Source organism: Ferrimonas pelagia, assembly GCF_039543565.1.
In the GTDB taxonomy this organism is placed as follows: domain Bacteria; phylum Pseudomonadota; class Gammaproteobacteria; order Enterobacterales; family Shewanellaceae; genus Ferrimonas; species Ferrimonas pelagia.
The window spans coordinates 1-57,671 of the sequence record NZ_BAABJZ010000008.1 but is presented as its reverse complement, the minus strand read 5'-3'; the positions used below and the strand labels follow the sequence as shown (position 1 = coordinate 57,671).

45 protein-coding genes and 1 riboswitch (1 of these 46 running past the window's edge) are annotated in these 57,671 nt (G+C 57.5%); of the genes, 28 read left to right on the top strand and 17 right to left on the bottom strand.

The window, feature by feature from the left end:
• The 4 genes in view from ABEA08_RS03930 to ABEA08_RS03915 are tightly spaced (at most 56 nt apart) and all read left to right on the top strand, a layout consistent with a single transcriptional unit that may run on beyond the window.
• Window positions 1-136, top strand: the final stretch of a protein-coding gene (locus ABEA08_RS03930; protein WP_345333526.1) for a 3-hydroxyacyl-CoA dehydrogenase NAD-binding domain-containing protein. Its footprint begins 2,030 nt before the window's first position; 136 of the gene's 2,166 nt are visible here — the last part of the coding sequence; the start codon falls outside the window, past its left edge; the stop codon is at window positions 134-136.
• A gap of 42 nt (window positions 137-178) precedes the next feature.
• Window positions 179-1,291 (top strand): acyl-CoA dehydrogenase family protein, encoded by a 1,113-nt coding sequence (locus ABEA08_RS03925; protein WP_345333525.1) that lies wholly within the window; start codon window positions 179-181, stop codon window positions 1,289-1,291.
• A 12-nt stretch (window positions 1,292-1,303) separates the two neighbouring features.
• Complete coding sequence (locus tag ABEA08_RS03920; protein ID WP_345333523.1) at window positions 1,304-2,530, top strand: acyl-CoA dehydrogenase family protein; 1,227 nt, start codon at window positions 1,304-1,306, stop codon at window positions 2,528-2,530.
• Between the two features lie 56 nt (window positions 2,531-2,586).
• Window positions 2,587-4,119 (top strand): acyl-CoA synthetase, encoded by a 1,533-nt coding sequence (locus tag ABEA08_RS03915; protein ID WP_345333521.1) that lies wholly within the window; start codon window positions 2,587-2,589, stop codon window positions 4,117-4,119.
• A gap of 63 nt (window positions 4,120-4,182) precedes the next feature.
• On the opposite strand, the gene ABEA08_RS03910 is transcribed toward ABEA08_RS03915, so the two are convergent.
• The 3 genes from ABEA08_RS03910 to ABEA08_RS03900 all read right to left on the bottom strand — a co-directional run bounded on the left by ABEA08_RS03910 (window position 4,183) and on the right by ABEA08_RS03900 (window position 10,028).
• The gene (locus tag ABEA08_RS03910; RefSeq protein WP_345333519.1) at window positions 4,183-5,409 is read right to left on the bottom strand and encodes an alkaline phosphatase family protein; all 1,227 of its coding nucleotides are present in this window, start codon (window positions 5,407-5,409) and stop codon (window positions 4,183-4,185) included.
• Between the two features lie 61 nt (window positions 5,410-5,470).
• Window positions 5,471-6,715, bottom strand: a complete 1,245-nt coding sequence (locus ABEA08_RS03905; protein WP_345333517.1) for an alkaline phosphatase family protein — start codon at window positions 6,713-6,715, stop codon at window positions 5,471-5,473.
• An 88-nt stretch (window positions 6,716-6,803) separates the two neighbouring features.
• Window positions 6,804-10,028 (bottom strand): TonB-dependent receptor, encoded by a 3,225-nt coding sequence (locus tag ABEA08_RS03900; protein ID WP_345333515.1) that lies wholly within the window; start codon window positions 10,026-10,028, stop codon window positions 6,804-6,806.
• 789 nt (window positions 10,029-10,817) lie between these two features.
• Between ABEA08_RS03900 and ABEA08_RS03895 the strand changes: the two genes are divergently transcribed.
• The 9 genes from ABEA08_RS03895 to ABEA08_RS03855 all read left to right on the top strand — a co-directional run bounded on the left by ABEA08_RS03895 (window position 10,818) and on the right by ABEA08_RS03855 (window position 19,176).
• Window positions 10,818-11,579, top strand: coding sequence for a DUF3450 domain-containing protein (locus tag ABEA08_RS03895; protein WP_345333513.1), 762 nt, complete (start codon window positions 10,818-10,820; stop codon window positions 11,577-11,579).
• A gap of 8 nt (window positions 11,580-11,587) precedes the next feature.
• Window positions 11,588-12,943 carry a MotA/TolQ/ExbB proton channel family protein gene (locus ABEA08_RS03890; RefSeq protein WP_345333511.1) on the top strand — a complete coding sequence of 452 codons (1,356 nt, stop codon included), beginning with the start codon at window positions 11,588-11,590 and terminating at the stop codon, window positions 12,941-12,943.
• 2 nt (window positions 12,944-12,945) lie between these two features.
• Complete coding sequence (locus ABEA08_RS03885; protein WP_345333594.1) at window positions 12,946-13,470, top strand: MotA/TolQ/ExbB proton channel family protein; 525 nt, start codon at window positions 12,946-12,948, stop codon at window positions 13,468-13,470.
• Window positions 13,471-13,482: 12 nt separating this feature from the next.
• Window positions 13,483-13,887 carry an ExbD/TolR family protein gene (locus ABEA08_RS03880; RefSeq protein WP_345333509.1) on the top strand — a complete coding sequence of 135 codons (405 nt, stop codon included), beginning with the start codon at window positions 13,483-13,485 and terminating at the stop codon, window positions 13,885-13,887.
• A complete protein-coding gene (locus ABEA08_RS03875) occupies window positions 13,887-14,501 on the top strand; it encodes an energy transducer TonB (protein WP_345333507.1) in 615 nt (204 codons plus the stop codon). The genes ABEA08_RS03880 and ABEA08_RS03875 overlap by 1 nt, the downstream gene beginning before the upstream one ends.
• Window positions 14,502-14,515: 14 nt before the next feature.
• Complete coding sequence (locus ABEA08_RS03870) at window positions 14,516-15,778, top strand: tetratricopeptide repeat protein (RefSeq protein ID WP_345333505.1); 1,263 nt, start codon at window positions 14,516-14,518, stop codon at window positions 15,776-15,778.
• A gap of 207 nt (window positions 15,779-15,985) precedes the next feature.
• Entirely contained in the window at window positions 15,986-17,962 is a 1,977-nt protein-coding gene (locus ABEA08_RS03865) for a bifunctional metallophosphatase/5'-nucleotidase (RefSeq protein WP_345333503.1), read from the top strand.
• 275 nt (window positions 17,963-18,237) lie between these two features.
• On the top strand, window positions 18,238-18,432 hold the full coding sequence (locus ABEA08_RS03860; RefSeq protein WP_345333501.1) for a PAS domain-containing protein: 195 nt from the start codon (window positions 18,238-18,240) through the stop codon (window positions 18,430-18,432).
• Window positions 18,433-18,549: 117 nt separating this feature from the next.
• Window positions 18,550-19,176, top strand: coding sequence for a GGDEF domain-containing protein (locus ABEA08_RS03855; RefSeq protein ID WP_345333500.1), 627 nt, complete (start codon window positions 18,550-18,552; stop codon window positions 19,174-19,176).
• 300 nt (window positions 19,177-19,476) lie between these two features.
• Here ABEA08_RS03855 and ABEA08_RS03850 read toward each other — a convergent pair whose 3' ends face one another.
• Genes ABEA08_RS03850 through ABEA08_RS03825 form a run of 6 tightly spaced genes read right to left on the bottom strand, consistent with a single transcriptional unit; the run spans window position 19,477 to window position 25,388 of the window.
• Window positions 19,477-20,694: a hypothetical protein gene (locus tag ABEA08_RS03850; protein ID WP_345333498.1), complete on the bottom strand. Its 1,218-nt coding sequence runs from the start codon at window positions 20,692-20,694 to the stop codon at window positions 19,477-19,479.
• Window positions 20,691-21,392 (bottom strand): ABC transporter ATP-binding protein, encoded by a 702-nt coding sequence (locus tag ABEA08_RS03845; protein WP_345333496.1) that lies wholly within the window; start codon window positions 21,390-21,392, stop codon window positions 20,691-20,693. Before ABEA08_RS03845 ends, ABEA08_RS03850 begins: the two co-directional genes overlap by 4 nt.
• 13 nt (window positions 21,393-21,405) lie before the next feature.
• Complete coding sequence (locus ABEA08_RS03840; RefSeq protein WP_345333494.1) at window positions 21,406-22,638, bottom strand: ABC transporter permease; 1,233 nt, start codon at window positions 22,636-22,638, stop codon at window positions 21,406-21,408.
• 50 nt (window positions 22,639-22,688) lie between these two features.
• Window positions 22,689-23,915 carry an ABC transporter permease gene (locus ABEA08_RS03835; RefSeq protein ID WP_345333492.1) on the bottom strand — a complete coding sequence of 409 codons (1,227 nt, stop codon included), beginning with the start codon at window positions 23,913-23,915 and terminating at the stop codon, window positions 22,689-22,691.
• 15 nt (window positions 23,916-23,930) lie between these two features.
• The gene (locus tag ABEA08_RS03830; RefSeq protein WP_345333490.1) at window positions 23,931-24,686 is read right to left on the bottom strand and encodes an outer membrane lipoprotein-sorting protein; all 756 of its coding nucleotides are present in this window, start codon (window positions 24,684-24,686) and stop codon (window positions 23,931-23,933) included.
• A gap of 12 nt (window positions 24,687-24,698) precedes the next feature.
• Window positions 24,699-25,388, bottom strand: a complete 690-nt coding sequence (locus ABEA08_RS03825) for a TetR/AcrR family transcriptional regulator (protein WP_345333488.1) — start codon at window positions 25,386-25,388, stop codon at window positions 24,699-24,701.
• Between the two features lie 369 nt (window positions 25,389-25,757).
• Here ABEA08_RS03825 and ABEA08_RS03820 point away from each other — a divergent pair, with 369 nt between their 5' ends.
• The 3 genes from ABEA08_RS03820 (at window position 25,758) to ABEA08_RS03810 (ending at window position 28,039) form a co-directional block, all read left to right on the top strand.
• Window positions 25,758-27,020 carry an anaerobic sulfatase maturase gene (locus ABEA08_RS03820; RefSeq protein ID WP_345333486.1) on the top strand — a complete coding sequence of 421 codons (1,263 nt, stop codon included), beginning with the start codon at window positions 25,758-25,760 and terminating at the stop codon, window positions 27,018-27,020.
• 114 nt (window positions 27,021-27,134) lie between these two features.
• Entirely contained in the window at window positions 27,135-27,557 is a 423-nt protein-coding gene (locus tag ABEA08_RS03815) for an RDD family protein (protein WP_345333484.1), read from the top strand.
• A 59-nt stretch (window positions 27,558-27,616) separates the two neighbouring features.
• Window positions 27,617-28,039, top strand: a complete 423-nt coding sequence (locus ABEA08_RS03810) for an RDD family protein (protein ID WP_345333482.1) — start codon at window positions 27,617-27,619, stop codon at window positions 28,037-28,039.
• 71 nt (window positions 28,040-28,110) lie between these two features.
• On the opposite strand, the gene ABEA08_RS03805 is transcribed toward ABEA08_RS03810, so the two are convergent.
• Complete coding sequence (locus ABEA08_RS03805; protein ID WP_345333480.1) at window positions 28,111-30,381, bottom strand: aminotransferase class V-fold PLP-dependent enzyme; 2,271 nt, start codon at window positions 30,379-30,381, stop codon at window positions 28,111-28,113.
• 311 nt (window positions 30,382-30,692) lie between these two features.
• On the opposite strand from ABEA08_RS03805, the gene ABEA08_RS03800 reads away from it, so the two are divergent.
• From ABEA08_RS03800 to ABEA08_RS03790, 3 genes are read left to right on the top strand one after another with little or no spacing between them, the layout of a single operon-like run.
• A complete protein-coding gene (locus tag ABEA08_RS03800) occupies window positions 30,693-32,414 on the top strand; it encodes a type I secretion system permease/ATPase (protein ID WP_345333478.1) in 1,722 nt (573 codons plus the stop codon).
• Window positions 32,411-33,694, top strand: a complete 1,284-nt coding sequence (locus ABEA08_RS03795; RefSeq protein WP_345333476.1) for an HlyD family type I secretion periplasmic adaptor subunit — start codon at window positions 32,411-32,413, stop codon at window positions 33,692-33,694. Before ABEA08_RS03800 ends, ABEA08_RS03795 begins: the two co-directional genes overlap by 4 nt.
• Before the next feature lie 24 nt (window positions 33,695-33,718).
• Window positions 33,719-39,214, top strand: coding sequence for a beta strand repeat-containing protein (locus ABEA08_RS03790; RefSeq protein WP_345333474.1), 5,496 nt, complete (start codon window positions 33,719-33,721; stop codon window positions 39,212-39,214).
• Window positions 39,215-39,516: 302 nt separating this feature from the next.
• On the opposite strand, the gene ABEA08_RS03785 is transcribed toward ABEA08_RS03790, so the two are convergent.
• Window positions 39,517-40,632 (bottom strand): AMP-binding protein, encoded by a 1,116-nt coding sequence (locus ABEA08_RS03785; RefSeq protein WP_345333592.1) that lies wholly within the window; start codon window positions 40,630-40,632, stop codon window positions 39,517-39,519.
• A gap of 361 nt (window positions 40,633-40,993) precedes the next feature.
• Here ABEA08_RS03785 and ABEA08_RS03780 point away from each other — a divergent pair, with 361 nt between their 5' ends.
• The 8 genes from ABEA08_RS03780 to ABEA08_RS03745 all read left to right on the top strand — a co-directional run bounded on the left by ABEA08_RS03780 (window position 40,994) and on the right by ABEA08_RS03745 (window position 49,513).
• Window positions 40,994-42,736 carry a formate--tetrahydrofolate ligase gene (locus ABEA08_RS03780; RefSeq protein WP_345333472.1) on the top strand — a complete coding sequence of 581 codons (1,743 nt, stop codon included), beginning with the start codon at window positions 40,994-40,996 and terminating at the stop codon, window positions 42,734-42,736.
• A 593-nt stretch (window positions 42,737-43,329) separates the two neighbouring features.
• Complete coding sequence (locus tag ABEA08_RS03775; protein WP_345333470.1) at window positions 43,330-44,679, top strand: Na(+)-translocating NADH-quinone reductase subunit A; 1,350 nt, start codon at window positions 43,330-43,332, stop codon at window positions 44,677-44,679.
• The gene (locus tag ABEA08_RS03770; RefSeq protein WP_425557323.1) at window positions 44,622-45,851 is read left to right on the top strand and encodes an NADH:ubiquinone reductase (Na(+)-transporting) subunit B; all 1,230 of its coding nucleotides are present in this window, start codon (window positions 44,622-44,624) and stop codon (window positions 45,849-45,851) included. The genes ABEA08_RS03775 and ABEA08_RS03770 overlap by 58 nt, the downstream gene beginning before the upstream one ends.
• Complete coding sequence (locus tag ABEA08_RS03765; RefSeq protein ID WP_345333466.1) at window positions 45,841-46,611, top strand: Na(+)-translocating NADH-quinone reductase subunit C; 771 nt, start codon at window positions 45,841-45,843, stop codon at window positions 46,609-46,611. Before ABEA08_RS03770 ends, ABEA08_RS03765 begins: the two co-directional genes overlap by 11 nt.
• 1 nt (window position 46,612) lies before the next feature.
• Entirely contained in the window at window positions 46,613-47,236 is a 624-nt protein-coding gene (locus ABEA08_RS03760) for an NADH:ubiquinone reductase (Na(+)-transporting) subunit D (protein ID WP_345333464.1), read from the top strand.
• A gap of 9 nt (window positions 47,237-47,245) precedes the next feature.
• Window positions 47,246-47,854: an NADH:ubiquinone reductase (Na(+)-transporting) subunit E gene (gene nqrE, locus ABEA08_RS03755; RefSeq protein ID WP_345333462.1), complete on the top strand. Its 609-nt coding sequence runs from the start codon at window positions 47,246-47,248 to the stop codon at window positions 47,852-47,854.
• A 33-nt stretch (window positions 47,855-47,887) separates the two neighbouring features.
• Entirely contained in the window at window positions 47,888-49,108 is a 1,221-nt protein-coding gene (gene nqrF, locus ABEA08_RS03750; RefSeq protein ID WP_345333460.1) for an NADH:ubiquinone reductase (Na(+)-transporting) subunit F, read from the top strand.
• A gap of 159 nt (window positions 49,109-49,267) precedes the next feature.
• Window positions 49,268-49,513: a DUF6429 family protein gene (locus tag ABEA08_RS03745; RefSeq protein WP_345333458.1), complete on the top strand. Its 246-nt coding sequence runs from the start codon at window positions 49,268-49,270 to the stop codon at window positions 49,511-49,513.
• 86 nt (window positions 49,514-49,599) lie between these two features.
• On the opposite strand, the gene ABEA08_RS03740 is transcribed toward ABEA08_RS03745, so the two are convergent.
• The 5 genes from ABEA08_RS03740 to ABEA08_RS03720 all read right to left on the bottom strand — a co-directional run bounded on the left by ABEA08_RS03740 (window position 49,600) and on the right by ABEA08_RS03720 (window position 55,130).
• Entirely contained in the window at window positions 49,600-50,094 is a 495-nt protein-coding gene (locus ABEA08_RS03740; RefSeq protein WP_345333456.1) for a peptidylprolyl isomerase, read from the bottom strand.
• A gap of 212 nt (window positions 50,095-50,306) precedes the next feature.
• Window positions 50,307-52,277: a BCCT family transporter gene (locus tag ABEA08_RS03735; RefSeq protein ID WP_345333454.1), complete on the bottom strand. Its 1,971-nt coding sequence runs from the start codon at window positions 52,275-52,277 to the stop codon at window positions 50,307-50,309.
• Between the two features lie 414 nt (window positions 52,278-52,691).
• Window positions 52,692-54,062, bottom strand: coding sequence for an NCS2 family permease (locus tag ABEA08_RS03730; protein WP_345333452.1), 1,371 nt, complete (start codon window positions 54,060-54,062; stop codon window positions 52,692-52,694).
• Window positions 54,063-54,147: 85 nt separating this feature from the next.
• Window positions 54,148-54,247, bottom strand: a riboswitch (purine riboswitch).
• 65 nt (window positions 54,248-54,312) lie between these two features.
• Window positions 54,313-54,525: an alpha/beta fold hydrolase gene (locus tag ABEA08_RS03725; protein ID WP_345333450.1), complete on the bottom strand. Its 213-nt coding sequence runs from the start codon at window positions 54,523-54,525 to the stop codon at window positions 54,313-54,315.
• A 23-nt stretch (window positions 54,526-54,548) separates the two neighbouring features.
• The gene (locus tag ABEA08_RS03720; protein WP_345333448.1) at window positions 54,549-55,130 is read right to left on the bottom strand and encodes an alpha/beta fold hydrolase; all 582 of its coding nucleotides are present in this window, start codon (window positions 55,128-55,130) and stop codon (window positions 54,549-54,551) included.
• Window positions 55,131-55,461: 331 nt separating this feature from the next.
• On the opposite strand from ABEA08_RS03720, the gene ABEA08_RS03715 reads away from it, so the two are divergent.
• Window positions 55,462-55,989, top strand: a complete 528-nt coding sequence (locus tag ABEA08_RS03715; RefSeq protein ID WP_345333446.1) for a GNAT family N-acetyltransferase — start codon at window positions 55,462-55,464, stop codon at window positions 55,987-55,989.
• 265 nt (window positions 55,990-56,254) lie between these two features.
• Here the strand turns inward: ABEA08_RS03715 and ABEA08_RS03710 are convergent, their stop codons facing one another.
• Window positions 56,255-56,665, bottom strand: a complete 411-nt coding sequence (locus ABEA08_RS03710) for a DUF2057 family protein (protein WP_345333444.1) — start codon at window positions 56,663-56,665, stop codon at window positions 56,255-56,257.
• Window positions 56,666-57,671: the final 1,006 nt, after the last annotated feature.

Here is a 57,671-nt window from a genome sequence, read left to right as displayed (position 1 = left end):
CTTCCAGTTTATTAATGCCTATGGCGTTCGCGCTTTTGCTCAGCGCGCCCAGCAACTGGCCGAACGCTATGGCGCACAATTCACGCCGCCCCAACTGTTGTGGGATATGGCCGAACGCGATGCGCAGTTTGTTTAAGCCCACTGCAACGCAAAGGACAGTAGAGAAAAGGACCGAAGCATGAATTTCGATTTTTCCGACGAACATAAGATGATCCGCAAGCAGGCCAAAGTGATGTTGCGTGAACACGCGAGCATCGAACGGGTGCGTGGCGTGCTCGATAGCGAGGCGCAGTACGATACCCAGTTGTGGCAACAGATGGTGGAGTTGGGTTGGCCCGCGGTGGCCATCCCTGAGCAGTATGGCGGTCTTGGCATGGGCCAGTTGGCCCAGTGCGTGATCGCAGAACAGTTGGGGGCGAGCCTGGCACCGACGCCGTTTGCCAGCTCCAGTTATCTGGCGACAGAGCTCCTGCTGCTGGCAGGCAGCGACACTCAGAAACAACACTGGTTGCCGCAGCTTGCCGAAGGCGCGGTCATTGGTACGGTCGCGATCAGTGATGGCGACACGCCTTGCGTGTATCAGGATGGGGCGATCTCCGGCATTAAGCTGCCCGTCGCCGATGGCATGGCAGCGGACTTTGCTCTGGTACGAGCGCAAGAGGTGCAGGCTGAGGAGGCCGAAAACGATGAGCTTGTTGATTCTTGGTTTGTGGTTGCGCTGGCGCCAACGCTGCGTAAAACCGTCGATACCCTGGATCCCACCCGCAGCGCCGCACTGATCCAGTTTGAGTCGACCCCGGCGGAGCGCCTCGGTGCTTCAGGTCAGGCGCCAGGATTGCAGAGTCAGTTGTTTGATCGGGCGGCGGTGTTGCTGGCGTTTGAGCAGCTTGGTGGTGCCGGTGCCTGTCTTCAGGCCAGTGTGGCTTACAGCATGGGGCGTTACGCCTTCTCTAAACCCATCGCGAGTTTTCAGGCGATCAAGCACAAGCTGGCGGATGTCTTTACCGCGATTGAGCTGCTGCGCGCCAACGCCATGTACGGCGCTTGGGCGCTGGCGGAGGACGCGCCAGATCTGCCCTTGGCGGCGGCTACTGCTCGAGTTGCCGGTTGTCAGGCCTACACGTTGGCGGCGGCGGAGAACATTCAGGTTCACGGCGGCAATGGCTTTACCTGGGAATTCGATTGTCACCTGCACTATCGCCGCGCGGCCTGGCTTGATGGGCTGATCGGCGGTGAAGATGTGTGGAAGCACAAGTTGGTGGATGCGCTGAAAACCACCGAGCAGGTTTAAGGGAGAAAGATCATGGATTTTAACGATACGGCGGTACAAGCCGAGTTCCGCGCTGAAGTACAAGAGTGGTTGGCGGCCAATGCCCAGCGAAAGCAAGCGGGAGAGCCGGGCAAGATGGCCCTGAGTGACGAGGCTAAACTGGCGGACGCTAAGCAGTGGCAGGGCAAAAAAGCCGCGGCTGGTTGGGGCGCCATCGCCTGGCCGAAAGTCCTGGGCGGTCGCGGTGGTACGCCGATGGAGCAGGTGATCTGGCGCCAGGAAGTGGCCCAGTACGATGAGCTGGATGACTTCTTCACCATTGGTTTGGGCATGTGCGCGCCAGCGCTGATGGCGTTTGCCAGTAATGAACAGAAGGCGCAATACCTGCCGCGTTTGGCCAGTGGTCAAGACGTCTGGTGCCAGTTGTTCTCCGAACCCTCGGCGGGATCGGACATTGCGGCGCTGCGTACCACCGCCAAGCGGGACGGGGATAAATGGCGGATCAACGGCCAGAAGGTTTGGACCTCCGGGGCGCACTTTGCCGATTACGGTATCGTGCTGTGCCGTACCGATCCCACCGTGCCGAAACATAAGGGTTTGACCCTGTTCTTTATCGATATGAAGCAGCCAGGCGTAGACGCCCGTCCCATTAAGCAGGCGGATGGTGGCGGCCACTTCTCCGAGGTGTTCTTTAACGACGCGGTGGTGTCGGACGATCAGGTGCTCGGCGAGATCGGTGGCGGCTGGAAGGGCTGTTTGACGGTGTTGATGAATGAGCGTCTGGCGGTGGGAAATGCGCAGCCGACCGGCTTTGCCCGCTTCCATGAACTGAGCAAGAGCCTGCAGATCAATGGCAAACCTGCCATTGACGATGGCATGGTGCGCAGCCATATGGCGGACTGGTATGTCCGTTATGCGGGCCTGAAGCACACCAATAACCGCATTTTGACCGCGCTGTCCAAAGGGGCGATGCCAGGACCTGAGGGCTCCATCGCCAAGTTGGTGGCGGCGCCGATGAATCAGGCGATCAACCGCTATGCGGTGCAACTGCTGGGGCAGGCCGGGGTGATCACCGATCCCACGTTGGCCCGTATGCAGGCGCATTATCAGAAAGAGTTTTTGTTCTCCCCTGGGGTGCGACTGGCCGGCGGTACCGACGAAGTGCTGCGCAATATCATCGCCGAGCAGGTGCTGCAGATGCCGCAAGAGAGTCGTGAGGACAAAACCGTGCCTTTTAATGAACTGCCCACCGGACTGTAAGTGGTGGCTCACTTTCGACACGACCCAGAGTCCATATTTCGACAAGGATGAATACGATGAGCTTACACCCCTGTACCTATGCGAGCAGCACGCCGGACAAGCCCGCCATTATTATGGCCGGCAGCGGCGAGCAGTTGACCTTTGCTCAGCTGGAAGACGTCAGTAACCGGGGGGCACAGCTGCTGCGCTCCCTGGGGCTGGAGAACGGCGATCACATCGCGGTGATGGCGGAAAACAGCTTGGAATATCTGGCGGTCAGTTGGGCGGCGTTGCGCTCCGGCTTGTACTTTACGCCGGTACCGATCGGGCTCACTGCCGAGGAAGCGGCGTATATGATCGACGATTGCGACGCCAAGGCGTTTGTGGTGTCGGCCAAGGTGGCCGCCAAGCTGTCCATCGACGGATTAAAGCTGAGCTGTCCTGGCTTCTCGGTGGGCGGCGATGTGGCGGGATTGCGCCGGTTTGAAACCGAGCGCGATGCCATGCCAGCACAGCGCATCGACGATGAGTGCGAAGGGCTGAACATGATGTACTCCTCGGGGACGACGGGCAAACCTAAGGGGATCAGCCGTCCGTTTATGCCCGGTCCGTTGGGCGAGGGCAACAGCGCGGCGGGCTTCCCCGGTATGCAGCAGCAGATGTTCCGCGCCAGCAGTGCGGCCACCTATTTGGCGCCAGCTCCGCTGTACCATGCCGCGCCGCTATATTGGTTGCAGGCGTATACCCGACTGGGGGCCACTGTGGTGGTGATGGAAAGCTTTGAGGCGGAAGCGGCGTTGGCGGCCATCGACCAATATCAGATCACCCACAGCCAGTGGGTGCCCACCATGTTCATCAAGATGCTCAAACTGGATGACACGGTGCGGTCCAAGTACCGCTTGGACAGCTTGCAGGTGGCGGTGCACGCCGCGGCTCCCTGTCCCATTCCGGTTAAACAGCAGATGATCGATTGGTGGGGTCCGAAGATCTTCGAGTACTACACTGGCTCGGAAGGCAACGGCATGACCTTTATTACCCCGCAGGAGTGGTTGGCCAATCCCGGTTCCGTGGGGCGGCCGATTGTGGGTGAGCTGCACATTGTTGACGACGAAAGCGGGCAAGAATTGCCAGCGGATCAGGCCGGCACCATCTACTTTGCCAGTCCCTATCCGTTTGCCTATCACAAGGCGCCCGAAAAGACCGCGTCGGTGACTTTGAAAAACGGCTGGTCGACCCTGGGGGATGTGGGCTATGTAAACGAGCAAGGCTATCTGTTTTTGACCGATCGCAAGAGCAATATGATCATCTCCGGAGGGGTGAACATCTACCCGCAGGAGACCGAGAATGCTTTGATCATGCACCCGGCGGTGGCCGATGTTGCCGTGATCGGTGTGCCGGATGAGGAGTTTGGTGAGAGCGTTAAAGCCGTGGTGCAGCTGCAGCCGGACTGGGAAGGGGATGCGGATCTGGCAGTGGAGCTGATTGCGTTTTGTAAAGATCAGATCGCCAAGCTTAAGTGCCCTAAGAGCGTCGACTTTGTCGCCGAATTGCCTCGCAGCGATACCGGCAAGCTGATCAAGCGCAAGCTTAAAGCACGCTATTGGTCTTGAAGTCGATTGAGTGCCATAAAAAACGGAGCCATAGGGCTCCGTTTTTCTATCTGTTGCGTGTCGTTACTCGGCCAGCAGCGGTGCAAGCACCTCAAACTCGCCATCGATCTCATGTTCAATGGTCAGCCCCAGGATCTCGGCCATCAGTGGATACAGATGGATGTTGTCCGCAGCTTCGATGCGGGCACCGGTTTCGAAGGCCGGACCTTTGGCCATCAGCAGGGTGTTCATCTCTGGCACGGCGGCGGTTTCGTAACCGTGCATGCCGATAGGGCCCGGGCGGGCACCATCATACGTCAGGTAATGATCGTTGGTGACAATGATGGCGTCGCCAACGGCGTTATGGCCTTTAAATCGCAGGCGCAGTGGTACGTCGGCACGCTTGTAGGCTTCAACCCCTTCGGTGGCGTTAAATAGCGCAACGATCTGATCCAGATCCGCTTCGGTGGCACCATCCATTTTGTGGATGTGATTGACTGCGGCGGTACCGCGCATCATGAACTTTTCTTTCAGCTCGGGATGATCGCGCAGCACATCGTCGGTGTTGTAGCGGGGATCTTGCTCGACGTTGGCCATGCCGTGATCGGAGGTGATGATCACATTGATGTCGTGGGGCAGCGCATCAAGGCGTGCCATCAATTGACCCAGTGCCGCGTCCACCTTGTGCAGTGCATCGCGGGTCTCTGGTGCATCCGGGCCAAAGCGGTGACCTGCGCTGTCCACTTCGTGGAAGTAGAGATTCACCACCTGTGGACGTTCATCCTCAGGCATGGAAAACCACTCGACGACCTGATCGACCCGAAGCTGGAAGTCTTCGATGTACTCGAACGGTTTCCAGTAGCTGGGCCGGTAACCGGCGATCTCCGCCTCAGAGCCCACCCAGAAGTAGGTTGCTGCGGTCATCCCCTGGCTCTCAGCCAGAGACCACAGTGGCACGCCACCGTAGTAACGGCCGTCCATATCGGTTTTACCCGCTCGGTAGACATCTTGCATGTCTGGGCTGTAGAAACTGTTGCCGACAATGCCATGATTTTCCGGCAAGAGACCGGTGACCAGCGTCACGTGGTTAGGGAAGGTTAGGGTCGGAAAAGCCGGAGCCAACTTTTCCACCATGGCGCCTTGTTCGGCGAAGGCGGACAGTGCCGGTGGCTGGTGCAGTTCGTTGTAGTCGTAGCGGTAGCCATCGATGGATATCAGCAGCAGGTGGGCTTTCTCTTCGGGTTGACTAGGCGGTTGCGTACCACAGGCGCTGAGCGCCATGGCCGCAAACAAAGCAAATATAGGTCGCATGGTTTCTCTTCCAGTAAAAAAACGGCTGGAGCGCAGCCGTTACTTAAAAGGTTGCTCTTTGTTATTGGGCCAGCAGTGGCGCTAGCGGGGCCAGCTCGCCATCGATTTTATGGTCAATGCTCAGGCCGAGGATCTCTGCCATCAGCGAGTAGACATGGATGTTGTCGGCCGACTCGATGCGTGCGCCAGATTCAAAGGCCGGACCGACGCCCATCAGCAAGGTGTTCATTTCCGGTACGGCGGCGGTTTCAAAGCCATGATTGCCCATCAAGGTGGTGGGGCGTTCGGCGTTATCCAAGTAGCTTTCGTTGGTCAGGATAATGGCGTCACCGATGGCGACATGGCCTTTGAAGAGCAGACGCATCGGAATGTCTTCGCGCTTATAGATCTCAATGTTCGGTATGTCCTGGAACAGTTCGATCATCCGCGCCAGATCGGCAGCCTTGTCCTCGCCCTGAGCGTAGATCTGAGTGACAGGGCCGGTGCCGATCAGGCGCAGGCGTTCACTCAAACCGGGCTCCTGAGCCATCACCTCATCCATAAAGACCCGATCCAGCTTGGCCAGATCTTTCATGCCGTGATCTGAGGTGATGATGATGTTTAGATCCATGTTCTGCGTATCGGCCAGCGCATTGAGGCGTTCAACCAATTGTGCCACGGCGGCATCCACTTTATGCAGCGCATCACGGGCCTGCTCAGAGGTCGCGCCATGGTAGTGACCCATGCTGTCCACTTCGTGGAAATAGAGGGTGGCAAACTGAGGGCGCTCGCCTTGTGGCAGTTCGAACCACTCGACGATCTGATCGATGCGGATCTGGAAATCTTCGACATGGTTATAGGCGGTGTAATAGGTCGGACGATGACCGGCGATCTTGGCCTCACTGCCGGGCCAGAAGTAGGTGCCGGACTTCATGCCTTGCTCGGCGGCCAAAGACCACAACGGAATGCCGCTGTAGAAGTCGCCATTGGTGACGGCTTCGGCACGGGACAGGAAGTAGTCCTCACCCAGCGCCGGGTTATGGAAGCCGTTGGAGACGATGCCGTGGTTTTCCGGCAGCAGGCCGGTGACCAGGGTCAGATGGTTGGGGAAGGTTTTGGTCGGGAAGCTGGGGGCCATTTTCTCGATCACCGCTGCTTGTTGCTCAAACTGGCTGAGGAAGGGCGGTTGGTGGATGGCGTTATAGTCGTAGCGGTAGCCATCGACGGAGATCAACAGCAGGTGCGGCTCACGTTGTTCAGCGTTGGGCGAGGTATTGCTGCAGCCCGCTATGAGAACGGTAAAGAGAAGGCCCAAAAACAGTCGCATTGCGTTTAATTCCTTGTGCAACTTAGTGCGTATCTGATGTAAAAAAACCGGCCGCAAAGCGGCCGGTTGGCAGTGTATCGACTATGGCTTAGAAGCGGTAGCGAACACCCAGTTTCATTTCCCAAGCGGAAGCGCGTTGGGAGACGGTACCCGCATCGCCGGTGTTCAGGCTGCTGTAGGTGTAGGTGTCGTTGACCGCATCGTAGCTGTAGTCCATCAGACGCTTGGAGCCGTACTGGCTGTACTGCTGCTGGCCCCAATCGGAGTTCAGCAGGTTCAGCACGTTGCTGATATCGAAGTACATCTCAGCGCGGTGATTGGCAGTGAAGCCCGGCAGCTGCTGCAGGAATCGGAAGTCCAGACGGTGGTTCCAATCTAGGTTGCCAGCACCTTTCGGAGCGTAGGCACCGTGGGTCAGGCCCGCGCCATTAACGGCAGCGAAGTATTGGTCTTGGGTCATGCCATCCAGGATCACGCGGCCTGCATCGATATCGGCTTGAGAGGCGATGTACGCAAGTACGTTACCGTCGTTCCAAGCCGCATCGGCGTTCAAGCTGCCGCAGTCCATGCCACAGCCACGCATGGTGTAGCTGTAGTTATCGCCAGAGGTTGCTTCGTAGAAGAAGTTGAAGCTGGAGTTGTAGCCAGCTAACAGCTCTGCGTCGTAACCTAGGGTCATGGTGACACGGTGCTTCTGCTCGTACGGGCTGGTGCCCAGAGCGGTGCTGTGACGGTCGTAGTCGCTCCAGGCAAACTCGTAGTTGGAGTTGGCAGTGGAGGAGCTACCTTGGTTACCTTCTTTAACGTTCTGGTGAGCGTAAGCGGCAGAGAAGCGCAGGCCGTTGTCAAACTGCTTGCTCAAGGCCAGAGACAGTACCTCAGAGTAGCCATCTTCGTCTGCGTTGGTCAGCATCAGATCGTAACGACAGCCATAGCTTGCACTACAAACTTCTTCGGTCAGGTAGTCGTAGTTCTGGTACAGCTTGCGACCGGTAAAGTCGGCGGCGTGTTCGCCATCGCGCTCTACGGCCTTACGCGCCAGATCAACATACTTGATGTCATTTTCACGTTTGATGTACAGGTATTCACCACCGAAGTACCAGTTGTCACCTAGCAGGCCGAGATCCAGATTGGCATCGAAGCCCAGGTTAAAGCGCCAATCGGATGCCAGCTTGAAGTTTTCGTCGATGGCGTTGACGAAGCCCTCAGAGCCCTCTGGTAGTTCACCCCAGTGTTCGTCTGGTAGGGTGAATTGACCGTCCCAGTCGCCCCAAGCATCGCTGCGCCAGCCAGAGCCAGTCAGTAGTGTGTGACCATCATTGGAGAAGCTGTTAGACATCCATACGTTCGGGTAACCACCGGCAAAGCGGCCAACACCACCGCGCAGGGCGATGTCGTCGGTCAGCTGGTACTTGGCACCGAAGCGTGGCAGCCAGATATCTTGGCCGTCAAAGGTGGTGGTGTTACCGATGTTTTCGGATACATACACACCATGGTGAGTTTCACCAGCGTAACGCTTCACGAAGTTCTCGTTCAGCTCAGGGGTGTCGGACATGCCGATACGCTCGTAACGAAGACCGAAGGTCAACTCCAGATCGTAGGTCACGTCCCAGGTGTTCTCGACAAACAGCGCGGTAGTGTTCATATCGAAGGACGCACCGGCGTCATCGATGTCGCCAGAGCGGGTGCCTTTCCAGTCAAAGCGATCCAGCTGACCGTTTTCGAAGTTTTCAATGCTGTCGAAACGGAAGCGGCCTAGAGCATCCTGAGCAAACTGGTTGAAGATATCCAGACGGTTGTGCTGAACACCAAATGCTAGAGCATGATCACCCAATTGGTAGTCGGCAACGAATCGGATCTCTAAGTTCTGGTTGTCCAGTTCATTGGCGTGGCGGCTGCGCTCTGTACCGAAAATGATGGACTTGTTTTGGCCGTCGTCACCTACAGTCGTGATCTCAACAGAGCCAATACCTAGGTCATGTACCGGGTTGTGCTCGTTACGTTGATCTTTGTAGGCCACTTTCAGGTCGGTAGACAGGTTGTGGGTCCAGTCGGAGTACAGGTTAAAAGCGTGAGTTTCCAGCTTCTGGCGAGTTTCAAACCAGTGAGAAGCGAAGCGGAAAGAGCTGGAGGTGGAGGTTCCGCTGGTGGACTGCCCGTCGGTCCGCTGGTAAGTATAGGACGCACGGTGATCGTCGTTGATGTTCCAATCCAGCTTGGCCAGGATCTTCTCGTCCTTGGAGTTTTGCTGGCGGGCGTAGTCGCCCAAATCGTTCAGACCGTAGCCGGCGGCTGCAGCAATAACGCGCTCCAGTTGCTCGGAGTTAACACCACTGTCACGATCAAAATTTGGATCGTCTGAAGCGCCGTAGTAGTTATCGCGAGGGGAATCAAAGCGCTCGTAGGAACCAAAAAAGAACAGACGATCTTTGATCAGTGGCAAGCCAATGGTGCCACCAAAAGTGCTCTCTTCGAAATCTTGAGCGGAGCGATTGCCATTGGTCTGTTCTGGCTTGCCTGCCAAATTGTCGCCCGCGTACTCGTAGAACATGGTACCGGACAGTTCGTTTGTGCCGGATTTGGTTACCGCGTTTACCTGAGCACCAGAAAAGCCGCCGTAGCGGGCTGACATTGGCGAAGTATTCAGAGCTACGGACTCTACCGCGTCGATGGAGATCGGGGAGCGTTGAGTTGGGTACCCGTTGCTAGCTAGGCCGAAGTCGTCGTTCTGACCTACACCATCAACAACAAAGGAGTTGAATTTCGGGTTGATACCCGCAACAGACATGCGAGAGCCGTCGGAGGATACGTTGGCCATAGGGTTTTGGCGCAATACGTCTTTTAGGTCGCGGTTCGTACCGGGTGCGCTGGCGATGTCGTCTTCGCCGAACTCGGAGTTGGACCCTGCAGTGCGGAACGGCAGGGAGGAGCCGGACACTACGATGCGCTCGACGCCATCGTTAGTTTTCAATTGGGTGTTTAAGCGCAAGGCTTCACCGACGCCGATGTACAGGCCTTCTTGATACTCATCTTGGAAGGTATCTGAGGAGATAACGACAGCGTACGGACCACCAACGCGCAGACCACGGGCGTTAAAAATCCCGTTATCGTTGGCATCCAGCTCGGTCACGGTACCGGTTGGTTGGTGGATAATGGTGATGGTGGCGTCGGACACGGCTTGGCCGTTTGGACCAACGATGGCACCACGCATGGAAGAAGCGGTTTCACTGGCGGCGGCTTGACCAGCCAGACCTAAGGCAAAGGCAGTTGCCAGAGCCAATTGGCTCGGCTTAAACATCTTTTTAGAGTTCATATTTCTCAAACTTCATCCGATAGGGATTTGAAAGTATTGGTGGGTCGTACGCTTATCTGTGCGCCCTTTAATTTTGCGGCGGCATTATTTCATAAATATTTCTTTTGGCCAGTTGCGCTTATTTCGCGTTTTTTTAGAGGTCCGATTTTTAACGCATTTATGTAAAGAGTTGGTTGATTGTGTTTTGGTTTGGTAAGTGCCGTAAGGGGGAGTTGTGCGCTAGTGATGCGAACTTGTGTGTAGGCAATTGGGGGATATGGGGGCGATCCAGCCTTTATAGGAGTCATCGTGGTCTAATCAAGAAGACCATACTCCGCCCGAGAGCCCATTGGCTGGGCACCTTTATCCATTCTGGCGGTAAAAACGGGAAAGCTAACGAGGGCAGGCGATTGGAACGAATAGGCGAGACTTATTTAACGCAAAAAGCAGACTGAGTGTTCGCAAATTAGAACAATGCGGATGCGCCTTGGAATTGCGAATGGTGATGCAGATCGGGTGCACAGCGATGACCGTTTGAATGTAATCAAAAAACACCTGAAAGAAAGCAACGGATCGTTTCTGTTGGATCGGGAGTGTGATGTCGATCTCAGGTTTTACTGGTTTTGCTGGCTTGGGTTGCTTATTTGGCAAATAACCTTGATTGCGGTGAGATCTATAGTGATATGGGCTCGACATTTGTAAACATCTGTCAGAGAATTCCAATCGACTTACTGAATTTTTTCGCGAGTTTTCAAGAAGGGGATTGACCCCTCTTTTTTGTTTTTCATTCAATTGGGTTGTTTTAATACCATGAAAGCAAAACCGTTCTCTGCCCTAGCCTTGGGCGTAGCGCTGTCCTTTGGCGGCACCGCGATGGCGTCAAACGCCATTGGCGAGCTGCAGAATGCTGACAAGCAGATCCACGATGCTGCAGCTACCTCTCAGGCAAAAATCGACAAGCTGGACGATCAGAGCCAAGACCTGCTGAGCGATTACCGTCGCAAGGTCGATGAGACTGAAACTCTAAAAGCTTATAACGACCACGTTGCTCGCTTGGTTGAAGATCAAAAACGTGCTCAAGCCTCGCTGGAAGAGCAGATCGCTGGGATCACCGCGACCGCTCAGGGCGTTGTGCCGCTGATGTACCGCATGATCGACACCATCGATCAGTTCGTTCAGATCGACGTGCCTTTCCTGGCCCAAGAGCGTGCCGACCGCGTCAAGCGTCTGCATGAAGTGATGGACGAAGCCAACACCTCTACCGCGGAGAAATACCGTTTGGTGATGGAGGCTTACCAGATCGAGAACGAGTACGGTTCCCGTATCGGTTCTTACGTGGGTAACTTGAACATCGATGGCAATGAGCTGGTGGTGGATTACTTCTACGCCGGTCGCGTTTCCTTCATGGCGCAGTCGCTGGATAAGACCCGCGGTTGGGTTTGGGACAATGATGCCCGCAGCTGGAAAGATCTGGAAAGTGGCCAAATGCGCGCTCTGTCCGATGCCATCTCCATGGCTAACAACCAAGCGGCGCCGGATCTGATCAAACTGCCGATCAAAGTTGCTAAGTGAGAAAAATGATGAAAAAGCTTATCACTGCTGCAGTTATGGCGGCGTCCTTTGCACTGCCAGTACAGGCTGAAACTGCTGCTAGCGGTCTGACTCTGGACCAGCTGCTGAACAACGTTAAGACCTCCCGCGCTGCGGAAGCCAAGATCAACGCTGAGCGCGAAGCCGCTTTCACTGCGATCAACGCTGACCGTAAAGCGATGATGAATCAAGCTGAGCGTGACCACAACGAAGAAACCGCCCGTGGCGAGCGTTTGGCCCAGGAGTTTTTGGATGGTGAGCGTCTGCTCAACCAGCTGGAAAACGACCTGTCTAACGCCGTAGGTAACCTGGGTGAGATGTTCGGTGTGGTACGTCAGATCTCTGGCGATCTGGCCGGTGGCCTGAACATGTCCCTGATCTCCGCTGAGTTCGCTGGCCGTGATCTGGAAATGGCGGGCATTGCGCAAGCGCAAGAGCTGCCGACCATCACTGAGCTGGAAGAGCTGTGGATCGGTCTGCAGACCGAGATGACTCAGTCTGCCAAGATCTCCCAGTTCGAAGCGGATGTGACCAACACCGAAGGTGAGACCAACGTTCAGACCGTAACCCGTGTTGGTGCGTTCAACCTGATGTCTGACGGTCAGTTCCTGACCTACAACTCAGAAACTGGCAAGATCGTTGCCCTGCCTCGTCAGCCAGAAGGCTACAAGGTAAGCACCATTGGCAACTTCGACAGTGCCAATGCGGGCGATCTGGTTGATCTGTACGTTGACCCTTCTCGTGGTCCTCTGCTGGCGGTCTACACCCAGAAAGCCAACATGAAAGAGCACTTCGAGAACGGTGGCACCGTCGGTAAGATCATCGCCGGTCTGCTGATCTTCGGCTTCATCCTGGCCATCTGGCGTATCATTGTGCTGACCATCGAGTCCGCCAAGATCAAGAAGCAGATGCAAGATCTGAGCAACCCTGGCGACAACGCCCTGGGCCGCATCCTCAAGGCGTACCACAGCAACCGCAACGTGGACACCGAGACGCTGGAGCTGAAGGTCGACGAAGCGATCCTGAAGGAAACGCCACGCATCGAAATGGGCATCAGCCTGATCAAAGTACTGGCCGCTATCGCGCCAATGCTGGGTCTGCTGGGTACCGTAACCGGTATGATCGCCACCTTCCAGAACATCACCCTGTTCGGTACCGGTGACCCGAAGATCATGGCTGGCGGTATCTCCATGGCGCTGGTAACCACCGTTATGGGTCTGATCGCGGCACTGCCTCTGTTGCTGATGCACGCTCTGGTTTCTGGCCGTGCTAAAGCGGTACAAGAAGTCATTGACGCCCAATCTACTGGTTTGATCGCCGCTCACGCGGAGCAGGGGAACAAGTAATGATGGATTTCCTGATGGAACTCTTCGAGTCGGTCAGGGATTTCATGGCCACCGGGGGCGATGTCCTCTGGTTGGTCGCCGCGGCGCTGTCCGTGACTTGGATCCTGATGTTGGAACGCTTCATCTTTTTGAGAACTGCGTATCCAAAGATCGAGGCCGAGCTCATCGCACAGTGGCAGGCGCGTCCAGAACGTAAGTCCTGGACCGCCCACCGCGTTCGCGAAACCCTGCTGTCTCAGGCTCGGGTCCAGCTGAGTGCCCGCATGTTGATCATCGCTGCTTTGGTAGCTATGTGTCCCATGCTGGGTCTGTTGGGTACCGTAACCGGTATGATCAACGTGTTTGAGGTGATGGCGGTGCATGGCACCGGTAACGCCCGCATGATGGCATCCGGGATCTCCATGGCCACCATTCCGACCATGTCGGGCATGGTAGCGGCCCTGTCCGGCGTGTTCTTCAGCGCTCGACTGAACGCGGAGATCAAAATGGCCAATGAGAAACTGAACGATCACTTGCCTTTCGACTAAAGAGTTAAACAAATGGCACGTAGAAAGACTGCAACAGTATCTGATGAAGCTCAGGTAGATATGACTCCGATGCTCGACATCGTATTCATCCTGCTGATCTTCTTTATCGTGACCACCTCTTTTGTCAAAGAGGCCGGTATCGATGTAAACCGCCCAGAGGCGACCCAATCCAGCGCTAAGCCTTCTGCGAACATCTTTATCGCAGTAACGGAAAATGGCCTGATCTACATGGAAAACCGTGAGGTTGATGTACAGCGCGTACGTGCAAACGTCGAGCGTATGTTGGCTGAAGCGCCAGAAGCTCAAGTGATGATCCAAGCGGATCAGCAGGCGCGCCACGGTATCGTGGTGAAGGTGATGGATCAGGTTAAAGCCGCTGGCATTGACCGTATCTCGGTATCCGCGGAGCAGAAGTAATGTTAAGAACACTGATCGCAACCGTGCTAGGTCTGACGGTCACGCTGTTCCTCTTCGGCTTTATGGCGTATCTCATCAGTGGAGGTCCTCAGCGTGGTATGGAAAACGCTGAGATCCCACCGATTGAGATCACCATGGATCGTCAGGACTCAAATGCGCAGCAGCGCCAGCGAGTCCTGCCGACCCCGCCGGAAGAGCCTGAACAGCCGCCGGAGATCCCGCAGATGGATATGGATGTGGATACCAGCGCCGCTGATTCCTTCTCCCTGAACTTGCCAGGTGCCAACGTAGCCGGTGGTGTATCCGCCGACTTGGGTGGTCCGGGCGCGTTTGGCGGCAGTGGTGAAGCGATGCCGATCGTTCGTATCGAACCACGCTATCCGCAGGAAGCTGCCCGTCGCCGCGTAGAAGGTTACGTCGTGATGAGCTTTACCATCGATGAGGTGGGGGGTGTAACCGACATTAAGGTGATTGAAGCGGAGCCGCGTCGTATGTTCGACCGTGAAGCCATCAACGCCCTGAGCCGTTGGAAGTACCGTCCAAAGACCGACGATGGTCGCCCGATGCGTCAAGAAGGCCAACAGGTTCGTCTTGACTTCGAACTGACCAACTAACGGGGAGACTGAGCATGAAAATGAAAAAGACCCTGTTAAGCATTGCGGCTTCGGCCGCGCTGCTGGGCAGCGCTATGCCAGCGTTGGCGGTTGGACCGGCCGGTGGTGCCCAATGTGTGGTGGAAGAGCGCGAAGGTCGCGCCGCTTCTGAGCGTGTTGGTCGCAGCATTCAGCGGGCTTTTGACCTGTTCGATGAAGAGAAGATCGACGAAGCGATCGCGATCCTGGTGGACATGTCGCCACGCAGTGATTACGACAAAGCGTACGTCAACCGCTTCATCGCCAACCTGGCTGCTGGCCAGGAAGGTCGTCAAGAGCTGGCGATGGAGCGCATTGCGCTGGCGCTGGACGCCAATATCCTGAGCAATCAGGATCACGGTCAGCTGCTGCGTTTGCAGGGCGACTTGGCGGTTCAGAACGAACAGTACCCAGAGGCGATGGCCGCGTTCCAGAACTGGATGGACTTCACCTGTGATGAAAATGACATGGTGTACCTGCGCATGGCCGTGGCCAGCTCAGAGCTCAAACAGTTCGACGACGTGATCGCTTACGCTGATGCCGCGATGCGGGTCAAGGGCGAGCCGGATCGCAACATCTACCTGCTCAAGATGGGCGCCTATTACGAGCAGAAAAAGTTCGAATTGGCGGCTGGCGAGCTGGAAGCCTTGTTGACCCACTTCCCGGACAATCCGAAGTTGTGGGTTCAGCTGGGGCAGTTGTACCTGCTGGCAGAGAACAACGAGAAAGCCTTGTACACCATGGACATCGCTTTCCGAAATGATCTGCTGGATACCGGTGCAGAGCTGCGTCTGTTGGGCCAGTTGTTGCTGCAACGCGAGTTGCCGTATGCTTCTGCCATCATTCAGGAGTTTGCTCTGGAGCGTGAGCTGATCGACCGCGAAGCCAATGTGCTGTCTGCGATCGGTTCCTCCTTCTACCAGGCGCGGGAAACCGACAAGGCGATTGAATACTTTGGTCAGGCTGCAGAGATCTCCAACCTGAGTAAAGATCACCGCCGCAAAGCCAACCTGCTGGTTCAGCAGGAGCGCTATGGCGAGGCCAAGGTCGCATTGAACAAAGCCTTGAAGGGCGATGAACTTGAGAACGAAGGGCAGATCTTTCTGCAATTGGCTCAGGCGCACTTCTACCTGGATGAGTTCAAAGAGGCCAAAGCCGCTGCCGAAAAGGCGATGCGTGAAGAGCGTTTGAAGCGCAGCGTCGAAGGTTGGTTGGCTTACATCGAAGACGTGGCCAAGCGCCGCGGCATCGAGATGTAATACGGCTCTGACCGAACAAAAACGGCTCCCATTCTGGGGGCCGTTTTTTTTTGCGTTTGAGTAAGCGATGCGCGCTCTCGTGGCCATGCCGTCGCGTTTTCCGCCGTTACGACGTTTTCCGTTTCGAGACATAAAAGTCGGGATTGTCTGTGGTATTCTTGCGCGGAAAAATCCCTATACAAAGAATCATTCAGAAGTATGAATCCAATGCGTCCTTTACTCTCCCTCTGTCTTGTTGCGGCATTGGCCGGTTGCAGTGGTCAGCCCGATCACCGTGGTGAGGGTTTCTCCCTAACCATTGCCCATATCAACGATACCCATTCTAACTTTGATCCGGTTAACGCCAGCATGAGCAATGCTGCGCTGTCAGAGCGCCCGGTGTTCACCCGTTTCGGCGGCCATCCCCGTTTGTTAACTCAGGTGGACACGTTCAAGGCGCAGGCTGAGGCGGCCGATCGCAGCTTACTGTTTCTGCATGGTGGGGATGCCTGGCAGGGCACCGGCTATTTCAAACTGAACAATGGCAAGATGAACGCCGATATCCTCAGCCGCATGGGGCTGGATGCGATGGCGGTGGGCAATCACGAGTTTGATCTGGATAACGCCACCTTGCGTGAGTTCATCGATACGGTGAACTTCCCCATGCTCGGCGCCAATATGGACGTCAGCGCGGATCCGGCCCTTAACGGGGTCGACAACCTTAAGCCGTATGTGATCTTTGCCTTTGATGGCCATGACAAGCAGATCGTGACCGATCACCAAAACCTGCCGCAAGGGCGCGACTTGGTGGCGGTATTAGGCTTGGTGCTGGAGGACATGCCGACCATGTCGCCGAACGTGGGCGAGGTGCAGTTTGCTGGCGAAGTCGATACCGCGCGGGCCATGGTGGCGGAGATCAACGCCCTGGGCGTGAATACGGTGATCGCCGTGACGCATCTGGGACTGGCGCGCGATCAGCGTCTTGCGCGTGAGGTGTCGGGTCTCGCTGCGGTGGTTGGCGGGCACTCACACACCTTGCTGGGTGACTTTACGGCGTTGGGACTGGGCGATGGCGGTGAGTATGCCGAGATGATCGCAGGTCCAGATGGTGACTACACCTGTGTGGTTCAGGCTGGGCAGTACGCTCAGGCTGTCGGTCAGGCGCAACTGGAGTTTGATGTCGATGGCCAGTTGGTGAACTGTCATGGTGCCAACACGCTGTTGTCTGATGCGACCTTCTTCGCCGATGGCCAATATCAGCAGCAGCTCTTTGGCGACGCCGAGCAGGCGGTGGTCGAGTTCGTTGCCGCACGGGATGAAGTGGCGATCGTCGCGGAAGATCCCACCCTGCGCGCCCACATCGATACCCACTATAAACCTGCGCTGGTTGCCGCTTATGGCGAAGTGATAGGTCAAGTACCGCAAGCGCTGCTGCATGAGCGCCGCCCTAACGACAATGGGGTGGATCAACATGGCTCTCGCGTCGCGCCTTTGGTGGCGGAGTCTCAGTTGCATTTCGCCAACTCGGCTGAGGTGCTGGCGGTGACCGGTATGCCAGTGGACTTTGCCTTGGTCGGTGCCGGGGGCATTCGCACCAATCTGGAAGAGGGCGCGTATTATCAGGGCTCGGCCTCGATGGAGCTGCTGCCATTTTCCAACTACCTGTCGGTACTGACCGTGACCGGCAGCGACATTCAGCGCCTGCTGAGCGACACCGTGACCCAGTCTCTGCCGGACGACGCGCACAAGGGTAAGTTCCCTTATGGCGGTGGCCTGCGTTACCACTTCGTTGAGACCACAGCACAAGTGGAAGGCGAGCTGATTTCTGTTGAGGTGCGCCGGGGCACTGAGTTGGCGCCGATCTGGGAGCCGCTCGATGCCGATCAGTCCTACACCTTGGTGACCACCAACTATAACGCCAATGGCAACGATGCCTGGGATGCGCTGTTTCACGCTCAATCCGAGCAGGCCCACCGCATGGACATCGCCTTTGTCGACGAGCAGCCCATGGCGTTCCCTGTGTCACAAGTAGTGCAGCAGGGCCAGGGTTATGCGGCGGTGTATGAGCAAGGCCGACCGGATTGCGAGCAGGAGAGAGTGCGCTGCAGCTCCGATGCACAAGCGTTCATTGACTACATCCGCGACGCCCGTCCATTGGTGACGGAGATGAAGACGCCAGCGGTCACATTAAAACTGGCTCGTTGAGCCTTTAAAAGGCTGGCGTTCGGCATACTGCAAGCCGAACGCCAGTCATTTTATTGGCCCACTTCCCCCTCTTGCCGGTTTCTTCAGGCCGGTAATACCCCATATATTGCACCAGAATATTTCTGAGTATTCTATATTTGCCCTATGCTTGACCTTGGTTTCATTGAAAATTGGTGAGCGACCTCTGCCTGTCATGTTGATGCTGACAGCCGATGAACGCTGGTGGTCAAAGCGACGAAGGAATGTGGCGAATTGGACGATAGCAAGGAGTGCTCATGGATTTAGACCCCGCGTTTTACCGGGGAATGATCGACACTATGGTCGACAACGTCACTGTGCTTAATAACAACGGTGATATTGTGCTGGTCAACCATAGCTGGTCTCAATTTTCATCCGAGAATAATGGACCTGAGCCGGGGGAGTGGCTAGGGCAAAATTACTTAGCGGCTTGTGAGGATTCGGCAGCGTAAGGCGATGAGTTTGGCCAGCGGGCTTTGCAAGGCTTGCGAGAGGTCATTGGGCTGAAGCGGTCGGTGTTTTATATGGAGTACCCCTGCCACAGTGAGACCGAGCATCGTTGGTTTATTATGCGGGTCAGCCCTTTTCATTATCAGCAGAAGTTGTATTTGGTGGTGGTGCATCAGAACATCACCCAGCGGAAATTGGCTGAGTTTGAGGTGCTTAAACTCTCAAGAGAAGATGAGTTGACGGGTGTTGCCAATCGCCGTTGTTTCGATGAGTTTATCCAACAAGAGTGGAATCGTTGTGCACGTTTGTCGATGCCCTTGATGGTCGCCTTGATCGACATCGATAAGTTTAAGGAGATTAACGATCACAATGGTCATCAGATAGGGGATGCTTGCCTCATCGAGTTTGGCCGCCTTCTTAAAACGGTGGCGAATCGTCCCAGTGATCTTTGCGCTCGCTTTGGTGGTGATGAGTTTGTTGTGGTGTGGGGCAACACCTCAGAGCACCAAGCGGACCTGCTCGTCGGTCGTTTGATGGCTGGATTGGCTGCGGTCAATGGCGATGCTCAGAGTCCTACTCCGACATTTACGGTCAGTATCGGTTTGGCCAGCATGCAGGACGATCCGGTTGACTCCGTTGCTGCGCTGCTTCGACTCGCTGATGAGAGGCTTTACCTTGCCAAGCGAGGTGGACGTAATCAAGTCGCAGCACGGTACCTTGGGTGCTCACGTGAATTAAGGCAATAAATCGGATTTGAGGGCCCTTGTCGGCGGTGTTGCCGACAAGGGCTGGCCGCTTTTGAGAAGTTTGCTCACAGGGGGCCGTGATTATTAATCTAGCTTCGCGATGGTGAGGCTAAGCCTTTTTACTCAATCTAAACGGGGCCGTACCTCAGCCTCCTGGTAGCATTGCTGCTCCTCTGCCTTACGGCTCAAAGCTCGCTCCGTTCAAGACCATTAGAGATAACCAACAAGTGTTGGAACTCTGATCTGCACGATCGCTATCATGCCCCGGTTCGCTTGTTGGTGGATGTATCACTTAGGGGATCAGAAGCTCCACTTCACTTGCGCAAAGAGCAGAGTCGAGGGGGTGTCGCCAAACAGGCTGTCATTGCGGCCGTCAAAGCGCTGCAGCACGCCCAGCAGTTGCCAGTCGTTGGCGAGGGAATAGCTGGCGTTGGCGCCGATAAAGTAGGAACCGTCCTGATAGGCGGTCGCGGTCAGGGTGAAGCGGCTCAGTGGAGTGATATCGAAACCGATGTCGCCGTAGCCGGTCCAGCGGGTAAAGCTTAGGGTACGGGCGGTCAGGGGCAGGTTCAAGAAGGCCAGGGCACTGTCGGGGGGTTGTGGGTGACTGATGTAGAGCGCCGCGGCCCGGCCCATCCAGTTACGGCGTCCGCCGAAGCTGTAGTCGCTCTCCAGCGTGGCAACGGTTGCGCGCTGCAGCGGCAATGCGTCGGGTGTCTGTTGTGGCCAGTGGGATTCGGTCGGCTCGAAGTGGGTGATCTCACCTCGTACGCCCGCACCGCTGAGATCGCCAGCGAAGCCAAAACCAAATACATGATCCAGGTGAGACTTGCCGGCCAGTACCTGGCCGTCCCAGCCGCTGAGGTTGAACAGGTAACGTCCGGCGTAGCTGTCCAGTTGACTCTCTTTGGCCGGGTTGTAGACGAGATCGATCTGGCTGGCGAAGCCGAGTTTGCGACTGAGGATCAGCGCATCGGCACCGGGACGCTCTTCGTAGTCGAAATCAAAAATGGAGTAGCTGTTGAACAGATCGTTGGGGTTGAACAGGGTAGCCATGCCCCAGTTGATCCGCGAGCGGCCCAGGCGCAGTTGCCAATCCTTGTTGTCACCACCGAAGCGATAGTCGAGGTAGGCGCGATCGAAACTGCTGGTGCCGATCACGCCGGTTTTATCGAGCCAGTTGTGGGTTAAGTCCCAGTAGCCGGGATCCAGCCCCACCAGATCGCCGTAGCCGGACTGCTCGGCGCTGTCGCCGGCCAATACCCGGTTGCGCATGGCCAGGTTGACGCGCAGCGTGTCACTGAAACGGTATTCGAAGTTGAAGCGTTGATGCACCAGGTGATCCAGCGCAGAGCCGCCCTCGTCGGGTAGGGTGGCGGTGGCCATGTACTTGACGTAACCGCCCAGATCCCACGCCTTTTCCGGGGCCAGGCCGGGGATGGCGGCACTGGCGAAGGCGGGCAGTGACAGCACCGCCAGTCCGCACAGCACCGATAGCCCCGAGACACGTTTTCTCATGCGGCGTGCTCCGGCTGCTGGCGGCGATCCTCGGTCAGTTGACCATCTTCGAACACGATCACCCGCTTGGCCCGGGTGATCACCCGAGGATCATGGGTGGAGAAGATGAAGGTGGTGCCCTCCTGCTGGTTGAGCCGCTCCATGATGTCGAGCAGTTCTTTGGTGCTTTGCGCATCCAGATTGGCGGTGGGCTCATCGGCCATGACGAAACGGGGACGGGGGGCCAGCGCCCGGGCCACGGCGACCCGCTGCTGCTGGCCGCCGGAGAGCTTGGCGGGGATCTTATGGATCTGATCTTTGAGCCCCACCTCGGTGAGCAGCTGCTCGGCCCGGGCGCGGCATTCGGCTTCTTTGTGACCCTGCAGTTGCATCACGAACTCGACATTTTCCAGGGCGGTAAGCACCGGCAGCAGGCTGTAATCCTGGAAGATGAAGCCGACGTGATCGCGGCGAAAGGCGATCAGTGCCTTCTGATCGAGCTGACACAGATCTTCCCCGTCGATCAGCACGGCGCCGCCGCTGGGGGGGTCGATCCCGCCGAGCATGTTGAGCAGGGTGGTCTTGCCTGAGCCGGAGGGGCCCATGACGGCGACGAATTCGCCCTGCTCTATGGTGAGATCCAGGGGCTTGATGGCCTGCACCGGGAAGTCGGAGTCCGGGTTGTAGGTTTTGCTCAGTTGTTGGGTGTGAATACTCATGAGTCACGGCTCCTTAATGCTTTTCGGCCATCGCCGAGACCGGCGTTTGTTTGAGGATCTGGCGCGCCGGGTAGAGCGCGGCGAACAGGCTGGCGATCACCACGGTGATGAACACCAGGCGGTAATCACTGGCGCTGACTTCGGGGTAGAACAGGGTGTCGACGCCGAAGGCGGCGAGGCCGTCGGCCATGGCGCCCAGGGAGATCCCTGTGTGCTGCAGCAGGGCGATGAGGCCGCTGGCGATCAGCAGGCCAAGCCCGCCGCCGACGATGCCGAGCCAGGCGGATTCGAGCAGCAGCAGGGCGAAGATCTTGTGCTTTTGCATGCCGACGGCCATCAGCACGCCAAACTCGCGGGTGCGCTCGAACACCGACATCAGCAGGATATTGACGATGCCAAAGGCCATGGCGGTGACGTAGATCCCGAGGATGATGGCGTTGCTGACGCCGATCTGGCCCAAAATGGAGGCGAGCATGGGCTGGATCTGGCGCCAGTCCCGCACCTGATTGACGTCGCCGGCCAAGGCTTGCAGCTCGCTGCGCACGTCATCAAGCAACTCCAGTTCCTGATGATCCTGCTCGACCAGGCGGATGGCGATCTCATGGATCCCCTCTAGGCCGGCCAGGGCGGTGAGGTCGCTATGGCGGACGAACAGGTTGCCGTCGTCGAAGCCGCTGGCGGGGGTCTTGAAAATGCCCCGTACCCTGAAGGCGGCACCGGCCACATCGCCGTCGACGTCGGTAAAGGTGAGCACCACCTTGGAGCCGATCTGCAGCTTGAGCCGCTCGGCGGTCTTGCTCGACACCAGCACCGGGTTGCGGCCTTGCTCATCCAGCCACTGGCCGTGGATCACCGCCTCGGCGAGGGGGGTGACGGCGGTTTCATCGGCGGGGCTCACGCCGTTGATCTGAATGCCCCGGGTCGCGCGGGCTGAGGCGACCATGCCGTCGGCGATGAAACGGCCACTGCGGGCGGCAATGCGCGGCTCTTGCGCCAGGGCTTTGAGCAGCGGATCGGGCTGATCCAGCACGGCCTCAAGCCGGGGATCGTCCAGGTAGCGCGGGTGGTGGATCTGCAGCTGGCTGGTTTGCCAGGCGATGCCGTTTTGGATCATGTTGCTGTACATGCCGGTGATAAAGCCCATCATGGCGATCACGCCCACCAGTCCGAAGACGATGGCGCTGAGCAGGATCCCGGTGCGCAGCTTGTTGCGCCAGAGGTTGCGCCAGGCCAGTTTAACCAACATGGTGAACTCCTTGTTCAAGCGGTGAGGTTCGGCGTACAGGCCGGTTTAACTTATCCGACATGGCTGCCTCCTTTGAGGGCATCGACCAGGGTGATGCGGTGAATGCGCCACAGGGGATAGATCAGGCACAGGGCGAGCAGGCCCAGCACGATGGCGATCTGATCAATAAACAGCCAGGGCTCAACCAGGGCGGGCATGATGGGATCCCAGCCCATCTCCAGGATCAGCTCGGCGGTCTCGCCGGTGAGGGCAATGGGATTGTGTTTAAGGTAGATCAGCACCGGGGTGATGATGGCCAGGCCGATCCCGGTACCGAGCAGGGCGATAAACAGGGATTCGATGCCAATGAGCAGCAACAGGCGGGTGCGCAGCATGCCGGTGGCCAGCATGACGCCAAACTCGCGCTGACGCTCCAGGGTCATCATCATCAGGGTGGCGAACAGGCCGAAGCCCACGACGCCATAGAGCAGGTACATCATGAATAGGCCACCGGCCTTATCCATCAGGATCTGCTGGGCCATCTCCGGCGCCAGATCCTGCCAGTCGCGCACGCTTTGCTCTGGGTACAGGGCGCTCAATGCCGCCTCCGTCTCGGCCAGCTGATTGAGGCGGTCGGTGTGCAGCACCCAGGCGCTGATCTGCTCGCCGGTGCTGAAGAGCTGCTGCGCTAGGGGCAGGGGGAGGTAGACCAACTGGTTATCCAATCCGGGCACGGGAAAGCGCAGCAGGCCCTTGATGCGGTAGAGGCCGGCGGCGGTCTGACCGCGATAGCCCTGGCCGTAGAGCACCAGCTCATCACCGACGTCCAGCTCGAGGAAGCGGGCCAGGCCCTCGCCCAACAGCACCTGATCGTCGTCGTCGTTGAGGTACTCGCCAGCGACCAGCTTGTCTGTCAGTTTGGCGTAATCTTGCTCGGCGCTGGGAACGCCCGCCATCACCAGGGCGCCCTTGGAGCTGTTGTCGCCGGCGGCCAGGGCAAAGGATCTGAGCCGGGGCAGTCGATGACTGATCTGGGGCAGGGCGGCCGCCGGGGCGATGAAGTCGGCACCCATGGGGACGAGATCGTCGATGCTGTGGCTGTCACCAAACTCCGGGTGCTGGATCTGGATCAGTCCGGTGGCGAAGCGGGCCGCATTGTCGATGTTATTGGCGTAGCTGCCCTCCTGGATGCTGCGCATCATCAACGACAGGATCAGGGCGAGGGCGAGGGCGGCGGCGGTCAGCAAGGTGCGCCGCTTCTGCCGCCAGAGGTTACGCCAGGCCAGTTTGATTAGCATACGCAGTCCTTAGCGTCAGTCACGCAGTGCCTTCATCTGGCTTTGGGAGAAGAAGTCGTCGCCGATGGCAAAGTCAAACTGGGCGGCGTGGGTGATCATCTCGGTCTTATGGCCGGGCTTGTCGGCGGGGATCATCTCCATCCGCGTGGCCAATTGTCGTCCGCCCAGGGTTTGTACGTCGTAGGTGCGCAGCACGTTGATGAGATCGTCAAACTCGTCGTAAAACTCCACCTGGCGCTGGAGGAAGGTCTCTTTGGAGATCCACATCCGCACCTTGCTCCATACCACCGGCGCATCGGGCTTGGCGATGGCGTCGATGACATAACTGAGATCGCCGTCAAACGGGGCCTGTTCGACGAGTTGGTGGTCATAGTCCACCACGATGGAGGACTGGTTGATCAGATCATCATTGGTAAAGTCCGAGCCCATCCAGGACTGGCCGAGCATGGAGGGGGCGATCTTGATCACCCGCTCGATGCTGGGCAGCCAACTCCACATCTCCCGGTGGCGCTTGAGGGAGGCACTGCCCTTGTCTTTGGCCGGCGCGGTAACCAGCACCAGGGAGAGATCCAGCCCCTTGGTCCAGCTTTTCATGGTCATGGTGCGGGTCCAGTCCGGGCGGATGATGTTCATGGTCAGCTCGGTGTAGCTGGACTCGCCGCGCATTTGTTGATCGGATCGGGTGACGATCTCCGACGCGCTGAGGGGCTCGGCGCCACACAGGGTGGGCAGCAGGGCCAGGGAGAGAAAGAGTGAGAGTAAGGGCTTCATTGTGGGTCTTCCTTAATTAAACCAGGCGTCGATGGCATCGCGATCGATCAGGGGCAGACTGCCAACCGGTGCCGCCAACAGGCGCTCAATGGCCTGCTGGCTGGCACACAGCAGCGCGAAGGAGGCCCCGGCGGGATCATCAAACCGTTCCGGGTACAAGAGATACTGCGTCAGCTGATCCGATTGGGCATCCATCAGGGCAAAGAGGAAATGGGCGGTTTGCGCCGGATCCGCCAGCTCGAAACAGCCCTCCGCCACGCCTTGCGCTAGCAGACGGGAAAACAGCGGCACGCCGATCGCCCGGCTTTTGTTGGTCAGGCTGGTTTTGAGCAGCAGGTTGGCGGAGTTGTGCATGGCGCTCAGCTGCATCAGCAGCGCTTCTTTGTGCTCAAGCTTCCATTGGTTGCTACTGCTCATCAGGCGCTGCCATTTCTCCAGCGCCGAGAGGCCGGGATCGTCCAACAGGGCGCACATAGTCGGCTCATAGCCGGCGAGCATGCGATCCGTCAGGGCTTCCAGCACCGCCTGTTTGGATTCGAAATGGTGATAGAAGGCGCCCTTGGAGAGGCCCAGGGCCTGGATAAGATCGTTGACTGAGGTGCAGTCATAGCCTTGCTGCAGAAACAGGCGCTGGGCGTGATCCAGGATCTCCGCTCGGCGCTCGCTGGCGGGTTTGTTGGTGCGGGCGCGACTTTGGCTCATGACGCCTCCTTTGCGATGGACTCGAGACACAATACCGACCGACGGTCGGTTTGCTCAAGGGGTATTCATCTTCTTTCGCCAGCATTCAAGGTTGGTTGGCATAATTGTGGGCGCTTACGGCGTTTCTTTCGGAGCAAATTGAAAATAATTCGCTGGACGTAAAGCGGCGCAAGCCGGTAGCGTAAAGCCCTGCAAAGGCGGTTGTCGCTGGCGGGTGTGATCTCTATCTTTGAACGCCGGTAGCGTTACCGTACCAGGGGGGGTCGGGTGAGTTTTTGTGAACTGAAACGCCCATTCACTGAGTAAACCGAATACACTGCGTCACTGCCCAAACTGGGCGGTGGTTCCCTAAGTCTTGAGAAACGAAAAATGAAAAAGCCCTTTCACCTGATGGCGAAGCCCACCAGCTTTGAATGTAATATCGATTGCGATTACTGCTTCTACTTGGAGAAGGAGCGCTTTTTCAAAGCCGGTAAGGCGCGTCCAAAAAAGCAGGAAAAGTCTTTTATCGGCATGAGCGATGAGGTGTTGCGCGCCTACGTGAAGAACTACATCGCCGCCAACGAGATGATGCCGAGCATCGAGTTCGCCTGGCAGGGCGGCGAGCCGACCATGGCGGGCCTCGATTTCTTTAAGCAGGCGCTTAAGTACCAGCAGAAATTTGCCAACGGAAAAGAGATCACCAATGCGCTGCAGACCAACGGCCTGCTGCTCAACGATGAATGGTGCCAATTCCTAGCGGAAAACAAGATCCTGGTTGGCCTGTCCATCGATGGCCCCGAGGAGATGCACGATCACTACCGGGTGACCAAATCCGGAAAGGGCACCTTCAGCCGGGTGATGAAAGCGATTGAGTGCATGAAGAAGCACGGGGTTGAGTTCAACACCCTGACCACGCTGAACGAGCGCAATATCCATCACCCGCTTGAGGTGTATAACTTCCTCAAGGAGATCGGCTCCACCTTTATGCAGTTCATCCCCATCGTCGAGCAGATCCAGGTCGATGTGGAGAACCCGATGCTGATCGTGCCTCAGCTGGAGTCGAAGAAAGAACTGACCCCGTTCTCAGCCAATGGCGATCTGTTCGGTGACTTTATGATCGCCATCTTCGATGAGTGGGTACGCAAAGATGTGGGCCGGATCTTCGTGCAGGCGTTTGATAACGCGCTGGCGGCGTGGGCCGGTGAAGAGCCGCCGCTGTGCATCCATCGCAAGGAGTGTGGCCAGGCGCTGGTGATCGAGCGTAATGGTGACGTGTTCAGCTGTGACCACTATGTTTATCCGGAATACCGCCTGGGTAATGTGGTGGACGACAAGCTACCCAAGATGGTCGAGCAGAAGAAGCAGGAGAAGTTTGGTCAGCACAAAGCCCGTGTGGGCCGCATTTGTGCCGCCTGTGACTGGCGCTTTGCCTGTAATGGCGGCTGTCCGAAACACCGTGTTCACCCGAATCCCGATGGCTCGATGCAGAACCATCTGTGTGATGGCTACAAGAAGATGTTTGCCCACTTCGACCCGTACATGAAGTACATGGCGCATGAGCTGATGGGCCAACGTCCACCGGCGACCGTGATGTACGTGGCGGATCAGATCGCCTCTCGGGTGGCGGCGCAAAAGTCCTTCTGCGATTAAGCCTGACGACTCGCGTTTTTGCCCAAGCCCCGCAGCCTTGCTGCGGGGCTTTTGTCGTCTTAGCGCCAAGTCAGCAGCTATAGTGTGGCAAGAGTCTGGCTTTGGGAGCGTAGGATGGATAGGTCACGTTATGGCGGCTTTTGGATACGGGTTGGCGCGGCATTGATCGACTCGGTGTTGATGGTGCTGTTGCTCGCTCCGCTGCTGAGCCTGTTTTTTGGCACCGAATATCTGATCACCCCACCGGTGCAATTCTCCCTTGGGGATCTGCTGCTCAATTACTTGCTGCCTGCCGTGGTGGTGATCCTGTTTTGGATCTATCGCAGCGCGACGCCGGGCAAGATGTTGCTGAAGCTTAAGATCGTCGATGCCAAGACCGGTGGCCAGCCCCGTACCGGACAGTTGATCGTGCGCTACCTGGGTTACTACGTCTCGACCTTGCCGCTGATGTTGGGCTTGTTCTGGGTGGGCTGGGACGCGCGTAAGCAGGGCTGGCACGACAAGTTGGCAGGAACGCTGGTGGTGCGCAGTCAATAAGCTGAGTTGCCCGGTAGGGCCGACTATAGTAAAGGCTTACGTTGACCACGGGATGAGATATGGAACCTAACTATGGTGGCTTCTGGCTGCGCTTTTTGGCGGGCTTTATCGACACCCTGCTGATCATGATGGTGTTGATCCCGGCTTTTTCGCTGTTCTTTGGCGCCGAGTTTCAGCTACTGGGACGCGCAGGCCCTATTCTCTCTTACCTGCTGCCCGCGATCGCCATCATCATCTTATGGATCCAGCGTTCTACCACGCCCGGCAAGGCCATCCTGCGGCTGAAGATCGTCGATGCCACCACTGGCGGCAAACCCACGGCGAAGCAGATGATGGTGCGTTATCTGGGGTATTACGCCGCCACACTGCCATTGTTTATTGGCATGTTGTGGATGGGCTGGGACCCTAAAAAGCAGGGCTGGCACGATAAAATGGCCGGCACCTTGGTGGTCCGTTTGCCTAAGCCTGGATCGGATAACTAAAGAGAACACCTCAAATGCACAGCGGCGCCCACTGGGCGCCGCTGTGCATTTGCGCAGAAGATCGGATGCGGTTAGCTCAGGGCGTAGCCGCCGGCGACATGGGTGATCCCATCTAGGCCTAATCGGCGCAGGCTTTGTGACGCCAGCAGGCTACGGCTACCACTGCGGCAGATCAGCACCAGCGGTTTGCGCAACTGGCGTAGCTCGGCGACGCGATCCATCAGTCGCGACAGAGGGATGTTGATCGCCTCTGGCTCAGGGCTGAGGGCAAATTCGTGGGGCTCGCGGATATCGAGCAGGGTCATGGTCTTGCCTTGTGCGCGCCAGTGCTCCAGCTCGAGATGATCGATCTCATTGGCCTGGCTTGGGGTGCCATCGCCTTGAAAGGCGCCACACAGCAACTCGGTGCCGGGTCGATCGGTTAGTTGCGCGTCGAGCTCGGCTTTGGCGGTAACAAAGGCGTCTTGCGATAGTGTGTGCTGACATACCTGGGCCAGCAGGCCATTCAGCCTTAGCTCGGCAGCGAGGGAGGTGGCCAGTCGATGTTGATAATCGTGGGCGGGGCACAAGAGGGTGTCCGGGCCGAGCCAGCGGTGCAGCCGCTGCAGGCTGTGATACAGCGCGGCCGGTTGGCTGTTGCTGAAGTTGGTGCGGCCGAGGGTGCCGGCCAAGATGGTGTCGCCGCAAAAGGCGAACTCGATATTCTCTGGGGTACTTGGGCTGGCGGATTGATCGCGGGTCAGTAACAGGGCGACGGAGTCGTCGGTGTGGCCCGGCAGCGGAGCGCGGAGCACGCGGCGTTGCCCCAGTGTCAGCGTTGGGTGCTGGCTGTGATCGTGCAGGGTGTGCTTCTCGGTTGCCGCTTGTGGCCAGCCCAAGGAATCCACGGCGTGGTATTGCGCCGGGATCTGATCGAGCAGTGCTGCGCGCAGTGCGGTGCCGCTGGAGGCGTGATCGGCATGGCCGTGGGTGTCGAGTATGGCGATGGGGGTGAGATCCTGGCAGCGGATCAGGCGCTCCAATCGCTCGTTCAGGCTGTCGAGCGGATCGATCACCACACAGTGATCGGTGGCGGGATCGACATACAGCCAGCAACAGCTGCCTTCCACTTTGAATTGGATCAGCCCTTTGAGGCCAAACTTGTCTTCGTCCGTGCCGCTGTCGAGCAGGCAGCTGGTGGCCAGCGCGGCGACGGCGGTGTTGATGCGCTGACAGATGGTGTCCAGCTCGTCGGCTTGCAGCGCCGGGCCAAATGACAGCCGGATGGCGGACTCGCTTTGCCAAGCGGGCAGCCCCATGGCATCGAGCACAAAGCTGCGGGTGACTTTGGAGGAGCAGGCGGAGCCGGAGCTGACTCGAATGCCCGCCGCATCGAACAGATCCATCAGCTCTTTGCTGCTAAACCCGGGCACGGAGAAGTTCAGTGTGGTGGGGACGCTGACGGCATGATCCTGATTAAACACCAGCGTGGGGAAGGCACGCTGGAGCGTGTCGATCAGGCGCTGACGGTAGCCAAGCTGCAGCGTGTGGCTGGCCAGCGGTCCGTCCGGTTGCAGCATCATCTCGAACAACGCCTGCAGTGCGGCAATGCCGGTGCCGTTTTCGGTGCCACTGCGTTGGCCGGATTCCTGACCGCCGCCGGCGATCACCGGGGTTAGGGGTTGGCCTTTGCGTACATACAGCCAGCCGATCCCTTTCGGCGCGTACAGCTTATGGCCGCTGAAGGGGGCATAGTCGATGCTGGTATTGGCCAGTTCGAGCTCTAGCTTTCCGAGCGCCTGCACGCAATCGACCATCCAGGGGACGCTGGGGTTGTGGGCGCGGATCGTCGCTTCTATGGCTTTGAGATCTTGATAGCAGCCGGTTTCGTTATTGACCGCCATGGTGCAGATCATCAGGGCGCGGCCCGCGTGCTCGGCCAGAAAGTCCAGATCCAGTCGGCCACGCTGATCCACCGGGATGGCGCGCACCTCGGCCTTGATCTCAAACAGCTGCGCCCAGTGTGTCAGGGTATTGGGCACGGCTTTGTGTTCGGTGGCGCCATAGAGCAGCAGGGGCTGTTCTGGCATGGGTTGGTGTTTGGCCGCTTGCAGGGCGGAGATCACCGCCATCTGAATGCCTTCGGTGGCGCCGCTGGTGAAGATCACCTGGCCGCTGCTCGCGCCCATCACCTGACGGGCGAGGCTGCGGGTGTGCTCCATCCGGGCTTTGGCGCGGACCCCGGTCATGTGTGAGCTGCTGGGATTGCCAAACTCGAGCGAGAGGGCGGTCATAACCGCCTCGGCGATGGCGGGCAGGACTGGCGTGGTGGCGTTGCAGTCCAGATACAGTTCCGTTTGCATGGGGCTCTCCGTCATTTAGCGTCAGGCTCGGGGCTAATAGCTAAATGGTATAAGTCATTTCAAAAGTGCATATCAAGGTAAGGCAAGCCGGCAGGCGCTGCAATCGCTGATCGCTTGTTCGGTTGAATTGGCGTCAATGTGACTGTCAGGCTGTCGCTACAGCTTTGCGGACTGTCAGGGGAGCTGACAGCCCGTGAGCTGGGGCTCTGCCGGGCGAGGTGCGAGCTGAGAATGACGCTGCAGAAAGGGCGCAAAGCGATGGTTCTCGTCTAATCTTTAGCTATATCCGCACAGTGACAAGGAGCGTCACGATGGCCCGAGGGGCATTTTGCAGTACCTTACTGCAGGGCAGGCACTATCTGTTGGCTGCCACCGCATTGAGCTTATTCACCAGCTTGCTGCTGTTGACCGTGCCGATCTACACCCTGCAACTGTTTAATCGCGTGATGATCAGCCAAAGCGGCGCCACGCTGGCGGCGTTGATGGCCATCGCCGCGTTCTTGTTGTTGATCCAAAGTGTGTTGGATTTCGCTCGCGGGCAGTTGTTGCAGCAGACCGGATTGAAGCTGGATTTCGAGCTGACCCCGCCTCTCCTGCTCAGCGCCATCGACGACAGCGCACGGCTAGGCCGGATCAGCCGCCATGGCCTGAACGATCTGGCCGAGCTGCGAACCTTTTTCCTCAGTCCCGCCAGTACCTCGGCGCTTGAATTGCCTTGGACGCCGCTCTTTATCGCGGTGTTGTATCTATTGCATCCAAGTTTTGCCTTGGTGTGCGTGCTGGGGGCGCTGATCCTGATCGGGATCTCCGCGCTGACCTATCGTCTGTCGCGGCCCTTGATGGCGGAAACGGCCAGTTACAGCGATGAGGGCCAGCAGCGGCTGACGGATTACCTCAAGCGCAGCCCGGTGATCCGCTCTATGGGGATGGGGCCGAGCCTGAGTTTGTTGTGGCGGGAGCGCAACGGCGAGCAGGTGGCGTTGAACTGGCGCCTAGCCAGTCGCATTAGTTTGTTGTCAGGGTTGGGGCGCTTGCTGCGCCAAGGGATCCAGATCGGCTTGCTGGGCCTGGGGATCTACCTGGTGCTGCAGCAGGCGATCGGGCCGGGCAGCGTGATCGCCGCCTCCATGCTCAGTGGTCGTTTCTTTGCTCCGATCGAGCCGGCCGTCACCCAATGGCGCCACTGGGTTGGTGTCTACCACAGCTACCACCGTTTGTTGGAGTACGGCGCGGTGTTGGATGCGCAGCAAACCCCACTGCCGCTGCCGCGCCCCAAAGGCGAGCTGTTGGTTAACAATCTCTCCTATATCCCTCCGGGGGAAAAGCTCCCTTTGCTTAAGAAGATCGGCTTTCGTCTTGCCGCGGGTAAGTGTCTGGCGGTTTTGGGCGGCAGCGGCGAAGGCAAGTCGACCCTGCTTAAACTGCTGTTGGGGATGGATCAGCCCTCGGCGGGTGAGATCCGCATCGACGGGGCTTCGCTCAATCAGTGGGATCCCGAGAGCCTGGGTCAGTATATGGGGTATGTGCCGCAGGAGCTGGAGCTGATCAACGGCACGGTGGCGCAAAACATCGGGCGCTTTGGCGAGGCCAATGACGATCTGGTGCTGTCGGCGGCGCAGCTGACCGGGGTACACAGTCTGGTGACCAAGCTACCAAACGGTTACGAAACCAAGATAGGCGACAGCGGCATGCGGTTGTCGGTCGGGCAGCGCCAGCGGATAGCGCTGGCGCGGGCGATCTACGGCAGTCCACAACTGTTGTTGTTGGATGAGCCGGCGGCCAATTTGGATCCGCAAGGCGAGCGGGCCTTGGTGAAAGTACTGCAGTATTGCAAGAACGCTGAGATCACTGTGGTGATGGTGACGCACGCGCCGATGTTGCTGGCGCAGTCGGATTGGATCATTGCGCTGAAGAACGGCGGGATAGCGCAGGCGGGGCCGACGGATGAGATGTTGCAGCGGCAAACGCAGGCGGCGATCGCCGCGCAGACTGAGGCGGTGACCGCGGCGGCTGTGGCCAAGGAGGTAGTATGAGCGGGGCACGTTCGGCGTTTGAGTTGGCGCCACAGGTTTGGCTGAAACGGGCGTTATGGGTGATCGGGCTCGGCTTTGGCGGTTTCTTGCTGTGGTCTGGGTTGACGCCGCTTAAGTCCGGCACTGTGGTGCCAGCAGCACTGGTGGTGGGCGCCAATGCGCAGGTGGTTGCCCACCGGGAAGGGGGCTGGATCAAGGCGGTGCACGTGGCCGACGGCGAATCGGTGGAGCGGGGCCAGCTGCTGATGGAGATCACCGATCATCGAGTTGAAGCGGAGATGGATCGCTGGCAGGAGCGGATCTGGCAGTTGCAGGCGGAGCAGGCTCGGATCGCGCAAACCCTGACTACGGGAGAGGGGGAGCAGCTCGCCAGTGTTGATGTGCCCCAGGCGATCCGAAAGCAACAATACACGCTGATGGCACAGCAGTTGCAAAACCAACAATTGATTGAGCAAGAGTTGGCGCAGAAGCTGTCCAGTCGACGCAATCAGTTACTCGCTTTGGAGATCCGTCAAGAGAGCTTGGTTGCCAGAAAAGTGATTTCAGATGAAGAGGTTGAGATCGCCGAGACGCTGGAGCAGCAAGCGTATCTGGCTCGAATGCAGATGCTGTCCATCCGTCGCTCCAATGCCGAGTTGGTAGGCGCCATCGGTGAGATCGTTGCAAAACGCGATGCGCTGGCAGCGGACATTCTCGCTTTGCAAAGTCAGTTGGCTCGCAGTCGCAACGAATTTCGTTTGGCTTTGGACAGCCGATTGGCGCAGATCCAGGCCGAGTTAACCGAGGCGACGCTGAGCCATCAGAACATGGTGGCGAAGTACCGCGCCGGCCAGATCTACGCCAACAACGATGGTGTGATCGCCGGACTGCGGGCGCAGGCGGTGGCGACGGATCAGATCTGGCCCGGTGAGGTCCTGCTGCGTTTGGTGCCTCATCGTCCGGAGTTGGTGGTCGAGGGACTGTTACCGGTGACGGACATCGATAACGTTTGGCCCGGGCTGATCACTCAGGTGCACTTTCGCGCTTTGGATGGACAGGATATTGCGCCACTGGAAGGGACGGTGATGCATGTGGATGCGGATCCGACCGTGATGGGGGAGCGCACCGGCTATCGCTTCAAAGTGACCTTGGCTCCGGCGCAGTTTGACCGGTTGGCCCAACAAAAATTGTCCCCTGGTATGCCGGTGGACGTGTTTATACAGCTGCAAGAATCGACCTTGCTGCGCTATTTGCTTGACCCACTGATGGCCCGATCCCGCGGCGCATTACGAGAAATTTAATCTGATTTGATAAGGAGACACCCAATGTCTGGAACTGAACAAGATGATCTGATCATTGGCACCACCGAAGAAGATGTGATCGATGCGCTGGCGGGGGATGATGTGGTGATCGCCAATGATGATGACGATTATGTTGAGGGCAATGATGGCTCAGACACGGTGATCGGTGGCGGCGGTGATGATGTGATCCTCGGCGATGCCGGCGGCGGTAGCCAGCCCCCCGGAGATGGGGACAACGACAGTGATGACAGCTGGTCGGCGGCGACAGAGTACAGCAACCAATCGGGGGACAGCGCACCGGGAAGCCTCAGCCCGGGCGCGAGCAATACCACCGCGGTGAATGTGCGCGATGAAAACGGCAGTGTGCAAAATCAGTTCAATGTCTCTATTCGAACAGCCCCGGCTGAAGATGCCGAATTGAGGCTGGTGATCCGCGATAGCGAAGGCAACATCCTGTTTGAAAGTGAGCCGCTGGCGGTGGGGGCGGACATCAGTCAGATCCGCATCGAGATCGATCCCGAAGATATGCCAGAAGATGGCGAGTTGCTGTTTGAGCTGTCGGTCAGCAACGGCGATGAAGTGTCGGTTGAGTCTTTGGTGATCAGTGGCGGCGGTGAGTGGGATGACACGCTGTCCGGCGGTGAGGGTGACGACACCATTTATGGTCAGCAGGGCATGGATAGCATTTCGGGCGGTGCCGGCGATGACTTCCTCGATGGCGGCGGCAACGATGACATGATCGAAGGCGGCGCTGGTAACGATACCTTGCTGGGCGGCAACGGCAACGATGCGCTCTATGGTGACGGCGGCCACGATGAACTGCTAGGTGGTGATGGCAATGATTTCCTTGCTGGTGGGCTTGGGGACGATCTGCTGATGGGGGAGTTGGGGGACGACACCCTGCACGGTGGCGCGGGGAACGACACCCTGATCGGTGATGATGGCAGCGATACCCTGCGGGGTCAGGCGGGCGACGATGTGCTGCTTGGCGGTAAGGGGGATGATCTGCTGGAAGGCGGCGAAGGCGCCGACGTGCTGATGGGCGATGAAGGCGACGACGTCTTGCAGGGCGGCGGCGATAACGATGTGCTGATGGGCGGCCAGGGCAACGATGAATTGGTGGGCGGCAGCGGCGCGGATGTGCTGCTCGGCGCCGAAGGCAATGATTGGCTCAAAGGCGATGATGGCGACGATCAGCTGTTTGGTGAGGCGGGCGACGATATCTTGTTAGGCGGGGATGGTAACGATCTGCTGATCGGCGGCAGCGGCAGCGATGACTTGCAAGGCGGCGACGGCGATGACGTTTTGGTCGGCGATGAAGGCGACGATCTGCTCGTGGGCGGCGCGGGCGCTGACGTTCTGGTCGGTGGCACTGGGGTAGATCGGCTCGAGGGCGGCGAAGGCAACGATGAGTTGTGGGGCGAAGACGGCGACGATGTACTTAGCGGTGGTGCCGGGGATGATCTGCTCGGCGGCGGTGCCGGCAACGATGCGCTTACCGGCGGGGACGGTCACGATACCTTGCTTGGCGGTGAGGGGCAGGACACGCTCGATGGCGGCAGTGGTAATGATGTGCTGGTCGGGGAAGCCGGAGCGGACGTGCTCGACGGTGGCGCGGGCAATGATGGATTGTATGGCGGCGACGGGGATGATCAGCTCAGCGGCGGTGAGGGGGATGACATCCTCACTGGTGACGATGGCGACGATCGTTTGGTTGGTGGCGCGGGTAACGATCAGCTGTTCGGTGGCACCGGACATGATGTGATCGACGGCGGTAGCGGCGACGATGAACTGCATGGCAATGAGGGCGATGACACGCTTACCGCCGGTAGCGGCAATGATCTGATCGCAGCGGGGATCGGCGACGACTACATCGACGCGGGCACGGGCGATGATCTGATCTATGCCGGTGAGGGGCAGGATCAGATCTTGGCCGGTGAAGGCAATGATGTGATCTTTGCTGAAGGCGGCAATGACGTTATAGATGCGGGTGATGGCCATGATGAGGTGTTTGCTGGAGAGGGTGATGACACAGTCATCGCGGGCTCCGGTGATGACGTGGTGTTTGGCAACCGTGGCGATGACACCCTTGAGGGGGGCGAAGGTAATGACGCGCTGTTTGGTGGGGAAGGTGCCGATACCCTGATAGGCGGTGAGGGTGATGATTACATCGAGGGCGGTGAAGGTGCCGATCTGATCGATGCGGGCACGGGCAATGACACGGTCTTTGCGGGTGACGGTGATGACAGCATTGTTGCTGGCGCCGGTAACGATGTGATCTTCGGTGAAGGCGGCAACGATCAGCTCGAGGGCGGCGAAGGCGACGATTACCTCGACGGCGGTGACGGCAATGATGTGATCCGCGGCGGCAGCGGTGATGATGTCCTGGTCGGTGGCGCTGGCGATGATGTGCTCGAAGGTGGCTTAGGGGAAGATGTGCTGGTCGGTGGCGCCGGTGACGATACCTTGTCGGCGGGTGACGAGCGCAGCGAGCTACATGGTGGTGAGGGCAACGACACCATTACCGGCGGGGCGGTGGGGGATCTGATCTCCGGCGGCGCGGGCAACGATATGATCGATGCGGGCGGCGGTGATGATGAGATCTACGCAGGCTCTGGTGATGACACGGTTCTGGGCGGCGCGGGCAGTGACACCATCCATGCAGCCTCCGGTAGCAACCTGCTTGATGGTGGGTTGGGTGACGACACTATATATGGCGGTAGCAACGACGACACCATCCTCGGCGGCGAAGGCGCAGACGCGCTTTATGGTGGCGAAGGGGCTGATCGGATCGAAGGCGGTGTCGGAAACGACACCCTCGATGGCGGTGAGGGTGACGATCTGCTGCTGGGCCAGGAGGGCGACGACGTGATCCTCGGCGGGGGCGGCAATGACCGGCTTGAAGGCGGCAGCGGCGACGATATCTTGTCCGGAGGCAGCGGTGATGATGTGTTGCTAGGGGGCGAAGGTGTAGACGTCCTCGACGGCGGCGCTGGCGACGACACCCTGTATGGCGGCGAGGAATACAGTGAATTGCATGGGGGTGACGGCAACGACACCATCACCGGCGGCGCGGTGGGGGATCTGATCTCCGGTGGCGCTGGCAACGATCAGATCGACGCGGGCGGCGGTGACGATACCATCTACGCTGGCTCTGGCGATGATACCGTCATTGGTGGTGCTGGTAACGATGCCATTTTTGCCGAGTCCGGGGTCAACACGCTGGATGGCGGTGAAGGTGACGACTTTATTCAAGGGGGTAGCGGGGCGGACACCATCGTCGGTGGCGCTGGCGTTGATGTGCTGCTCGGCGGGGCGGGAGCAGATACGATCACCGATACCGAGGGGCAAGCGGAGATCTACGGCGGTGCTGGAGATGACACCCTAGTGTCCGGCGACAGCGACGATAAGCTCTACGGTGGTGAGGGAGACGATACCATCAGCGCCGGTGCCGGCAGCGATGAACTGTATGCAGGCGATGGCGCCGACACAGTAGACGGCGGCGAAGGCGACGATGTGATCTACGGCGAAGCCGGCACCAATACCCTGCTCGGCGGTGCTGGCAACGACAAGATCTTCGGTGGCACTGGCGCGGATACAGTAGATGGTGGCGAAGGCGATGATGAGATCTTCGGCGGTGACGGCAGTGATCACCTCAGTGGCGGCGATGGTGCTGATCTGATCCTCGGTGGTACGGGCAGCGATACCTTGATCGGCGGTCAAGGGGATGACGTGCTGCTCGGCGAAACCGGTAACGACAGCCTCAGTGGCGGTGAGGGTGCTGATTTTATTGATGGTGGCAGCGGTGACGATACCTTGGATGGTGGCGCCGGGGATGATCACCTGATCGCTGGCGCGGGTCATGATGTGCTTAGTGGCGGCAGCGGTGCCGATCTGCTGGAGGGCGGTGAAGGCAATGACAGCTTAGATGGTGGTGATGGTGATGATCGCCTGCTGGGCGGAAACGGCAACAACACCCTTATCGGCGGCGCCGGTCATGATGAATTGATCGCCGGAGGCGGCGATGACGATCTTGATGGTGGTGATGGTGACGATACCCTGAATGCAGGCGACGGTAACAATACCCTTGTCGGCGGCGCCGGTAATGACACCTTGGTGGCCGGAGCCGGTAACGATCTGTTGCAAGGCGGGACGGGCGCGGACCGATTGGAGTCTGGTGCCGGTGATGATGCGCTGTATGGCGGCGAGGGTAACGATACTTTGATCGCTAGCGGCGGCCAGAATCAACTGTTTGGCGGTACTGGGGACGACGTATTGACCTCTGGTGACGGCAATGACGTGTTGGACGGCGGCGAGGGCAACGACACCCTGACGGCGGGTGGCGGTCATGATCAACTGTTCGGCGGCGCGGGCAATGACACGCTCAGCGCGGGGGCTGGCAATGATGAACTGTATGGCGGCGAGGGCAACGACACCCTTTACGGCGGCTCGGGAGACGATCTCCTGCAGGGCGGTGTCGGTAATGACACCTTGTATGGCGAGTCGGGACAGGATCTGCTGCAAGGGGGCGAAGGCGCCGATAAGCTCTACGGCGGTGACGGCAACGATCAGTTGCAAGGCGACGCTGGTAACGACGTACTGGACGGCGGTAAGGGCGACGATCTGCTGCTTGGCGGCGAAGGCGCTGATACCCTCAAAGGGGGCACGGGTGACGACCAACTGCTTGGTGGCAGCGGTGATGACAAGCTGTATGGTCAGAGCGGTAATGACGAAATGAGCGGGGAAGCCGGTAACGACAAGCTTTATGGCAGCAGTGGCAACGACATGCTGTTTGGCGGTGAGGGGGATGATCTGCTCGATGGCGGTAATCAGGATGACCTGCTTCAGGGCGGCGAAGGCAGCGATAAGCTGTATGGCGGCAGCGGCGTGGATCAACTGCAGGGTGAAACCGGCAATGATCATCTGGATGGCGGCAGTGGCGACGATCTTCTGCTCGGCGGTGCGGGCGACGATACGCTCGACGGCGGCAGTGGGATCGATCAACTGTTCGGCGGTGAGGGCGATGATATCTTGGTGTTTGATGCCAATGATACCGACGTTCGTGGCGGTGAAGGGTTCGATGTCCTGACGGCTGGGCCGCAGGGCGATGGCATTATCGACATGACCGGTGGCAGCGTTAGCGGTGTGGAAGCGCTGATCATCGACGATGGGGTTGACGCCACGTCAGTGAAGATCTCGCTGGAGAAGATCCTGGCGGAATCCGATGGCGATGGCATTTTGCTCAACGACAACAGTGACGATGCGATGGAGGATGTCTTCCTGCTGACCGGTGCCGAGTCGATCGATCTGGAGGGCGCGGATTGGAGCTACACCAGCACGCTCGACAGCAGTGAGATGGATGCCGAGCTGCTGGCCAAGTATGAGTCGGAGGGGATCGACGTCGACAGCCTGCAAGGCTATCAGTTCACCAATGACGACGGCGAGACGGTCACTATCTGGACTGACAGCGAGCTGGAAGACGTCAATCTCAACGATGATGCATTGGGAGGCGGTTTGTAAGCCGGATCTCGTTGTAACGTCAAAGGCCGCCTTCGGGCGGCCTTTGTTGTTTGCAAGCCTGAGTCAGCGTTGCTGCCGCCACGGCGCACAGAACGGTTTGGGTTGTGCTGATAAATAAGAGGGGCCCGCACAAGGCGGGCCCCTTTGCATTTTTGGGGGATCAGCGCAGCGCGCGGCGCAGGATCTTACCGACGGCCGACTTTGGCAATTGCTCCATGCGGACGAACTTGCGCGGCAGCTGAAGCCGGCCAAGCGGTCGCGGCAAAACTGCTTCATCATCGGTATATCCATCTCCTGCTCGGTCACCAGATAGGCCACCACCTTTTCGCCGCTGTGGCGATATCGCCGGTCCGCAGCCAGCCGTCTTGGTCGAGCACCTGCGCCGTCTCTTCCGGGTTGTGCCAGTAGCCCTGCATCACCTGCGGCCCGCGGACACAGAGTTCACCTTCGTGCCGCGCGGTATTGCCGTTGTCGTCGATCAGCTTCAGCTCGGTTTCGATCAGCGGCAGACCGATGGTGCCTAACTGCTCCTGACGGATCGGATTGAGGCACACCACCGGCGAGGTCTCGGATAATCCGTAGCCTTCCGAGATGGTACAGCCTGTGGTGCGCTGCCAGATATCGGCAGCGGCGGAGGTCAGTGCGGTGCCGCCGGAGATGGTCAGGCGCAGTTGGGAGAGATCCAGCTGGCGGAAGGCTTCGAGTCGACACAGGCCAACAAACAGGGTGTTCAGGCCAGCCATGCCGGTAAAGCGGAACGGTTTGATCTGCTCGATAACGCCCGGCAGATCGCGCGGGTTGGGGATCAGTACATTGTGGCTGCCACGGGCAAAGAAGGTGATCCGGGTCACCGTAAAGGCGTAGATATGGTAGAGCGGCAGCGGCACGATGAAGAGGTCGCGGCCCTCGCGGCAGTTGTCACCGAGACGCACCAGCACCTGACGGGCATTGGCCAGCAGGTTGGCGTGGCTCAACATGGCGCCCTTGGCGATCCCCGTGGTGCCGCCGGTGTATTGCAGCGCTGCGAGGTGATCCGGTGTCAGGCTGACCGGTTGCAGTTGCAGTGCTTCTTGCTCGGCTTGTTGCCAGCAGGCGGGCAGGCTCAGCGCCCCAGCGATGGTGTCATGGGCCGGTTGCAACTGATGGAAGTCCATGGCGCTGGTGGTGAACACGTGTGCAATATCGGTTTGCGGCAGTGCTTGAGCGGCGATCGGTGCTAGATCGGCGTAGATCACCAGCGCCTTGGCGCCGCTGTCGCGCCATTGGTGAGCCATTTCGGTGGCGGTATAAAGCGGACTGGTGTTGACCAGCACCAACCCGGCGTGCAGTGCGGCAAAGGCGGCGATCGGCAGCTGCATTAGATTCGGCAAGCAGATCGCGATGCGATCGCCCGGCTGCAGCACGGTATGACGCTGCAGGTAGGCAGCAAAGGCGCGGCTATGGTGCTCGACTTCGGCAAAGGTCAGACTCTAGCCCAGCGTGCTGAAGGCCGGTTTGTCGGCGTAGCGCTGACAGGTGTCTGCGATCATCGCGGCCAGATCGGTGGCGCGGGTTAATTGGATAGGTTGATCGAGAGACATAGGAGATCTCGCACAGCTATTTTGATGTTGCCAACCGTAGACAGCGGGACTGCGCGGTGCAATTGTAAATTGCGAGAGCTGCGTTGCACTTGTGTGGCGTCCGTGTGTTTTTAGAACATTTCTTCGAGGGTTCCGGCCAAGATTGCGGTACAATCCGCGCCGATTTTAGTCACTTTGTACCTTACGGAACCCGATAATAATGAAATCCGATCTGACTATCTCTCAAGAAACTCAATTACAGCCTATTTCTGACATTGCCAAGCTCGCTGGGATCCAAGCGCAAGAGCTGATCCCGCACGGCGAAAACAAAGCTAAGGTTAAGTTTTCTTTGCTAAAGCGCCTGGATAACGCCAAGCGCGGCAAACTGGTACTGGTTACTGCCATTACGCCGACCCCGTTAGGGGAAGGTAAGACCGTGACCACCATCGGCCTGTCGCAAGGAATGAAGAAGGTGGGCCAGAAGGTGATGGCCTGTATTCGCCAGCCCTCCATGGGGCCGGTGTTTGGCGTCAAAGGTGGCGCGGCCGGTGGCGGTTATAGCCAAGTGGCGCCGATGGAGGAGCTTAACCTGCACCTGACCGGGGATATCCACGCGGTAACGGCGGCTCACAATCTGGCGGCGGCAGCGATCGATGCCCGCATGTATCACGAGCAGAAACAGGGCGAAGGCTTTGCGGCCAAAACCGGCTTGCCATATCTGCAGATCGATCCGGCCCAGATCGTCTGGGGCCGCGTGGTCGATATGAACGATCGCACCCTGCGCCGCGTCACCATCGGCATCAACCGAGAAGGCTCTACCGCCAATGGCGTTGAGCGCGAAAGCGGCTTTGATATCACCGCGGCGTCCGAGCTGATGGCGATCTTGGCCTTGTCCAAAGATCTGAAGGATCTGCGCGCTCGGATCGGTCGTGTGGTGCTGGCTTACAGCGTCGACGGCAAACCGGTGACCGCGGAGGACATTGGTGTGGCCGGTGCGATGGCGGCCATCTTGCGCGATGCCGCGCAGCCGACCTTGATGCAGTCGCTGGAAGGCGTGCCGACTTTGGTGCATGCGGGCCCGTTTGCCAACATCGCCCACGGCAACTCCTCCATCATCGCCGATCGCATGGCGCTGCGTCTGGCCGATGTTGTCGTCACTGAAGGCGGTTTTGGCTCCGATATGGGCTTTGAAAAGGCGTGTAACATTAAGGCGCGCGCTGCGGGGAAAACCCCGGATGCGGCGGTGGTGGTGGCGACCCTGCGAGGCCTGAAAGCCAACTCGGGCAAGTATGATCTGCGTCCAGGTCAGAAACTGCCGGACAGCATCTTTGCACCGGACACCGAAGCCTTGGCGGCTGGCTTTGCCAACCTGAAATGGCACATCGAGAACGTCAACCGCTACGGCGTACCCGTGGTCGTGGCATTGAATCGATTCCCACAGGACACCGACGAAGAGCTGGCGTGGCTGAAGGCCAAAGTGGAAGTGCTGGGCGCCTCTGTCGCCGTGTCCGAAGCCTTTGGCAAAGGCGGCGACGGCGCGACGGAATTGGCTGAGTTGGTGCTCAATGCACTGGAGCAGCCAGCCCAGTTTGAGTTCCTGTACGACGCTGAGCAGCCCATCGAAGCGAAGCTGACCACCATTGCCCAGGCGGGTTACGGCGGTGAAGGCATTGAGCTGTCTGCGCAGGCGCAGGCGGACATCGAGAAGCTGGAAGCCTTAGGTTACGGCGCTCTGCCGGTGTGCATGGCGAAAAGCCCGGCCTCCATCAGTCACGATCCGGCGCTGAAAGGGGCACCGAGTGGATTCACGGTCCCTGTGCGCGGTTTACGTCTGTGCGCAGGCGCGGGGTTTGTGTATGCCTTGACCGGCAACGTGATGACCATGCCGGGTTTGTCTGATCGCCCTGGTTACCTGAACATCGACATCGATGAGGATGGCAACATTACCGGCATCGACGAGTAATGCACTTAGAGTTACCTCATTGAACAAAGGGCGTGCCAATGGCACGCCCTTTTGCATTTCCCTTGGGGATCGTCAGCCCGCACAGTGCGTGTGCTTGGTCTCAGTCTCAAAGACTTCCCTGTTGTGCCCGCCGCCGAGGATCTTCCTCGATCCTGAGCGCCTCCGCCTTATCGCCATGGGTTTCGCCAGGGGGCCGCTTTATCACATGACGCAGAGTTCGCCGCCGCTCTGCCGGTGGAGCGGGGCGTTTATTTGATTAATAAATCTTATGCGTGGGCGAGTTTAATGGCGAGTTTCATTCCTCGTTACAGATGCCGATGTCAAAGTGTGCAAAAGAAATGAGAGCCTGAGGAGGGTTTGGGTTGTTGACGGCGAAAATAAATTACTTGTCGACGCAAGAAAATCTTGCGCCCTGTCTTGTTTTTGTATTTTTTACAAGGTATTGCACGTGACGTAGATCATCTAATTTCACCATAAGGCATCGTTATAGTGACAGTGTCTTGGCGCAATAGCGCCAAGACGGAAAGCCCAGTGAGTAACCTCATTGGCGCATGGATCGCCGCGATGGATTGAATTTGAGTCACACAATAGCCATGAAAAAAATTACAAAAGGTTTGGATATTCCTATTGCAGGTCAGCCGGAACCGGTGATCGACGGAGTTTTTCCGGCGACGCAGGTGGCGCTGCTTGGGGAGGAATACGTCGGGCTAAAGCCCAGCATGTTGGTTCAGGAAGGGGAGCGGGTGCGTAAGGGCCAGCCGCTGTTCAAGGATAAGAAGATCCCGGGAGTTTTGTTTACGGCGCCGGCTGCAGGCGTGATCAGCGCGATCCACCGTGGTGAGCGGCGGGTGCTGCAATCTGTGGTGATCGATGTTGACGGTGACGCGCAGTGCCAGTTTGTTCAGTGCGATGATGTCGAGAGTCTGTCGCGGGAGCAGATCGAGCAAAATCTGCTGCAGAGTGGTCTGTGGACAGCCTTGCGCACCCGGCCCTTCTCGCGGGTGCCAGCCCCGGGCTCACAACCCGCCGCGATCTTCGTGACGGCCATAGATACCAATCCATTGGCAGCCAATCCTAGGTTGGTGATTGCCGAGCAGGAAGCGGCCTTTCGTGCCGGTTTGACGGTCTTAACCCTGCTCACGCAAGGCAAGGTCTTCCTTTGCCACGATAATAAAGGTCAGGTGAAAGGCCGGTTGCTTGAGCCGATGGTCAACGGCGTGGAGGCGCGGATCTTCGCCGGCGTGCATCCGGCGGGCCTAGTGGGCACCCACGTTCATCAATTGATGCCGGTGAGCCTAGAGCGTCAGATCTGGCATATCGGTTATCAGGACGTCATCGCCTTCGGCAAACTGTTTCAGACCGGTGAGCTCTATACCGAGCGGGTGATCGCCCTGGCGGGCCCGCAGGTGAAGCGGCCCCGTTTGGTGCGCACTCAACTGGGCGCGGACATTGCCGGTTTGGTGAACAACCAACTGCGTGATCCCGCTGCGCGGGTGATCTCCGGCTCCATCCTCTCGGGCCATAACGCCAACGGCCCTCACGCCTATCTCGGCCGCTTCCACAACCAAGTCTCTGCCCTAGCCGAAGGCGAAAATACCTCGGCGCTGGGGTGGCTGAATGTGGGCAGCGGCGCCTTCTCCGTCACACGGGCCTTCAGTGCCTGTTTCGGTCGACGTGAGTCGCTCGAACTGACCACCAACAGCGGCGGTGGTGAGCGAGCGATGACTGCATTTGCCCGATTTGAATCGGTCATGCCGTTGGATATCTTGCCGACATTGTTGCTGCGGGATCTGTTGGTGGAAGACACCGATGAGGCGCAGCAGTTGGGCGCGTTGGAGTTGGATGAAGAAGATCTGGCGTTGTGCAGTTTCATTTGCCCCGGCAAATACGATTACGGCAAAGCGTTGAGAACCTGTTTGGATCGGATCGAGAGGGAGGGGTAATGAGCGTGATCTCAACGATAGCCCAGCCATTGCGCACACTGTGGTTTGCTCAAGGGCAGCGCACACAAGGCAAACTGCACGTGCGGGATGCCATTGATATTAAACGAACCATGTCGTTGGTATGGTTGTGCTTAATGCCAGCCGCGCTGTTTGGCATGTTCAATCTGGGCTGGCAGGCCCAGGCAACATTGACGGAAGGGGCTGCCAGTCCCGCGCTGTGGCAATTGGGGGTGTTTAATCAACTGACCGGTGGCCTGACTCCCGATACCGGCGTTATTGGTTTGTTCTTCTACGGCGCCAGCTTTTTCCTGCCCATCTATCTGACGGCACTGCTGGTCAATCTGGCGTGGGAGCTGGTGTTTGCCAAATCGCGTGGCGAGGCGTTGCACGAAGGCTTTTTCGTCACCGCGACCCTGTTTACCTTGGTGTTGCCTGCCACCATGCCCCTGTGGCTGGTGGCGATGGGGATCAGCTTTGGCGTGGTGGTCGGCAAAGAGATCTTTGGCGGCCTTGGTTGCAACTTCCTCAATCCCGCACTGGCGGGCTTGGCGTTTTTGTATTTCGCCTACCCAGAGCAAACCGCCGGCGTCGGAGTTTGGACCGCAGTTGACGGTCACAGTGGCGCGACCGCATTGACGGCGCTGCTCAGCGACAAGGATGCCTTTGACAATACCCTTTGGTATCAGGTTTTTTCTGATGCTGCCTGGTGGGATGCCTTCCTCGGCTTTATCCCTGGTGCTATCGGCGAAACCAGCACGCTCGCTATTTTGATCGGCGGTGGGATCTTGCTGCTGACCCGGCTGGCCTCCTGGCGCATCGTCGCGGGGGTATTGCTCGGCACGGTAGCGACCGCGACGCTGTTTAATGCCATCGGCTCGGCCAATAACCCATTGTTCCAGATGCCATGGACCTGGCATTTGGTAACCGGCGGCTTTGCCCTCGGCATGATGTTTATGGCCACCGATCCGGTAACGGCTTCCTATACCGACAAGGGGAAATGGGCCTATGGCGGGCTGATCGGTGCCATGGCGGTGATGATCCGGGTGGTCAATCCGGGACAACCGGAGGGCATGATGCTGGCCATTCTGTTTGCCAATCTGTGGGCGCCGTTGTTCGATTATTTTGTGGCCCAGTCCAACATCAAACGGAGGCTGAAACGTCATGCGTTATAACAAGGATTCTGTTGTCGGCACCATGCTGTTTACCCTGGTGCTGTGCCTGTTCTGCTCGGTGATGATCACCGGCACCTCGGCGGGTTTGAAGGAGCGGGCGCAGGCCAAACAGTTGGCGGAGCTCAAGCGCTCGGTGTTGAAGACGGCCGGCTACGGTCAGCTGATCGATAACAACCTGAGTGAGAACTTTGACAGCCATGTCACCGCCGTGGTGCTGGATCTGGATTCCGGTGCGATCCAGCCCGATCTGGATGCCATGACGTTTGATGATCGCATGGCGGCGATGAACCCGGACACCTCCAGAAAACCGAAGAAAGATACGGCTCGGATCGGTCGTCGTGCCGATATGGCCCGCGCCTTTAAGATCACCAATGATCAGGGCGAGCTTGAAGGGGTGGTGATGCCGATCCACGGTAAGGGCCTGTGGTCGGTGATCTATGGCTATGTCGCTTTGGATGCCGATCTCAACACGATCAAGAACGTGACGATCTACGAGCACGGCGAAACCCCGGGCATTGCCGACTTCTTGGAGGACGAGAGCTGGCTGTCGCAATGGCAGGGCAAAAAGCTGTTCGATGACAGCGGCAAGGTCGCCGTCAAGGTGGTGCGCGGCGGTGCCGAAGACGGTGACGAGCACGCGGTGGATGGCGTCAGTGGCGCAACCCTGACCGGGCGGGGCGTTGAGCGTTCCATGCAATTTTGGTTTGGCGAAGAGGGCTTTCGGGCCTTCCTAAGCAGCATAAAAGCGTCTGAGGTGTAACATGAGCAATAACACGGTGGCGATGAAGGAGGTGCTGCGCACCCCGATCTTCGCCAATAATCCGGTGGCGATGCAGATGTTGGGTGTCTGCTCCGCCCTCGCGGTCAGCGGCAGCATGCAGACCGCGGTGGTGATGTCACTGGCGGTGACCTTTGTGATGGTCTTCTCCAACTTGATCATCTCCTGCATTCGCAACCTGATCCCCAATTCGGTCCGCATCATCGCGCAGATGACCGTGATCGCCTCTCTGGTGATCGTGGTGGATCTGGTGCTCAAGGACGTGGCCTACGAGATCTCGCGCCAGCTGTCGGTGTTTGTCGGCTTGATCATCACCAACTGCATCATCATGGGCCGGGCAGAGGCGTTTGCCATGAAAAGCAAGCCTTGGCCCGCCGTCGTCGATGCGATCGGCAACAGCCTAGGGTATGCCGTGATCCTCTGCGGCGTGGCCTTTGTCCGTGAACTGCTGGGCAATGGCTCGCTGTTTGGTCAGGAGATCCTAGTGACCGTTGCCAACGGCGGCTGGTACCTGCCCAACGAGTTGTTCCAACTCCCCCCCAGCGCCTTTTTCTTGATCGGCTTTATGATCTGGGCCATCAACGTCATTCAGAAGCGGCAAGGTTAAGGAGCCATCATGGAACACTTTATCAGTCTGTTTGTGCAAGCTGTGTTCATCGACAATATGGCGCTCTCCTTCTTTATGGGGATGTGTACCTTCCTGGCGGTGTCGAAAAAGGTCTCGACCTCCTTGGGGCTAGGGATCGCGGTGATCGTGGTGATGGCCTTGGCGGTTCCGGTCAATCAATTGATCTACAGCTATTTCCTCAAGCCGGGCGCACTGGCATGGGCCGGCCAGCCGGAGCTGGATCTGAGCTTTTTACAGTTGATCACCTTTATCGGCGTGATCGCTGCGATGGTGCAGATCCTGGAGATGGTGCTGGATAAATACATGCCCACTTTGTACAACGCGCTGGGCATTTTCCTGCCGCTGCTGACCGTGAACTGCGCCATCTTCGGTGCCGTGATCTTCATGGCCAACCGAGACTACAACATGGCGGACTCCGTGGTGTTTGCCGTGGGCTCCGGGGTGGGCTGGGCCATGGCGATCGTGCTGCTGGCGGGCCTGCGAGAAAAGATGAAATTCCATAAGATCCCCGAGGGTCTGCAGGGCATTGGCATCACCTTTATCACCACCGGCTTGATGGCGCTGGGTTTTATGTCTTTTTCCGACGTGTCTCTGTGATCGCCCATATCCAATTGAAGTAAGGAACAGTCGATGGAAATGATGATCGGCATAAGCATGTTTACCGTAACGGTGTGCTTGTTGGTGATGGTGATCCTGTTCGCCAAATCCCAGTTGGTGGCCAGTGGTAACGTCAATATTGCAATCAATCGCGATCCCAGTAAGGGGATCGTCTCAAGCCCTGGCGGTAAACTGCTGGGCGCGCTGGCGGACAAAGGCGTGTTTATCTCGTCCGCCTGTGGTGGCGGCGGGACCTGCGGCCAGTGCCATGTCAAAGTGCACGAAGGCGGCGGCGACATACTGCCCACCGAGCGGGATCACATCAGTAAGAAAGAGGCCAAGCAGGGCTGTCGCCTGGCCTGCCAAGTCGCGGTCAAATCCGACATGGAGATCGAGCTGGACGAGTCGGTCTTTGGCGTGAAGAAGTGGCAATGTGAGGTGATCTCCAACGATAACCAAGCGACCTACATCAAAGAGTTGATCCTCAAGATCCCCGAAGGCGAAGCCGTGCCGTTCCGGGCCGGCGGCTATATCCAGATAGAAGCCCCGGCTCACACGGTGAAATACGCGGACTTCGACATCGCCGATGCGTACCGCGAGGAGTGGGAGCGGTACGGCATGTTTGAGTACGTCTCCAAGGTCGATGAGGAGAGTATCCGTGCGTATTCCATGGCCAGCTACCCAGAGGAGGAGGGGATCATCATGCTCAATGTGCGGATCGCCTCGCCGCCACCGAACAAACCGGACGCGCCTCCAGGCGTGATGTCCTCCTACATCTTTAATCTTAAGCCCGGTGACACCGTCACCATCTCCGGCCCGTTCGGTGAGTTCTATGCCAAAGAAACCGACAATGAGATGGTGTTCATTGGCGGCGGGGCGGGCATGGCGCCGATGCGCTCGCATATCTTTGATCAGCTCAAGCGACTCAAGTCCAAGCGCAAGATGAGCTTTTGGTATGGGGCGCGCTCCAAACGGGAGATCTTCTATCAACAGGACTTTGATGGGCTGGCGGCGGAAAACGACAATTTCCAGTGGCATGTGGCCCTGTCCGAGCCTCAGTCTGAAGACAACTGGGAGGGCTACACTGGCTTTATTCATACCGTCTTGCTGGAGCAATATTTGAAAGACCACCCGGCGCCGGAGGATTGCGAGTACTACCTGTGTGGGCCTCCGATGATGAACGCGGCGGTTATCCATATGCTGAAGAGCCAGGGCGTGGAGGATGAGAATATCCTGCTGGATGACTTCGGTTAACGGTTAAGCGCACAGAGCCATGGTTCAGTTAGGCGGCGCCCGGTAACGGGGGCCGCCTTTTGTTCGCGGCCTGCTCAGGAGCGCAGTTTAAGTTGGCTTCGCCAGAGCGGCGCGCGGCGGTATATATTGAAGTGAGTGATGGCAATCGGAGGCTGGGCTATGTCCATTCCTGAGCATATCGATCAAGACAAATTGGCCGAGGTGGCGCTGGCCATTCTGGCGTTGAGCGCCAGAGACGACAAGTTTGGCACGCGGGCGTGGAAAGGGATGGATTGGGCACTGACGGATCTGTTGTATGAAAAAGGCTGGATCGGCGATCCCAAGGGTAAGCAGAAGTCGGTTGTCTTCACCGAAGAGGGAGCGGCCTTGGCCGAACTGTATCTACAGAAGCATTTCTCAAAGTGAGGTGCGGGGCCGATTGATCAGGGTCATACCGGCCCGGCTCCGGCATCGCATTGCGCACCGGCATGGAGGCGTTCTCGCGATGACAGTTAGCGAGTGACGGTCACTTTTTGGATAACAACCGGCTCGCAAGGGACATCTTCGTGACCGGCGATGGTGCTGGTCTTGACCTTTTCGATCTGCTTGACCACGTCCATGCCTGCCGTCACCTGACCAAACACGGCGTAGCCCCAACCGGCATTGGTGGTGGCAAAGTGGTCGAGAAAGCTGTTGTCTGCGACATTGATAAAGAACTGCGCCGTGGCCGAGTGAGGCGCATCGGTGCGGGCCATGGCGATGCTACCGATGACGTTTTTCAGTCCCTTATTGGCCTCGTTGACGATGGCTTTGCGGGTCGGTTTTTCCATCATTTTGCGGGTGAGCCCGCCGCCCTGGATCATAAAGCCCGGGATCACGCGGTGGAAGATGGTGCCTTCGTAAAAGCCATCTTCGCAGTACTTGAGAAAGTTCTTGGCGCTGACCGGGGCACGGTCGATGTCGACTTCGATGGTGATGTCGCCAAAATTAGTGGTGAAGGTGATCATGAGTGGGTCCATATCGTGGGGGAGTGATGAAATGACGTCTGGCTCGTCCCGTTTGCGGGACGGAGTAACGGCTTCATTCCAGCGGGCGGCGCCCGAATAGGAGCGCAAAGATAGCAAATTTTCCCCGTAAACGCGTATCCGTCTGATATTTTCGCCCGGTAATGAAAAAGCCCCGCTCACGAAGCGGGGCTTGGTTGGCGTCAGTCGGGAGACTATGCCGGATTCAGCTCAACCTGTTCCGAGGTGGCCAGATGCAGGAAATGCATGTGCTTCTCGTATTGGGTGATGGCATCGGCAATGATCTGCTCTTGGGTGTAGCCCAGCACGTCGTATTGCTGGCCCCCTTGCAGCAAGAACACCTCGGCACGATAGTATTCGTCGTGCTCTTCGTTCATGTAGCTGGCCATGGAGAACTTGCGCAGCCGGATCCCATACGCGAAATCTTCCACATCTTCGTTATCCACCACCAGCCGGACTCGCTCTTCGTCCAGCATCTGAATGCGGCTGGTCAGCCCCTGAAAACGCATCTCCTCGGCCAGTTCTTTCAGAGCCGGCATGGCGACGGTCTCGATAAAGTTGGAGGCCTCATGCTTCTTTGGGTTGTTGACCAGCGAGGCGATGCGGTCTTTCCAACTGACGCTAGCCTGAGTGTACTGGACTGAGGTGCTGTGGTTTTGCACGCTGGTGAGCAATAGGTAGTCGTTGCGTAGCGCTTTAAACAGCGAATAGCAGAACACCAACATCAACAGCATGATGGGGAAGGCACTAGCTACGGTCATCATCTGCAGTGCGGTCAGTCCGCCAACGGATAACAGGATGGCGGCCACGATCCCTTCGGTAACGGCCCAGAAGATCCGCTGCCAAGCCGGTGACTCATCCGCGCCGCCGGAGGTGAGGGTATCGATCACCAAAGAGCCGGAGTCGGAGGAGGTGACGAAGAAGGTGATCAACAGCACCATGCTGATCATTGAAAGTAAGCTGGAGTAGGGCATGCTTTCAAAAAAGGTAAACAGAGCCAGTGTGCTGTTGGTATTTACGATCTCTTGAAGATGGCTATCGCCCAAATTCAGGATGGCGTCGATGGCGGTGTTGCCAAAGGCGGTGAACCAGAGGAAGACGAACGCCGCTGGCACAAACAGAATGCCGATCAGGAATTCCCGAATGGTTCGACCGCGGGAGATCCGGGCGATAAACATGCCGACAAACGGTGCCCAGGAGACCCACCAACCCCAGTAAAACAGGGTCCAGCCACCAAGCCAACCTTCATTGGGCTCGTAGGCGTACAGGTTAAACGTCAGGTTGACGATCTCGCTGAAGTAGTTGCCGGTATTCTGCACGAAGGACTGCATGATCATGGCGGTTGGACCCAGCAGGATCACCACCAGAAGCAAGCCGATGGCCAAGATGATGTTGAGCTTGGACAGGCGCTTGATGCCGCCGTCCAGTCCGAGGAATACCGAGATGGAGGCAAACAGGGTGATCAGCGCGATCAGGGCCATCTGCATGGTTGTATTCTGAGGCAGGTCAAACAGGTAATTTAGCCCTGCATTGACCTGCATAACGCCAAGGCCCAGTGAGGTACAGATCCCGAACAGGGTGCCAATGACCGCGAAGATGTCGACGGCGTGGCCGATGGGGCCGTAGATCTTGTCGCCGATCAATGGAAACAGAGCTGAACGGGGCAGCAATGGCAGCTTATGACGATAGGTAAAGTAGGCCATGGTCAACGCCACAATGGCGAAGCAGGCCCAGCCATGCAGACCCCAGTGGAAGAAGGTGATCTTCATCGCCTGCTTGGCGGCTTCGACGGTGCCGGCTTCGCCTTCAGGCGGTGACAGGAAATGCATGGCGGGCTCGGCCACGCCATAGAACATCAGGCCAATGCCCAAGCCTGCAGAGCCAAGCATGGCGATCCAGGAGCCGAAGCTGTATTCCGCTTCGGCGTGATCGGGCCCAAGGCGAATATCACCCAGGCGGCTGCACATCAGGAGAACGAGGAAGATTAAAAACAGGCCAACGCAGAGGATGTAGATCCAACTGGTCTGGGCGACAAACCAGCTTTGCATGGCGCTGAAGAACTGCTCTGCCGATTGCGGCCACAAGAACGTGGCGAAGGTCAGCACAGCGATGATAAGAAGCGAAGGGAAGAAGACGTGTTTGTTGATACTGCTGGGTAAACTCATGGGAGACCTAAGGAAATAATTAACGAATTTTTTGTCGAATACTGCGGGGTTTCGATTTTTGTTCTTGTCGTTAATCACCTAGGATTTGGTGTGAATGACTACTGCCACTAAGATCCGTCATGCGGAGCCCTTTTTCTAAAAATGGACGGCTATATTAGCCAAATTGGAAGCATTTTTGTACTCACTGGTGGCTTTGTCTGTTCAATGCCAATCTAAGGTGTTGATTTTAAGGGTGTAAATTCACGTTAAATATTTTGATTTTAAGTGGCTTTTACGCTAGACGTTTTGTGTTGAATCGCTGGTAATTGCGCTTAATGTGGGGAAGCTAGAGAGCCCACAAAAAAAGCCCAACTCAATGAGTTGGGCTTTGGCTTGGTAGGGTAGAGATATTTTTATGTTTTTATCTTTCGTCCTTTACATCATCACCAGATAGGTAATGAAGATGGCAGACAGGCCGTAAATGATTGGGTGAACCTCGCGGCCTTTACCCGCGACGACCATAGCGAAGGCGTAGCTGATAAAGCCCATGGCCATGCCGTTGGCCGGGGAGAAGCTGAGGATGGTAAACATGATGGTGAAGAAGGCCGCGATGCGGGACTCTTTCTTCTCCCATTTAATGTCACCCAGGCGTCCCACCATGTAGATCCCGACGACGATCATCGCTGGTGCGACGATGGCGGTGGAGAACATGGAAAAGACAGGGAAGAAGAACAAGGATGCGAAGAACAGCGCGGCGGCTATCACGGCAGCCAGGCCGGTCTTGGCGCCCTGAGACGAGGCGATCCCGGACTCGGAGAAGGCGGTAATGGAGGTGGTGCCCAGTACGGTGCCGATCACGGTGCCGCCAGCGTCGGCCACCAGGGCTCCGCGGGCGTTGGGGACCTTACCGTCTTTGTTGATGATCCCGGCGTCACGGCCGACGCCGACAATGGTGCTGAGGCCGTCGAAGAAGTCGACAATAAAGAAGATGATGATGATAAACAGCAGGTCAAACAGCTTCTCTGGGGTAAAGAATGAGAAGTTGAAGATGGCGCCGAAACTGTCGCCCATGCTCGGTGGCATCGCCATGATCTGATCCGGCAATGGCGCGTACTGGGTACCCAAGAACATGTCCGCGGCGATGGTCAGCAGGATGGATGCCATAAAGGAGATAAAGGTCGCCAGCTTGATGTCACGGACCATGCAGCCCAGCGCGATGAAGATACTGATGTAGGCGATCATCACCTGAGGATCGGTGACCTGACCCATGCTCACTAGGATGATCGGGTTGGAGACGATGATCCCGGCGTTCTTCAGGCCGAGGAAGGCGATGAACAGGCCCAGCGAGACGGTAATGGCCAGTTTCAGATCTTCCGGGATCGATTCGATCATCGTCTTGCGGATCTTGGTCATCGAGAAGATGAGGTAGATGATGCCGGACAGGAAAATGCCAAACAGCGCTTCGTGCCACAGTAGGGCGACCGAGCCGCTGAACAACACGCCTTTGAAGAAGCCGTTCATGCTCATGCCGGGAGCCAGCATCACCGGGTAGTTGCCAAACAGGCCCATGATCAGAGTGGCAATGCCAGCGGCGATGGCGGTGGCGGTAAACACGGCGCCGCGATCCATGCCCGGAATGTCACCCAGGATGGCGGGGTTCACTGCCAGAATGTAACTCATGGCCAGGAAGGTGATAAAGCCGGCGTAGAGCTCGGTGCCGATGGTGGAGTTTCGTTCGGTGATTTTGAACGTATTTTCCAGAACATTGGCATGACCTGGACGTTTCAGAATGGCTGCAAGATTCACAACGGCGCCTTTGAGATCGGATCAATAAGTAAATGGGTTATTTACTGAACGATATCGTCAGGCAGCGCCTTCCTGCAGATACAGCAAGGGCGCGGTTTTGGACTGTAGTCACAAGATTAGGTCTTGTGGTAGAAACGTCTGGACCAAATTACCAGAGATATACAGCTCAATAAATATGGGCGCGGATCCTAGCGGACCGTCAAAATAGTGCAATGAAAAATTGAACCCATCTTGATTTGAGAGGGGTAGATCACGGTATTTTAGTGGTTTTAGGCGCGGATTGACGCTCGAGGAAGTCGAGCGAGTGCCGATTAAACTGCTCGGATTTTTCCACGTTACAGACGTGACCGCAGTCGTCGATGACCTGCAATTTAGCGTGCCGATGCTTGGCGGCGATGGCTTTCACCGGCTTTAAAAACATGTGATCGTTCTCCCCCATGATGTAGAGGGTGGGGATCTTCAACTCTTTTTCATTGAAGTAATGCATCAGTGGATTGACGTCCGCGGCCAGCTTAAACCAGCGCTTAAACTCTTGCTGACACGCCTTTTCGCCTCACGGATAAACAGGTTGCGCGACGGCGACTGCTCTTTGCGCGGCATGATGACACGGGCAAACAGTCGATACAGCCACATGTAGGGCACCACGTCTTTGAGCAGGTGGCCAGCTCGAACCAAGGTCTGTGACAGCCGATTCAGTCGGGTTACCGCACCGCCCAAAATCATGCTTTTGACCCGGCCTGGCTCCAGCTCGGCCAGATGGCGAATGATGATGGTACCCAGTGAGATCCCGACAAAGTGGGCGGATTGGATCTTGAGGTGATCCAGCAGCGCCACCACATCCTGAGTGACGGATTTGAAGCTGTATTGGCCCTGGATCAAGCTCTGCACCATATTCTGGCTGTTGCCATGACCGCGCAGATCCAACAACAGCAGATTGTACTTGGCCTTATAAGCTCGCAGCTGTTTAAACCAGATGTTGGAGCTGCCCCCGGCGTCGTGCACTAAGACAACCCAGTCGCGGGGCTCGGGATGGCGGAAGATCTTGTGATGTAATACGGCTTGGGACACGCAGGCTTCTCCTCAAGTGGGCTGGTGAGTGTAGCGAATTCAAGTGACGCGGCAAAGCGCCGTCAGCTCTTAGGGCGCGTTGCTCCGCACGGCTTCGCTTCGACGATGGCGAGCGTCATCATGAGCGCTGATAGATCCCCTTCACGCCCATTGAGCGTCAAGCTGTCATTGGGTTGCCGATATAGGGGGAATTTGTCAGCAGACTGGGGCCGATCTTCGCGCTCGTTCGACCCTTCCCCGCACGGCCATAGCAAGGTAGAGTGTCGATTCAGGCAGCAGTCGGGTTGGGTGCAGGATGATGGAATTTCCTCGGTTATATACGGAGCGCCTTGTGCTGACGGCATGGCGTGACGAGGACGTCAACGACCTGTTTGTGTTGTTCTCCGATCCTCGAGTGACGCGCTTTTATGATATCCCCACCATGCAGGAACCCGAGCAGGCGGCGCGCTTGCTGGCGGGGCTGCAGCAGCGTTTCTCAGCAGGTACTGGTATTCGCTGGGCCATGCGAGACAGAGATACCGGTGAGTTCATGGGCAGTTGTGGCTTTAACTGCTGGGATACGCAGAGCCGAACTGCAGTGTTGGGCTACGACTTAATGCCCGAGTTTTGGGGCCAGGGCTATGCCAGCGAGGCGGTGTCACGGATTGTCGAGTTTGCCTTTGGCGGGGGCCTATCCTGTGGCCCGCTGATGCAGATCGAAGCGAAGACGGTGAGGGGCAATCGCGCCTCCGAACGCCTGTTAGAGCGCCTTAACTTCCGTCTTTTTGATGATATGGCGACGGGGGCCATAGAACAGCCGGACTTGAAGCACTATCGACTGTTGCAGCCGCAGCGCTTCGGAGAGCTAGTACTCAATTGATGTGACAGGCACTTTTTATCCGATCACGGTGAGAAATATCGGTGACGATTGCTGTCAGTGATGGAAACCTGCAAGAAGCGAGGCTTCTCATCGATGAAGATCCTTAGCGAAATCATCTCCGCTGTGATGGCTCATTAGCCGTACCCTGATGTCTTTGGTTTGGTTTCTTCATCGTGCGTTAACTCCACTCTGGTGAACGGTTACTACGCGGGATGTGATGAAAGACCGATGTTAATGGGCTTTCATTAATAATAGAATCGATATATTACTTGAGCAGTTTGTATATCATGGCGTCATTACTTAGCTGATCGGTATGTATCTGACGATCTTCGTTACTTAGGGTAAATGTAGGCTTGTGCGCAAAGGCTTTCGCTTCGTCTAAGTCGTACAGTTTCGGAACTGTTAGGTTAATATCTGAACTGGTGTTAAATTTGAGCCAATAGACGTCCGATGTCGGAGCAACGTCATCATGTTGATTTGTATCATCGGTATAATAATTAATGTAGCGAACCTTTAGTAAATTAATACCGTCATTCAGTGGAGCTTGTTTTAAATAGCTTGGAGTATCCTCACCATTAATACTTAGTAGTTCCACGTCCAATGGCATATAAAGTTGACCTGCAGAAGTTGCAAAAGTAAGACCTAAAGTCATAATAAACACGATGATTGCATTCATAGTAATCTTCCTTTGAATTTTGAAGATGAGTTAGACATTGGTACAGGCCGTTTTGCTCCAAACGGCGATTACCTACGAATGAAAAGTAGCTTCTTGCTATAAAGTGTGCAAATTTGTCTGACATAGGAGTAACTTCGTGTTGGAGCAGTCCATACGACTTGGTGGCGAGAATGAATATAGATCCCAATGGCGGGCGTCGTAGCTCAAATTCAGAGCATCTTCAGTCTGCGCATTGATTTCGTCGCGATTGATGCCAAAGCTCATGAAGTTGTGGCTGCCGTAATGAGCCTCGGAAACGTCCCGACAATGAAGCTATCCGGACATTGGTTAACCTGCCTTGTCGGGGGATACAGCAGGTGGGCTTATGACATCAAAGACTCCCATCGAATGCAGAAGCAAAAGGGCGCAGAGCCCAGTATCCGACCGCGTTCCACTTTGGATACTGGGAAGAAGGAGAGCCCCGTCACGGAGTGGCAGACGCCCTGAGGATCGGTACACTCAAAGTCTGAATAGGGGGAGCGGCAACCACCAGTGCTCACTTTCTCAATCGGAGTCGGCTTATACGGTCGTTACAAGCAACAAATCAGTCTGAAGCTAAGCCAGCGTGATTCTGATGCTCAGGGCGGCGAAGCATTGGTTGGCGTAAAGGCGATGAACATAGTTAATGGACTCCACATGCCTGTTCGTCAGACGGCCAACTAACCATAGGTAAGCCTTTTGAGCAAGGCTGTCCCGCAGGGCGATATCATGAATGAAGATTGATCACACTTTTGCTGAGAGTGGCCATAGTGTCAGGTGCGTCTGCGTTCACTAATTGTGCCTTTGCGGAGGCTTCATTGACCACCTTCTCCGGTACAGGTTAAGAACTGAAGACTCTTGCCCTAAATAACTGATCCTAATTGTGCTCCAGTTTCTGCAATCCATGACCACCACCCGGGAATGGTGAGGCGTTGTTCATGAAGTACTTCACCCGCCTGATTAGTTGCCACATGTGCTTGCACCGATG

Bases quoted from the DNA above. Each gene is read 5' to 3' on its own strand.
- ABEA08_RS03925 (WP_345333525.1), top strand. From the start codon at position 179: ATGAATTTCGATTTTTCCGACGAACATAAGATGATCCGCAAGCAGGCC.
- ABEA08_RS03920 (WP_345333523.1), top strand. From the start codon at position 1,304: ATGGATTTTAACGATACGGCGGTACAAGCCGAGTTCCGCGCTGAAGTA.
- ABEA08_RS03915 (WP_345333521.1), top strand. From the start codon at position 2,587: ATGAGCTTACACCCCTGTACCTATGCGAGCAGCACGCCGGACAAGCCC.
- ABEA08_RS03910 (WP_345333519.1), bottom strand. From the start codon at position 5,409: ATGCGACCTATATTTGCTTTGTTTGCGGCCATGGCGCTCAGCGCCTGT.
- ABEA08_RS03905 (WP_345333517.1), bottom strand. From the start codon at position 6,715: ATGCGACTGTTTTTGGGCCTTCTCTTTACCGTTCTCATAGCGGGCTGC.
- ABEA08_RS03900 (WP_345333515.1), bottom strand. From the start codon at position 10,028: ATGAACTCTAAAAAGATGTTTAAGCCGAGCCAATTGGCTCTGGCAACT.
- ABEA08_RS03895 (WP_345333513.1), top strand. From the start codon at position 10,818: ATGAAAGCAAAACCGTTCTCTGCCCTAGCCTTGGGCGTAGCGCTGTCC.
- ABEA08_RS03890 (WP_345333511.1), top strand. From the start codon at position 11,588: ATGAAAAAGCTTATCACTGCTGCAGTTATGGCGGCGTCCTTTGCACTG.
- ABEA08_RS03885 (WP_345333594.1), top strand. From the start codon at position 12,946: ATGGATTTCCTGATGGAACTCTTCGAGTCGGTCAGGGATTTCATGGCC.
- ABEA08_RS03880 (WP_345333509.1), top strand. From the start codon at position 13,483: ATGGCACGTAGAAAGACTGCAACAGTATCTGATGAAGCTCAGGTAGAT.
- ABEA08_RS03875 (WP_345333507.1), top strand. From the start codon at position 13,887: ATGTTAAGAACACTGATCGCAACCGTGCTAGGTCTGACGGTCACGCTG.
- ABEA08_RS03870 (WP_345333505.1), top strand. From the start codon at position 14,516: ATGAAAATGAAAAAGACCCTGTTAAGCATTGCGGCTTCGGCCGCGCTG.
- ABEA08_RS03865 (WP_345333503.1), top strand. From the start codon at position 15,986: ATGCGTCCTTTACTCTCCCTCTGTCTTGTTGCGGCATTGGCCGGTTGC.
- ABEA08_RS03860 (WP_345333501.1), top strand. From the start codon at position 18,238: ATGGATTTAGACCCCGCGTTTTACCGGGGAATGATCGACACTATGGTC.
- ABEA08_RS03855 (WP_345333500.1), top strand. From the start codon at position 18,550: ATGCGGGTCAGCCCTTTTCATTATCAGCAGAAGTTGTATTTGGTGGTG.
- ABEA08_RS03850 (WP_345333498.1), bottom strand. From the start codon at position 20,694: ATGAGAAAACGTGTCTCGGGGCTATCGGTGCTGTGCGGACTGGCGGTG.
- ABEA08_RS03845 (WP_345333496.1), bottom strand. From the start codon at position 21,392: ATGAGTATTCACACCCAACAACTGAGCAAAACCTACAACCCGGACTCC.
- ABEA08_RS03840 (WP_345333494.1), bottom strand. From the start codon at position 22,638: ATGTTGGTTAAACTGGCCTGGCGCAACCTCTGGCGCAACAAGCTGCGC.
- ABEA08_RS03835 (WP_345333492.1), bottom strand. From the start codon at position 23,915: ATGCTAATCAAACTGGCCTGGCGTAACCTCTGGCGGCAGAAGCGGCGC.
- ABEA08_RS03830 (WP_345333490.1), bottom strand. From the start codon at position 24,686: ATGAAGCCCTTACTCTCACTCTTTCTCTCCCTGGCCCTGCTGCCCACC.
- ABEA08_RS03825 (WP_345333488.1), bottom strand. From the start codon at position 25,388: ATGAGCCAAAGTCGCGCCCGCACCAACAAACCCGCCAGCGAGCGCCGA.
- ABEA08_RS03820 (WP_345333486.1), top strand. From the start codon at position 25,758: ATGAAAAAGCCCTTTCACCTGATGGCGAAGCCCACCAGCTTTGAATGT.
- ABEA08_RS03815 (WP_345333484.1), top strand. From the start codon at position 27,135: ATGGATAGGTCACGTTATGGCGGCTTTTGGATACGGGTTGGCGCGGCA.
- ABEA08_RS03810 (WP_345333482.1), top strand. From the start codon at position 27,617: ATGGAACCTAACTATGGTGGCTTCTGGCTGCGCTTTTTGGCGGGCTTT.
- ABEA08_RS03805 (WP_345333480.1), bottom strand. From the start codon at position 30,381: ATGCAAACGGAACTGTATCTGGACTGCAACGCCACCACGCCAGTCCTG.
- ABEA08_RS03800 (WP_345333478.1), top strand. From the start codon at position 30,693: ATGGCCCGAGGGGCATTTTGCAGTACCTTACTGCAGGGCAGGCACTAT.
- ABEA08_RS03795 (WP_345333476.1), top strand. From the start codon at position 32,411: ATGAGCGGGGCACGTTCGGCGTTTGAGTTGGCGCCACAGGTTTGGCTG.
- ABEA08_RS03790 (WP_345333474.1), top strand. From the start codon at position 33,719: ATGTCTGGAACTGAACAAGATGATCTGATCATTGGCACCACCGAAGAA.
- ABEA08_RS03780 (WP_345333472.1), top strand. From the start codon at position 40,994: ATGAAATCCGATCTGACTATCTCTCAAGAAACTCAATTACAGCCTATT.
- ABEA08_RS03775 (WP_345333470.1), top strand. From the start codon at position 43,330: ATGAAAAAAATTACAAAAGGTTTGGATATTCCTATTGCAGGTCAGCCG.
- ABEA08_RS03765 (WP_345333466.1), top strand. From the start codon at position 45,841: ATGCGTTATAACAAGGATTCTGTTGTCGGCACCATGCTGTTTACCCTG.
- ABEA08_RS03760 (WP_345333464.1), top strand. From the start codon at position 46,613: ATGAGCAATAACACGGTGGCGATGAAGGAGGTGCTGCGCACCCCGATC.
- nqrE (WP_345333462.1), top strand. From the start codon at position 47,246: ATGGAACACTTTATCAGTCTGTTTGTGCAAGCTGTGTTCATCGACAAT.
- nqrF (WP_345333460.1), top strand. From the start codon at position 47,888: ATGGAAATGATGATCGGCATAAGCATGTTTACCGTAACGGTGTGCTTG.
- ABEA08_RS03745 (WP_345333458.1), top strand. From the start codon at position 49,268: ATGTCCATTCCTGAGCATATCGATCAAGACAAATTGGCCGAGGTGGCG.
- ABEA08_RS03740 (WP_345333456.1), bottom strand. From the start codon at position 50,094: ATGATCACCTTCACCACTAATTTTGGCGACATCACCATCGAAGTCGAC.
- ABEA08_RS03735 (WP_345333454.1), bottom strand. From the start codon at position 52,277: ATGAGTTTACCCAGCAGTATCAACAAACACGTCTTCTTCCCTTCGCTT.
- ABEA08_RS03710 (WP_345333444.1), bottom strand. From the start codon at position 56,665: ATGAATGCAATCATCGTGTTTATTATGACTTTAGGTCTTACTTTTGCA.